At 67.3% G+C, this 43,264-nt stretch carries 53 protein-coding genes and 4 pseudogenes; 30 read left to right on the top strand and 27 right to left on the bottom strand.

The window, feature by feature from the left end; genetic code table 11:
• The first annotated feature begins 48 nt into the window (after nt 1-48).
• From ACWDRB_RS62500 to ACWDRB_RS62480, 5 genes and pseudogenes are all read left to right on the top strand, one after another.
• The gene (locus ACWDRB_RS62500) at nt 49-1,194 is read left to right on the top strand and encodes a trans-sulfuration enzyme family protein (protein ID WP_449911434.1); all 1,146 of its coding nucleotides are present in this window, start codon (nt 49-51) and stop codon (nt 1,192-1,194) included.
• Nucleotides 1,194-1,679, top strand: coding sequence for a RidA family protein (locus ACWDRB_RS62495; RefSeq protein WP_449911432.1), 486 nt, complete (start codon nt 1,194-1,196; stop codon nt 1,677-1,679). Before ACWDRB_RS62500 ends, ACWDRB_RS62495 begins: the two co-directional genes overlap by 1 nt.
• Nucleotides 1,680-1,790: 111 nt before the next feature.
• The gene (locus ACWDRB_RS62490; RefSeq protein ID WP_449911430.1) at nt 1,791-1,988 is read left to right on the top strand and encodes a hypothetical protein; all 198 of its coding nucleotides are present in this window, start codon (nt 1,791-1,793) and stop codon (nt 1,986-1,988) included.
• Entirely contained in the window at nt 1,988-5,521 is a 3,534-nt protein-coding gene (locus tag ACWDRB_RS62485) for an IS110 family transposase (RefSeq protein WP_449911440.1), read from the top strand. The genes ACWDRB_RS62490 and ACWDRB_RS62485 overlap by 1 nt, the downstream gene beginning before the upstream one ends.
• A gap of 16 nt (nt 5,522-5,537) precedes the next feature.
• A pseudogene (locus ACWDRB_RS62480) lies at nt 5,538-5,687 on the top strand (IS256 family transposase); the annotation flags it as partial.
• Between the two features lie 57 nt (nt 5,688-5,744).
• On the opposite strand, the gene ACWDRB_RS62475 reads toward ACWDRB_RS62480, so the two are convergent.
• Nucleotides 5,745-6,104: a transposase gene (locus tag ACWDRB_RS62475; protein WP_449911428.1), complete on the bottom strand. Its 360-nt coding sequence runs from the start codon at nt 6,102-6,104 to the stop codon at nt 5,745-5,747.
• Between the two features lie 263 nt (nt 6,105-6,367).
• On the opposite strand from ACWDRB_RS62475, the gene ACWDRB_RS62470 reads away from it, so the two are divergent.
• Nucleotides 6,368-6,979: a hypothetical protein gene (locus ACWDRB_RS62470; RefSeq protein WP_449911426.1), complete on the top strand. Its 612-nt coding sequence runs from the start codon at nt 6,368-6,370 to the stop codon at nt 6,977-6,979.
• 175 nt (nt 6,980-7,154) lie between these two features.
• Here ACWDRB_RS62470 and ACWDRB_RS62465 read toward each other — a convergent pair whose 3' ends face one another.
• From ACWDRB_RS62465 to ACWDRB_RS62435, 7 genes and pseudogenes are all read right to left on the bottom strand, one after another.
• A complete protein-coding gene (locus ACWDRB_RS62465; RefSeq protein ID WP_449911424.1) occupies nt 7,155-7,562 on the bottom strand; it encodes a helix-turn-helix domain-containing protein in 408 nt (135 codons plus the stop codon).
• Between the two features lie 409 nt (nt 7,563-7,971).
• Entirely contained in the window at nt 7,972-8,343 is a 372-nt protein-coding gene (locus tag ACWDRB_RS62460) for a hypothetical protein (protein ID WP_449911422.1), read from the bottom strand.
• A 272-nt stretch (nt 8,344-8,615) separates the two neighbouring features.
• The gene (locus tag ACWDRB_RS62455) at nt 8,616-10,310 is read right to left on the bottom strand and encodes a CDGSH iron-sulfur domain-containing protein (protein ID WP_449911420.1); all 1,695 of its coding nucleotides are present in this window, start codon (nt 10,308-10,310) and stop codon (nt 8,616-8,618) included.
• Nucleotides 10,307-10,702: a RidA family protein gene (locus ACWDRB_RS62450; protein WP_449911418.1), complete on the bottom strand. Its 396-nt coding sequence runs from the start codon at nt 10,700-10,702 to the stop codon at nt 10,307-10,309. The genes ACWDRB_RS62455 and ACWDRB_RS62450 overlap by 4 nt, the downstream gene beginning before the upstream one ends.
• 234 nt (nt 10,703-10,936) lie before the next feature.
• The gene (locus tag ACWDRB_RS62445; RefSeq protein WP_449911416.1) at nt 10,937-11,479 is read right to left on the bottom strand and encodes a PhzF family phenazine biosynthesis protein; all 543 of its coding nucleotides are present in this window, start codon (nt 11,477-11,479) and stop codon (nt 10,937-10,939) included.
• 259 nt (nt 11,480-11,738) lie between these two features.
• Nucleotides 11,739-11,840, bottom strand: a pseudogene (locus tag ACWDRB_RS62440) (PhzF family phenazine biosynthesis protein); the annotation flags it as partial.
• Between the two features lie 436 nt (nt 11,841-12,276).
• Nucleotides 12,277-12,882, bottom strand: a complete 606-nt coding sequence (locus tag ACWDRB_RS62435) for an AraC family transcriptional regulator (RefSeq protein WP_449911414.1) — start codon at nt 12,880-12,882, stop codon at nt 12,277-12,279.
• Nucleotides 12,883-13,065: 183 nt separating this feature from the next.
• On the opposite strand from ACWDRB_RS62435, the gene ACWDRB_RS62430 reads away from it, so the two are divergent.
• Nucleotides 13,066-13,263: a hypothetical protein gene (locus tag ACWDRB_RS62430; protein ID WP_449911412.1), complete on the top strand. Its 198-nt coding sequence runs from the start codon at nt 13,066-13,068 to the stop codon at nt 13,261-13,263.
• Nucleotides 13,264-13,441: 178 nt separating this feature from the next.
• Here the strand turns inward: ACWDRB_RS62430 and ACWDRB_RS62425 are convergent, their stop codons facing one another.
• Genes ACWDRB_RS62425 through ACWDRB_RS62415 form a run of 3 tightly spaced genes read right to left on the bottom strand, consistent with a single transcriptional unit; the run spans nt 13,442 to nt 16,480 of the window.
• Nucleotides 13,442-14,950, bottom strand: a complete 1,509-nt coding sequence (locus tag ACWDRB_RS62425; protein WP_449911410.1) for an aldehyde dehydrogenase — start codon at nt 14,948-14,950, stop codon at nt 13,442-13,444.
• 37 nt (nt 14,951-14,987) lie between these two features.
• Nucleotides 14,988-16,181 carry an N-methyl-L-tryptophan oxidase gene (gene solA, locus ACWDRB_RS62420; protein ID WP_449911408.1) on the bottom strand — a complete coding sequence of 398 codons (1,194 nt, stop codon included), beginning with the start codon at nt 16,179-16,181 and terminating at the stop codon, nt 14,988-14,990.
• Nucleotides 16,178-16,480 carry an antibiotic biosynthesis monooxygenase family protein gene (locus ACWDRB_RS62415; RefSeq protein ID WP_449911406.1) on the bottom strand — a complete coding sequence of 101 codons (303 nt, stop codon included), beginning with the start codon at nt 16,478-16,480 and terminating at the stop codon, nt 16,178-16,180. Before ACWDRB_RS62415 ends, solA begins: the two co-directional genes overlap by 4 nt.
• 131 nt (nt 16,481-16,611) lie before the next feature.
• Between ACWDRB_RS62415 and ACWDRB_RS62410 the strand changes: the two genes are divergently transcribed.
• The 8 genes from ACWDRB_RS62410 (at nt 16,612) to ACWDRB_RS62375 (ending at nt 22,167) form a co-directional block, all read left to right on the top strand.
• On the top strand, nt 16,612-17,955 hold the full coding sequence (locus ACWDRB_RS62410; RefSeq protein WP_449911404.1) for an aminotransferase class I/II-fold pyridoxal phosphate-dependent enzyme: 1,344 nt from the start codon (nt 16,612-16,614) through the stop codon (nt 17,953-17,955).
• A 346-nt stretch (nt 17,956-18,301) separates the two neighbouring features.
• Nucleotides 18,302-18,598, top strand: coding sequence for a transposase (locus tag ACWDRB_RS62405; protein ID WP_449911402.1), 297 nt, complete (start codon nt 18,302-18,304; stop codon nt 18,596-18,598).
• Between the two features lie 522 nt (nt 18,599-19,120).
• Entirely contained in the window at nt 19,121-19,468 is a 348-nt protein-coding gene (locus ACWDRB_RS62400; RefSeq protein ID WP_449911400.1) for a hypothetical protein, read from the top strand.
• A 17-nt stretch (nt 19,469-19,485) separates the two neighbouring features.
• Nucleotides 19,486-19,839: a rhodanese-like domain-containing protein gene (locus ACWDRB_RS62395; RefSeq protein WP_449911398.1), complete on the top strand. Its 354-nt coding sequence runs from the start codon at nt 19,486-19,488 to the stop codon at nt 19,837-19,839.
• Nucleotides 19,836-20,297 carry a MerR family transcriptional regulator gene (locus ACWDRB_RS62390; RefSeq protein WP_449911396.1) on the top strand — a complete coding sequence of 154 codons (462 nt, stop codon included), beginning with the start codon at nt 19,836-19,838 and terminating at the stop codon, nt 20,295-20,297. The genes ACWDRB_RS62395 and ACWDRB_RS62390 overlap by 4 nt, the downstream gene beginning before the upstream one ends.
• A 5-nt stretch (nt 20,298-20,302) precedes the next feature.
• Nucleotides 20,303-20,677: a hypothetical protein gene (locus tag ACWDRB_RS62385; protein WP_449911394.1), complete on the top strand. Its 375-nt coding sequence runs from the start codon at nt 20,303-20,305 to the stop codon at nt 20,675-20,677.
• Between the two features lie 85 nt (nt 20,678-20,762).
• Nucleotides 20,763-21,095 carry a YnfA family protein gene (locus ACWDRB_RS62380; protein WP_364200881.1) on the top strand — a complete coding sequence of 111 codons (333 nt, stop codon included), beginning with the start codon at nt 20,763-20,765 and terminating at the stop codon, nt 21,093-21,095.
• Nucleotides 21,096-21,270: 175 nt separating this feature from the next.
• Nucleotides 21,271-22,167 (top strand): recombinase family protein, encoded by an 897-nt coding sequence (locus ACWDRB_RS62375; RefSeq protein ID WP_449911391.1) that lies wholly within the window; start codon nt 21,271-21,273, stop codon nt 22,165-22,167.
• Here ACWDRB_RS62375 and ACWDRB_RS62370 read toward each other — a convergent pair.
• Nucleotides 22,140-22,262, bottom strand: coding sequence for a hypothetical protein (locus ACWDRB_RS62370; protein ID WP_449911389.1), 123 nt, complete (start codon nt 22,260-22,262; stop codon nt 22,140-22,142). The genes ACWDRB_RS62375 and ACWDRB_RS62370 overlap by 28 nt on opposite strands.
• Nucleotides 22,263-22,344: 82 nt before the next feature.
• On the opposite strand from ACWDRB_RS62370, the gene ACWDRB_RS62365 reads away from it, so the two are divergent.
• From ACWDRB_RS62365 to ACWDRB_RS62355, 3 genes are read left to right on the top strand one after another with little or no spacing between them, the layout of a single operon-like run.
• A complete protein-coding gene (locus ACWDRB_RS62365; protein ID WP_449911387.1) occupies nt 22,345-22,584 on the top strand; it encodes an RNA polymerase subunit sigma-70 in 240 nt (79 codons plus the stop codon).
• Entirely contained in the window at nt 22,584-23,129 is a 546-nt protein-coding gene (locus ACWDRB_RS62360; protein WP_449911385.1) for a Clp protease N-terminal domain-containing protein, read from the top strand. The genes ACWDRB_RS62365 and ACWDRB_RS62360 overlap by 1 nt, the downstream gene beginning before the upstream one ends.
• A complete protein-coding gene (locus ACWDRB_RS62355) occupies nt 23,122-23,268 on the top strand; it encodes a hypothetical protein (protein ID WP_449911383.1) in 147 nt (48 codons plus the stop codon). The genes ACWDRB_RS62360 and ACWDRB_RS62355 overlap by 8 nt, the downstream gene beginning before the upstream one ends.
• A 51-nt stretch (nt 23,269-23,319) precedes the next feature.
• Here the strand turns inward: ACWDRB_RS62355 and merB (ACWDRB_RS62350) are convergent, their stop codons facing one another.
• The 5 genes from merB (ACWDRB_RS62350) to ACWDRB_RS62330 form a co-directional block, all read right to left on the bottom strand.
• On the bottom strand, nt 23,320-23,469 hold the full coding sequence (gene merB, locus ACWDRB_RS62350; RefSeq protein ID WP_449911381.1) for an organomercurial lyase: 150 nt from the start codon (nt 23,467-23,469) through the stop codon (nt 23,320-23,322).
• Nucleotides 23,415-23,948 (bottom strand): organomercurial lyase, encoded by a 534-nt coding sequence (merB, locus tag ACWDRB_RS62345; protein WP_449911379.1) that lies wholly within the window; start codon nt 23,946-23,948, stop codon nt 23,415-23,417. The genes merB (ACWDRB_RS62350) and merB (ACWDRB_RS62345) overlap by 55 nt, the downstream gene beginning before the upstream one ends.
• A 92-nt stretch (nt 23,949-24,040) precedes the next feature.
• On the bottom strand, nt 24,041-24,445 hold the full coding sequence (gene merB / locus ACWDRB_RS62340) for an organomercurial lyase (protein ID WP_449911377.1): 405 nt from the start codon (nt 24,443-24,445) through the stop codon (nt 24,041-24,043).
• Nucleotides 24,394-24,711 carry a hypothetical protein gene (locus ACWDRB_RS62335; protein ID WP_449911375.1) on the bottom strand — a complete coding sequence of 106 codons (318 nt, stop codon included), beginning with the start codon at nt 24,709-24,711 and terminating at the stop codon, nt 24,394-24,396. The genes merB (ACWDRB_RS62340) and ACWDRB_RS62335 overlap by 52 nt, the downstream gene beginning before the upstream one ends.
• Before the next feature lie 3 nt (nt 24,712-24,714).
• Nucleotides 24,715-25,260: a hypothetical protein gene (locus ACWDRB_RS62330; protein ID WP_449911373.1), complete on the bottom strand. Its 546-nt coding sequence runs from the start codon at nt 25,258-25,260 to the stop codon at nt 24,715-24,717.
• A gap of 101 nt (nt 25,261-25,361) precedes the next feature.
• Between ACWDRB_RS62330 and ACWDRB_RS62325 the strand changes: the two genes are divergently transcribed.
• Both ACWDRB_RS62325 and ACWDRB_RS62320 read left to right on the top strand, forming a co-directional pair.
• Nucleotides 25,362-25,763: a heavy metal-responsive transcriptional regulator gene (locus tag ACWDRB_RS62325; RefSeq protein ID WP_449911371.1), complete on the top strand. Its 402-nt coding sequence runs from the start codon at nt 25,362-25,364 to the stop codon at nt 25,761-25,763.
• A 40-nt stretch (nt 25,764-25,803) separates the two neighbouring features.
• A complete protein-coding gene (locus ACWDRB_RS62320; protein WP_449911369.1) occupies nt 25,804-26,271 on the top strand; it encodes a YdeI/OmpD-associated family protein in 468 nt (155 codons plus the stop codon).
• A gap of 36 nt (nt 26,272-26,307) precedes the next feature.
• On the opposite strand, the gene ACWDRB_RS62315 is transcribed toward ACWDRB_RS62320, so the two are convergent.
• Together ACWDRB_RS62315 and ACWDRB_RS62310 are read right to left on the bottom strand one after the other, a co-directional pair.
• Nucleotides 26,308-26,895 (bottom strand): Tn3 family transposase, encoded by a 588-nt coding sequence (locus ACWDRB_RS62315; RefSeq protein WP_449911367.1) that lies wholly within the window; start codon nt 26,893-26,895, stop codon nt 26,308-26,310.
• The gene (locus tag ACWDRB_RS62310; protein WP_449911438.1) at nt 26,856-27,179 is read right to left on the bottom strand and encodes a group II intron maturase-specific domain-containing protein; all 324 of its coding nucleotides are present in this window, start codon (nt 27,177-27,179) and stop codon (nt 26,856-26,858) included. The genes ACWDRB_RS62315 and ACWDRB_RS62310 overlap by 40 nt, the downstream gene beginning before the upstream one ends.
• Between ACWDRB_RS62310 and ACWDRB_RS62305 the strand changes: the two genes are divergently transcribed.
• Nucleotides 27,078-27,695, top strand: coding sequence for a hypothetical protein (locus ACWDRB_RS62305; RefSeq protein WP_449911442.1), 618 nt, complete (start codon nt 27,078-27,080; stop codon nt 27,693-27,695). The two genes, ACWDRB_RS62310 and ACWDRB_RS62305, sit on opposite strands and share 102 nt — an antisense overlap.
• A 521-nt stretch (nt 27,696-28,216) precedes the next feature.
• On the opposite strand, the gene ACWDRB_RS62300 is transcribed toward ACWDRB_RS62305, so the two are convergent.
• Nucleotides 28,217-29,206, bottom strand: coding sequence for a quinone oxidoreductase family protein (locus tag ACWDRB_RS62300; protein ID WP_449911365.1), 990 nt, complete (start codon nt 29,204-29,206; stop codon nt 28,217-28,219).
• Nucleotides 29,207-29,282: 76 nt separating this feature from the next.
• Between ACWDRB_RS62300 and ACWDRB_RS62295 the strand changes: the two genes are divergently transcribed.
• Nucleotides 29,283-29,645 (top strand): ArsR/SmtB family transcription factor, encoded by a 363-nt coding sequence (locus ACWDRB_RS62295; protein WP_449911363.1) that lies wholly within the window; start codon nt 29,283-29,285, stop codon nt 29,643-29,645.
• Between the two features lie 54 nt (nt 29,646-29,699).
• Here ACWDRB_RS62295 and ACWDRB_RS62290 read toward each other — a convergent pair.
• Together ACWDRB_RS62290 and ACWDRB_RS62285 are read right to left on the bottom strand one after the other, a co-directional pair.
• Nucleotides 29,700-30,809, bottom strand: a pseudogene (locus ACWDRB_RS62290) (IS701 family transposase); the annotation flags it as partial.
• A gap of 333 nt (nt 30,810-31,142) precedes the next feature.
• Nucleotides 31,143-32,570 (bottom strand): MFS transporter, encoded by a 1,428-nt coding sequence (locus tag ACWDRB_RS62285; RefSeq protein WP_449911361.1) that lies wholly within the window; start codon nt 32,568-32,570, stop codon nt 31,143-31,145.
• Nucleotides 32,571-32,740: 170 nt separating this feature from the next.
• On the opposite strand from ACWDRB_RS62285, the gene ACWDRB_RS62280 reads away from it, so the two are divergent.
• Both ACWDRB_RS62280 and ACWDRB_RS62275 read left to right on the top strand, forming a co-directional pair.
• Nucleotides 32,741-33,457: a TetR/AcrR family transcriptional regulator gene (locus ACWDRB_RS62280; protein ID WP_449911359.1), complete on the top strand. Its 717-nt coding sequence runs from the start codon at nt 32,741-32,743 to the stop codon at nt 33,455-33,457.
• Between the two features lie 302 nt (nt 33,458-33,759).
• Nucleotides 33,760-34,023, top strand: a complete 264-nt coding sequence (locus ACWDRB_RS62275) for a hypothetical protein (protein ID WP_449911358.1) — start codon at nt 33,760-33,762, stop codon at nt 34,021-34,023.
• A gap of 248 nt (nt 34,024-34,271) precedes the next feature.
• Here the strand turns inward: ACWDRB_RS62275 and ACWDRB_RS62270 are convergent, their stop codons facing one another.
• Nucleotides 34,272-34,529, bottom strand: coding sequence for a hypothetical protein (locus ACWDRB_RS62270; protein ID WP_449911357.1), 258 nt, complete (start codon nt 34,527-34,529; stop codon nt 34,272-34,274).
• 175 nt (nt 34,530-34,704) lie between these two features.
• Here ACWDRB_RS62270 and ACWDRB_RS62265 point away from each other — a divergent pair.
• Both ACWDRB_RS62265 and ACWDRB_RS62260 read left to right on the top strand, forming a co-directional pair.
• A protein-coding gene (locus ACWDRB_RS62265) for an IS5 family transposase (RefSeq protein ID WP_449911436.1) occupies nt 34,705-35,600 on the top strand; the annotation gives its coding sequence in 2 pieces (ribosomal slippage) (nt 34,705-35,052 and nt 35,055-35,600; 894 coding nt in all).
• A 610-nt stretch (nt 35,601-36,210) separates the two neighbouring features.
• A complete protein-coding gene (locus ACWDRB_RS62260) occupies nt 36,211-36,579 on the top strand; it encodes a hypothetical protein (protein WP_449911355.1) in 369 nt (122 codons plus the stop codon).
• A 9-nt stretch (nt 36,580-36,588) separates the two neighbouring features.
• Here ACWDRB_RS62260 and ACWDRB_RS62255 read toward each other — a convergent pair whose 3' ends face one another.
• Both ACWDRB_RS62255 and ACWDRB_RS62250 read right to left on the bottom strand, forming a co-directional pair.
• On the bottom strand, nt 36,589-36,975 hold the full coding sequence (locus tag ACWDRB_RS62255) for a hypothetical protein (protein ID WP_449911354.1): 387 nt from the start codon (nt 36,973-36,975) through the stop codon (nt 36,589-36,591).
• The gene (locus ACWDRB_RS62250; RefSeq protein WP_449911351.1) at nt 36,972-37,430 is read right to left on the bottom strand and encodes a hypothetical protein; all 459 of its coding nucleotides are present in this window, start codon (nt 37,428-37,430) and stop codon (nt 36,972-36,974) included. The genes ACWDRB_RS62255 and ACWDRB_RS62250 overlap by 4 nt, the downstream gene beginning before the upstream one ends.
• Before the next feature lie 95 nt (nt 37,431-37,525).
• Between ACWDRB_RS62250 and ACWDRB_RS62245 the strand changes: the two genes are divergently transcribed.
• Nucleotides 37,526-37,840 carry a hypothetical protein gene (locus tag ACWDRB_RS62245; RefSeq protein ID WP_449911349.1) on the top strand — a complete coding sequence of 105 codons (315 nt, stop codon included), beginning with the start codon at nt 37,526-37,528 and terminating at the stop codon, nt 37,838-37,840.
• A gap of 771 nt (nt 37,841-38,611) precedes the next feature.
• Here the strand turns inward: ACWDRB_RS62245 and ACWDRB_RS62240 are convergent.
• Nucleotides 38,612-39,337 carry a C40 family peptidase gene (locus ACWDRB_RS62240; RefSeq protein ID WP_449911347.1) on the bottom strand — a complete coding sequence of 242 codons (726 nt, stop codon included), beginning with the start codon at nt 39,335-39,337 and terminating at the stop codon, nt 38,612-38,614.
• A 245-nt stretch (nt 39,338-39,582) separates the two neighbouring features.
• A pseudogene (locus tag ACWDRB_RS62235) lies at nt 39,583-39,708 on the bottom strand (helicase associated domain-containing protein); the annotation flags it as partial.
• A gap of 562 nt (nt 39,709-40,270) precedes the next feature.
• Here ACWDRB_RS62235 and ACWDRB_RS62230 point away from each other — a divergent pair.
• The 3 genes from ACWDRB_RS62230 (at nt 40,271) to ACWDRB_RS62220 (ending at nt 42,682) form a co-directional block, all read left to right on the top strand.
• On the top strand, nt 40,271-41,509 hold the full coding sequence (locus tag ACWDRB_RS62230; protein ID WP_449911345.1) for an MFS transporter: 1,239 nt from the start codon (nt 40,271-40,273) through the stop codon (nt 41,507-41,509).
• A gap of 268 nt (nt 41,510-41,777) precedes the next feature.
• Nucleotides 41,778-41,984: a bifunctional hydroxymethylpyrimidine kinase/phosphomethylpyrimidine kinase gene (locus ACWDRB_RS62225; protein ID WP_449911343.1), complete on the top strand. Its 207-nt coding sequence runs from the start codon at nt 41,778-41,780 to the stop codon at nt 41,982-41,984.
• 17 nt (nt 41,985-42,001) lie between these two features.
• Nucleotides 42,002-42,682, top strand: a complete 681-nt coding sequence (locus ACWDRB_RS62220; RefSeq protein WP_449911341.1) for a TenA family protein — start codon at nt 42,002-42,004, stop codon at nt 42,680-42,682.
• Nucleotides 42,683-43,264: the final 582 nt, after the last annotated feature.

Here is a 43,264-nt window from a genome sequence, read left to right as displayed (position 1 = left end):
CGCCGCCAAGCGGCGCACTTTTCCGACTAATACGCGAAGGCGACAAGTATGCGTTTCGAGACCCTCGCGGTACACGCCGGAAGCCAGGTCGACCCTTATTCGGGTGCCGTGGTCGAACCGATCACGATGTCGACAACATTCGAACGTGATCCGGATGGTGGACACAGCCGCGGCTACCACTACTCAAAGGCGGGCAACCCTAACCGAAGAAGTTTGGAGCTTGCCGTTGCAGAGCTCGACGGAGGTGCCGACGCAATCGCCTATGCGAGCGGCACGGCTGCCGTAGCCGCCGTGCTGGGCATGCTTGCGCCAGGCGAGCATGTGCTGATCCCTGATGACGTTTTTCAAGGCACCGTACGGGTGTTGCAGCTGAGTCTAGCCCGATGGGGCATCACCTTCAGCACAGTCGATATGACCGATCTAGCCGCCGTCAGGGCTGCTATGCGTCCTGAGACGCGGCTGATCTGGGCAGAGACGCTGTCTAATCCACTCCTCAAGGTTACCGACATTGAGGCCGTCGCAGCGATCGCCCACCAAGGTGGGGCCATATGTGCGGTGGACAATACATTCGTCACTCCGGTGTTCCAACGGCCCTTGGCGCTCGGTGTCGACTGCGTGGTCCATTCCACCACCAAGTTCTTGTCTGGCCACGGCGACGTCGTTGGTGGAGTTGTCGTCGCAGGCGCCTTTCCCACAGAGCAGTTGCGTCAGCGGCAGTGGGTGGAAGGCGCCGTACCGGCACCGTTCGACTGCTGGCTCGTCCGACGAGGACTGAAAACCCTTTCGGTACGGATGCGAGCACACGCGGAAGGGGCCGCGAAGATAGCCGCATACCTGAACGAGCATCCAGCAGTCGCAGCCGTGCACTACCCGGGCCTGCCGGCCCATGCACAGCATGACTTGGCGAAGCGAACGCTCGACGGTTTCGGAGGGATGGTGTCCTTCCAGGTACGCGGAGGGCGCACAACTGCGATCGCGGTGGCGGCGGGAGTTCGGTTGTTCACCCGTGCCACCAGCCTGGGTGCCCCAGAAAGCCTCATCCAACACCAGGCCACAGCGCCCACTCACGGCACCGACACGACACTCGCCGACGATCTGCTCCGTCTGTCCATCGGCCTGGAGCACCCTGATGATCTGATCGCCGACCTCGACCAAGCCTTGGCGCGTGCCACAACCACAGATGAGGCGCTTTGATGACACCCGGCTCCGCCGTACGACGCCGACTCACCGAACTTGGTATCACACTTCCGCCGATACCGCCGACTCACGAATACGTCCCAGTCACGCGATTCGGTCAGCTGGCCTTCATTTCCGGACATGCGCCATATTCGGACGGAGGTCACCAGTACCGCGGCCGGGTCGGCGAGAACCTCAACCTCTCCGATGCTCGCACGGCAGCCCGCCTCGCAATCCTTGGTTGCCTCGTCAGTCTGGAACGAGCTCTGGGGAGCCTTGATGAGGTTGAACGCATCTTGAAGGTCAATGGATACGTCCATTGCGTTCCTGGCTATGAGCCACTCCCCAAGGTCACAGATGCCGCATCCGAACTGCTGATAAAACTATTCGGTACAGCTGGTCGCCACGCTCGCACCACCGTCGGCGTCGCCTCACTGCCAAGCGGCGTAGCCGTGGAAATGGAGATGATCGCAATCACCAAAGATTCCCCCAGGGCCAGCTAGACCGCATGAGCAAGCGCTTCCCTTCCCCTGTTCATTTGCGAACGGCGAGCACCCGTTTCTTCGGCCGAGCCGACGACGGTGTTCGGTACGAGTTCCGGCGGCGTCATCGTCTTGGAGTTGCTTGTCCGGCATGCGTCGGCGGTCTGTACGGTGGCTTCGTATGAGCGGGCTGCCAGGAAGCAGTTGGCAGAGGGGCAGGTATGGCTGGATTTCCTTTCCGAGCTCTATGACCTGTATCGGCAGACGGGGATCGATCTGGTGTTGAAGGAGTTTCGTGAGTCGATGTTCTCGGAGTCGATCATCGGTTGATGGGCCGTGCGAAGAATCGCGAGCTCAATGATTCGGGCATGCGAACGTCACATACTGGTTCGAACGTGAGTTGCGGCAGTACACCTTCGTTGAGCTCGACACCGAAGACGCTTGCCGATTACGCGGGCAACTCTGTTCAAGGGTGGCGCCAGCCGAGATTGGTCGTGCCGATATCTGACGTCGGGATGATGATGATGTTTGATGGTGTGATTCATTTTGGTGTTTTGGGGACGTTGGATGTTGTGCGGGATGGCCGGTCTGTGGCGATCCCGGCGGCGAAACAGCGGATCATTATGGCTACGTTGTTGCTGGATGCGAACGAGTTCGTGGCGCGTGAGCGGCTGGTGGATCGGCTGTGGAACGGGAATGTTCCGAGGGATCCCCGGAGTGCTTTGCATTCTCATGTGTCGCGGCTGAGGCGGGTGCTGGGCGATAAGGGGCGGCTGATCCGTGCTCATGGGGATGGCTATGCGGTGAGTGTTGCTGGGGATGGGTTGGATCTGCTGAGGTTTCGGGACTTGACGGCGCGGGCGGTGGGGGCGTCGGATGCAGCGGCGGAGGTTGAGCTGCTGGGGCGGGCATTGGCGTTGTGGCGGGGGCCGGCTTTGGTGGATGTGCCGTCGGAGTTGTTGCATCACGATGATGTGCCGGGGCTGGCTGAGGAGCGGTTGCTGGCGATGGAGCGGTTGTTGCATCTTCGGCTTCGGCTGGGTCGTCATGAGGAGACGGTGGCTCCGTTGAAGGCGTTGACGGCGGAGTATCCGTTCCGGGAGCGGTTGTGGGCGCATTTGATGGCGGCGTTGTTTCTGTCTGGTCGGCGGGCGGAGGCGCTGGAGGTTTATCGCAGTGTTGCGTCGTTGTTGCGTGAGGAGCTGGGTATCGATCCTGGTCAGGAGCTGACCCGGTTGCATATCGCCATTCTGGGCGACGATGTGGAGTCGGTGCGCCTGTTTGATGAGGCACACCCCGCGCAGGCGCATGCGATCGGTCCCCCCGGCGGAGGTCAGGTCGGGCAGCCCGGGGGGACTCTGGTTGGGCCGCGCGGGAGTCGGGTTGGACCGTTGGTGCCGGGTCCGTTGGTGCCGGCCGCCGGTGAGCGGCTGGCGGGTGAGGTGTTCGCGCCGGTGGTGTTTCCGCGGCAATTGCCGTCCGATGTGGCGCATTTTACTGGGCGGGTTGAGCAGTTGCGGGAGCTGGATGGCCTGCTGGTGGACGGGGCTGGGGTGGGGGGGAGTATGCCGATTGCGATCGCGGCTGTCACGGGGATGGGTGGGGTGGGGAAGTCGGCGGTGGCGGTGCATTGGGCGCATCGGGTGATCGATCGGTTTCCGGATGGGGTTTTGTATCTGAATTTGCGGGGGTTCGGTCCTGGTAGTGCGGTGGAGCCGGATGTGGCGTTGGAGATGTTGTTGCGGTCGCTAGGCGTGCCGGCGGCTCGGGTGCCGAAACAGACCGATGGGCGTTCGGCGATGTTGCGTAGTGTGCTGGGGCGGCGGCGGGTGTTACTGGTGTTGGATAATGCGCGGGATGCGGCGCAGGTGCGTCCGTTGTTGCCGGGTTCGCGGGCGTTTGTATTGGTCACTAGTCGTGATCAGTTGCGTGGGTTGGTGGCGCGGGAGGGGGCGCACCGGATCGGTTTGGGGCCGTTGTCGAGCGGGGAGTCGACAGCTTTGCTGTCGATGGTTGTCGGGCCGGCGCGGGTGGAGGGTCAGCCGGAGGCGGCGGCGGAGTTGGCGCGGTTGTGTGGGTATTTGCCGTTGGCTTTGATGATCGCGGCTGAGCATGCCACCGTTGGCGCCACTTCGTGTCTGGGCTGTCTGGTGAGGAAGATGCTCCAGGCGCGAAACCGGTTGGATCTGTTGGACACGGTTGATGATCGTGAGGCGAGTTTGCGTGCCGTACTGTCGTGCTCCTATCGGGTGTTGCCTTCGGCGGCGGGTCGGCTGTTGCGGCTGCTGAGTCTGCATCCGGGTAGCGCGTTCGATGCGCCCGCGGTGGCTGCTCTGGCCGGGCTCGGCCGTGATCAAGCTCGGCGGCTGTTGGACCAGCTCGCCGATCGGTCTTTGCTGGAGCGTGCCGGGCGAGAGCAGTACCGTTTCCACGATCTGATTCACGCCTACGCCAGCGAGCTGGTTTTGGAGGAGGATAGTCAGGGTGAGCGGGTCAGCGCGCGGCGGCGGGTTCTGGACTACTACCTCGATACCGCCGCACAGGCCGCCGATCAGCTGGAGCCCAGCCGCCGACGCTTTCCCTCTGCCAGCATCGGTCGGCCGGTCGAGCCGCTCACCTTTGATGGGCCAGCCGCAGCCATGCGCTGGCTGCGCGAGCAGCGCGCTAATCTGCGGGCTGCTGTCGGCTGTGCCGCCGAGCACGGCTGGGAAGATCTGACCTGGCAGCTGCCGCAGCTGCTGTGGCGCTTCTTCTTCATCAGTGGCCATCCGCGTGACTGGATCGACACTCACGCAAGTCAGCTCTCCCATGACGTCGGTGAGGCGGTCTTGGGGGTGGACACCCATAAGGACGTCCACGTCGCCGCCGTTGTCTCAGCTGTCGGTGTCTTGCTGGGAAGCCAGGAGTTCCCGGCCAGCGAGGCTGGCTACCAGCAGCTTTCGTCCTGGGCCCGTAGTTTTGGGCAGGTCATTCGGGCTGGAGTGGAGGGAACCGGTTCCTATGGGGCGGCGCTGACCCGTCATCTGCAGGGCCAGGGCCTCACGGTCATTGAGGTGAACCGACCGGACCGGCAGATGCGTCGCAGTCGCGGCAAGAGCGATGCCACCGACGCCCACGCCGCTGCCATGGCTGTGCTGTCCGGGCGGGCCACTGCTATTCCCAAGGCCGGCGACGGCCAGGTTGAACAGATGCGGATCTACAAGGTTGCGAAGGACTCCGCGGTCAAGTCCCGCACCCAGGCCATCAATCAGCTGAAGATGTTGCTGGTCAACGCTGAGCCGTGGCTGCGCGCGCCCCTGACCGGCCTGACCAGTGTCACGCTCGTGGCTCGATGCGCCGAGCTCCGTCCCGAGGACCACTCCGGAACGGTGGCGGCCTCGATGCACACTCTGAGGCTGCTCGCGCACCGGATCCAGCACCTCAATGGGGAGATCAGGGATCTTGAAAGGCGGATCACCGATGCCATCAAGGTCGTCGCCCCAGACCTCCTGGAGGAGATCGGGGTCGGTGCCGACTCGGCCGCGATCCTCCTTATCGCTGCGGGTGACAATCCTGGACGCCTCCGTGACGAAGCATCCTTCGCGGCGTTGTGTGGCGTCAGCCCCGTCGAGGCATCCTCAGGCAAGAGCCGATGTCGAAGGCTCAATCGCGGCGGTGACCGGCAGGCCAACGCAGCCCTGTTTCGGGTGATCCTTACCCGGATGCGTTGCGATGAACGCACTCGCGATTACGTGGTCCGCCGCACTGCGGATGGCCTTTCCAAACGAGAGATCATGCGCTGTCTCAAGCGCTACCTCGCCCGCAGCCTGTTCCGCATCATCCGTCCCGCGATCTCCGCCCACAACGCTCCAGCAGCACCTTGACAAACATAGGGGCATCGAGCAGGCCGCGCTCAAGTGCGTCTACATGGCGATCATGAGCCTGGACCCGACCGGCAAGGGCCGCAAACGCTGGATCACCCGCTGGAAAGCCGCCCTGAACGCCTTCGCCATCACCTTCGAAGGCCGTCTGACCCCGACCACCCGCTAATCAAGCAAGATCGAGATACACCACTGACTGGACACACCCCACCCGCGACACCAATGGTTATACAACAGCAGCTTTGACATCCTGCCGACAAAACCCCCTCCTGGCCCACCGATAATCACGTCCCGAGGGGAGACAGATTCGCGCGCGCCGGCCGTCGGCGTTCACGCCGGTGACCACCAGCACGTGCACGTTTGATGATGCGGCCGCCCTTGCGCACCTTCTGTGTGAGGGCGGCCTTCCAGAGGAAGGTGTACAGGCCAGCGCCCGGGTCCGGAACGCCTCGACCTGCTCATCCAGCGTCTTGGCCATCTGTGAGACCTGGCTCTTGGAGATGTGCTTGATGCCGAGCTGCTCGATGAGCTTGCCCAGGCGCCGGGTGGAGACCCTGAGCAGGTAGCTGGTGGTGTGCGCGGACACTCAAGTTGAGGATGAACGCGTCATCCAGGATGAGGATGTGATGGTGCGAGAAAACCCCGGCAGCGTGAGGCTGACGGGGTCTTGGTGTGCGGCTTGTCGGCTTGATGTGCACCTTGTCGTTGCGCCTGCTCTATACGGAGACATCCGGCCTGCGTAAAACGTCAAGGCCGTGCTCCAAGAGCAGCGCCAAGGCCCTCGCGATCACGACACAAGCAGTACATTCCACGTTGACATCGATGGCGTCGAGGTACCAGGTTTAGTTCATGGAAGAGTTTCGCATGGCGCGCGCCTTTTCGGTCGCGACCGTTGTTCGGTTGTTTCTCCCTTCCGTGCTCCTAATCCCCGTATGGCTGGTATTCATCGCCTTCATCCCTGATCGTCATCGTATCGAGCTGGTGTTCCTTGCAGCAGGGGCGACAGTGGCCTTCGCTGGCGTGCGGTTGCTCAGGTGGCGGCGGATGGCCGCTGCCACGGTTGCGCGCATCTCTCCTGAGGGCGTCGAGATGGAGGACTGGTACGGATCGCGTGTGCGCCTGGCATGGCGACATGTTGAGCGCATCGATGTCGTGGAAAGCGGGATTCCCAGTCCACGGACCATTACCAAGGCGGGCAGGATAGGTGTCCGAACCGGAGCCAGGCAATGCATCGGCCTGGTCGGCTGGGGCGAATACGAGATTCCTCACAACGCCTCCAACTGGTTGTTGGCCCATCGGGCCCGGCTGCCCATCGATCCGGTATCGGGTCTACAGAGAATCAGCATCCCCCTCGGCGTTGTCGATCCCCTGTGGGAACACGGCCCGATGGGAGACCAGGTCCGCCAGCACATGCCTGATCTCTTCCAGCCGACCGTCGCTCCCATCACGCATCCTGCCTAAGGGACAGGCGAGCAGCCGGTCTCACCGTAGATCACTCCGCAGTGATGACTTCGTTGACCGCGGCTCGGGCGGCCGATTCGTCGACGATGGTCTTGTCGGCGATGAAGGTGTCACTGGCCCGTTCTTGAGAACAGCGGAAAGGCGCGTGCCAAGCTTTCCGGCCGGCGAAGGCCTTCTACGTTGGCAGTCTTGCGGCCATCACCTTAATCAAAGTGATGGTGGTCACCTCTCCTCCGAACTTGGGTAGGGTACGGGTTTCGCAGACGATGATGTCACTGGCGGAACACGTGGCAAAGACATCGTCCACAGTGTCGTGAGCGCATCGGTGCGCCTTACTGCGGACCTGCTGCAGGGTATCCTGCGCCTGCTTAACATCGATCCCGTACAATAGGAATAGTAGGTCAACTTGAAAGAGTGTAGCTAATTGGTTCAGCATAGGCATTGACGGCTTACGTTTGCCACGCTCTATCAAGCTGATATGGCTGCCGGACATATTCACCTTTTTGCCGAGATCAACTTGCGTCAAAGCACGCTCGCGGCGCATCTGTTTTAGGCGTCGGCCTAGTGTTTCGCGATCCGCCATCAACCTGCTCCTTTGCATGGCGCATGATTTCTATCTTGAGGCTGTTGAGGTCACCAGGCCGCGGTGCGATGCTGTCTGGGGCTTCTACTCTAACTAGGTCTTGAAGGTTCGCCGTCGCCGGAGAGGCCGTGCCGGGGACGCCTCCTGTCGATGAGAGGAGGCGTGCGGCAGCGGCTCGGCGCGCGATGCGTTTGCTCATCTCGATTTTGGAGAGAGCGGCATTGAGCGATGATTCCAAGGATGAGGCCTCTTGACGCACGCCGGACAGTCCTTGACCTGCGAATGTGCGACTTCTGCTCAATGTTTGGACATCCTGGGCCATTTATCGGAGGGGTCGGCCTTGAAGGATTTGCAAGAATTCTTGACTCTTGGGGTGTGCGGCGATTTCCTGGGCATGCTCTCCAAATTGCTAAAAGAAACGCATTCCAAATTGTTGCCCATTCGTGAAGGCTTGTCGGATGTTCTGCCATGCGGGCATATCGGCGACAGCGGCGTGCTGGTCGAGGTTTTTTATCGCCTTGGCCACTTCAGGCAACCGTTCCCATATGGAGCCGTGCTCTTGGACATGGAGTGCACGTGCGGGGATGGATACGGCGCGCGCGTTCTGATCGCTCCGCTCTAGCGGAAGTCCGAACAGCTCCATGAGTTGAGAGGATTCAAGTTGGCGTTTGATGGATAACCAATCAGCCGTGTTGATCGACAGCAATACCTCCATGACCGCTGCACGTAGACTCTGATACGCCTCATCCAAGCTGGCCTGTTGAGGCTCGCTGATGGTCATGGGCTCTCTCCTATGCGGCAGAGCCGTATATCACGGAGGACATACACCTGATGAGTACTGTGATCCAGGCATCGACGGAGATCGACCTGGAGGACGCGGCGGTGGCGCGCAAGCGATGATCTTCATCCGCCAAACCACCGATCAACTAGCCGAACCATATCGGCCACGCTACAGATCTGCCCCTTGCCCTGCGGGGCCGCGCTCGTCCACCGCGCGGACGAGCGGTGCGGCGCTAGGCCGCGCCGGCGAAGGTGGTGATTCTGATCATCATGTCACTCCGGCTTTCCCGTCTTCACCCAGCGGGCGAAGGCGTCGATCCATTCCTGTGGCCAGGCGCCGTCGCAGGGCATGGTGCCCTCCCGCAGCCGGTCGAGGATGGCCTCGGCGTGGCGGGAGACGTCCTCGTGCGACCACAGATCGAAGGCGAAGGACATGGAGCGCCGGTCCTGAGCGCGGAAGAGGGGCTTGATGTGGGCCTCGAAGCTCAGCGGCTCGTCCGGTGCGGGCAGCGCTACGGCTGGCTGCTCCTCGACGGGCGCCAGGGCGGAGATCCGGGCGCCGGGAGTGGCCTCGCAGACCCACCACCATCGAGGGACAGGCATGTGCTGCGGAGGCCTGGCACCGGGCTGGGAGTTCTCCATCGCGAGCCGGGATCCCCACTCCACATAGGCGACGAACGCGGCGCGGAACTCGGGATCGGCAGGCAGCTCCGCGTCGTCCATCGACCTGACGATGAGCTGCACCCAGCGTGCCCGATGTTCCTCGGTGATCCCCTTGTTAAGATGCTGACTGACCATCCGGCCGTAACCGCCGTAAGTGTCGGTGTACGCCTTGGGACCGCCGAACACCTCGCCCAGCCAGGCCGCGACCCGTTCGGGGTGGTCCGGCTCCATGTTCGCGAACAGCGGCGCGAGCAGCGGATCCGCCGGGATGTGCCGCTCGTAGAACATGCGGGTCATCCGGGTGAGGGCGGGAAGGCCACCTGCCCACTCGAATAGGCTGGGGGTGCGGTCGGGGTCTGGCTCGGGATCGTGGAAGTTCACGTACCAGTGCATGCCGCTGCAGAACGGCTTGTTCCTGGAGTGGCCGCACCGGCAGAGGCTGTAGTGCTCGGCCGAGGCGCCCTGGTTCTGGGGTTCCGGGTCGCCGTGGTGGTCGACGATGGGGATGCCGCCGGTCACGCGGTACGGCCCGTCCTTGGAGACCTCGATCGCGGCGGGCCGGTCGCGCTCCGGTGGCCGCTTGCCGTCGATGGTGTAGCCGAGGGCGCCCGAGGGGCAGTCCCTGGCGGCGAGGACGACCTCGTCCATGCGTCCCCCTCGCGGGGCGACGAAGGGTTCGCGGTCGGCGCGGAAGGCGGTGGGGAGCCGCCCGGTGCAGAACCCGGAGTGCGCGCAGGTGCCGCGGTTGTCCGTGATCGTGATCGGCTGGCCGGGGTAGGCGTCGAGCCGGTCCGGGACCCGGTTGGGGTCCTTGCCGTCGGTGAACCCGATCCGGCGGTGGCTGCCGTCACAGAAGGGCTTGGCCGCCGAGGCGCCGCACCGGCACAGCGCCATCAGAGGACGCACAGGGATGGGCTGCCCGAGGTAGTCGGTGAGGCGTTCGGCGTTGATCACCAGGTAGGGGCCGTCGGTCATGACCTGGATCCGGCACGGCAGCCCCGCCTGCAGCGCCGCCAGTTCCTCGAGCCTGGCGCCGGAGTCCGGACCGGCGCAGGCAAGGTCCTGGAGCGCGGCCGCGGCCTCATACACCTGGACGGGCACGCCGGGTTGCGCGCTGAGCCTGGTTAGGTCCTTGGCCAGCTCCCACAGTTCGTCGCCGTCCGAAGGGCTGGCAGGGGCGCCCTCTTGCGTGACGTCCGACAGCGGCTGGATGACCGAGTCGGACAGCCGCCGCGCCGCTTCCGGCTGGTCGGCGAACCGCTCCCCCAGCGCACGCGCACGAGCCAGCAGCTCTGGAATCGTCATCTCATCTCCTCGCGCAGTGCGGCGATCGCTTCGACCTCGATAAGGAACCGAGAGTTGGCCAGCCCGGACACAACGCTCACACCGATCATGGGGGGGTTGGTTCCCCAGACGTTCCGCGCGGCGGCGAAGGCCTGGGTGATGTCGTGGCCCTCAACGACGCGCACGGCGAGTCTCACGACGTCCCTTAGAGTCGCACCCGCGGCGTCCAGAGCGGCCAGCATGTTGCGGAACGCCTGCTCGGCCTGAGTGCCGAGGTCGTCACTGACGATGTCCCCCGATGCGACAGCGTTCTGATTGCCTACGAAAACTAGCTTGTTCCCTCCTCGCACGGTCACCACCTGGGTGAACGCAGGGTTGGCGGGCAGGCTGGACGGATTGAGATATTCGATCATGAGCATTCCCATCAGTCGGACTCCAAACGACCGCAATCCGGTCTCACGATGTCAACGTCATACCTATTGCGTGAACTCGGCTCACCAGAACCCAAACTGCGAACTGGTCGGTCGCGACACACCTGGAGGGGGCGCAAAGGATCTTCGTGCGCGTCAGCCTGTCGATTGCCATGGATATGCCCTCGTCCTTCACCGTAGAGATCCAGAGGTCAGCCAGCTTAGGGACGGGGTCTGTCATGCGGCTGTCGCGTCAATGTCGCCCATCCAGTAGAACTCCTCGGGAAGATCCGCAGCACACGTAGCCAGGGTGCCGTCATCGATCGCGGGGAACGGGTAGTACTTGTTGCCCGCTGCGGCGAGCCCGTACGCGCCGACCAGACGGTCCATGTCCGGCAAGGGCGGGCAGTGTTCACTCAGGGGTGATGACCGGATGATCGCGATGCCGCCGATGTCGACGAGGACGCCTGCGGGGCTGGTCTCGGTGGTAGCGGTGATGGAGGAGGGGCAGGACAGGGAGTCGCCCATGTCGACGGTGAGGGTGGTGAAGCCCTGGCGGGACAGGTGAGCGGCCAAGCAGGCGGTGCTGTTGGCGTCGGCGATGTCCTCGGGGACGCCGATCGAGGGGGCGAGCATGCGAGCGGCGGCGCGCCCATCCTTGGTGGGGACGGTATAGAGGTAGCAGCCGAGTAGACCGAGACGGTCGGTAGCCTGGCGGAGGCGGTCCAGGTCGGGTGTCAGGGCGGCCAGGTCCGAGGCGGTTGGGACGGGGATGAGCATTCGAGGCCGTCCCACGGACGCGACGACGGCCGGACCTGCGAGCATCGGAAACAGGGGAAGAATCGGTCGCATTCAGGGGCGGTGGGCTCCCGGAGCGTGACCGGCCTCGGGTCGAACGACGTCTGGAACCCACCGGGCCGCCGCACGGCCCGCCCGGCGAAGGAACGGCCCCCTGCGAGCAGGGTGGTCCGGTACTCCGACATGCGGAACGGTCGGCGAGCACCGCCAGCGCGGCGACCGTTCCATGGCCGCAGGCGGGCAACTCGCCCTCAGCGGTGAAGAATCGCAGCGACACCTGCCCGTCACGGGTGGACACGAACACTGGGTGTGAAGTCCCCCACGCCACCTGCACGGCGCTCATCGTCGGTGAACGATCCCTCCGCCACAACAGCCGTTGGGCTGCCACCGCGACAGTCACGCAAACAGGCATGCACCATCATCGCATCTCACTCACTACTGGTCATCACAGGAAGGTCGTGCCCGGCGAGCTCGCCGCAGGGTCGGCCTCCGGCCTTCGCCCAGGGCGGGCGGCGGTGACCTGCTCGTCGACCCGCCAGCGCCCACCTATCGGATCCGCAACGCCAAGAGCGGGCAAGTGTCTGGCGATCGACGGCGCCAGTATCGCCGACGCCGCTCCCGCGGTGCAGCGTACCTGCACCACCGGGTCCGAGCAGCGGTGGTACCTGCGGGCCGACGCGGGCAGCGCGACCCTTGTCAAAAAGTCAACAGCACCCAGGTGCTGTCGATCTCCGGCGGGGGCAGCACCGCCGATGGTGCCAAGGTGATCCAGTGGCCGGTCAACAACGGCCCCGAATAGAGCTGGACTCTGGAGACCGCCACCACCTTCCCACCCGGCGACGACGATACGGGCGGGACGGCGGCCTCAGCCGCGACAGGTCGAGCCCGGCCCCGGCGCCGGCGCTGGTGGCTACGTCACCATCGTCCACGTACAGCACGTCCGGGTCGACCCGGACGGCTGGGAAGAGTGCGGCGAGCTCGTCCGCCAGCGCCCAGTGGGTGGTCGCCCCTCGTCCGTCCAGCAGACCGGCGTGCGCCAGCGCGAAGGCACCGGAGCAGATGCTGACCACCCGTGCTCCGCGGGAGTGCGCCCGGCACAATGCCCGGACGACCGCAGGTGAGGGTGGCTCCTCGGTGGGCAGCCAGCCCGGGACGACCACGGTGTCCGCCCGCTCGATTGCGTCCAGCCCGTCGCTCACGAGCATGTCGTACCCGGCGTGCGTCGCGACCGGGCCAGGGTGCTCCGTACACACGCCGAAGGCGTACCGCGTCGGAAGTCCTGGCCGCTCGATCCCGAACACCTGGGCCGCGCAGGCGAGTTCGAAGGTCGATTGCGGTGGGCGGACAAGCGCCGCTCCCCGATGCATGTCAGGAAAGTACCTCATGACGTCTTTCCTGACACTCGTGGGAGCGGTTGGTCGCCAGGCTGGCCTCATGACGACAGAACAGAACGCGCCTGACTATGTGTGGTCTGCTGTCCAGGACGCCCTGGTCCATGAGCTCTTCCCCGGCATCCGTGCGCGCCGCTGTGGAACGGGGACAATGGCGCGAAGGCCTATGTGCTGGAGATGGACGCGAACACCAGCTGGCAGGGAGTCGACGTCCACGAACCGGATCCCGAGGAGGTCTTCGTGGTCTCTGGCCTCTTCAACGACGGCGACCGGGACTACCCGGCCAGCTCCTTCATCCACGCCGCCGCGGGTTCCTCGCACATCCCGCAGACGACGACAAGCTGCACCCTGTTCCTCTTCTATCCGGAAGGTTAGATCATTGTGCTGGCCACCAGCTCGGTCTGACGGCCGGCCCAGGCGGTGAGCAGGTGATGTCTTCGGGGAATGGACAGCGGTGCCGAGGCCCCGCGCCGCCGCGGGACCCCGCGTGCCGACCCTGCTCGCCGGCCTGTCCCGATGCGTGCCCGACGCGGACCGGTGGCGGCCAGGCCGCTCAGGCCGGCTGCCGGATCTGGATCCACGTGGCTTTGGGCGCGGTGTACTCGTCGAGGGCGTGCAGGGACTTGTCCCGTGAGGTGCCCGACTGCTTGAACCCGCCCCATGGCACCGTCCAGTCGCTGCCGTCGTAGTCGTTCACCCACACCTGGCCCGCACGCAGCCGTCCCGCGACGTGCAGGGCCAGGTCGATATCCCGGGACCACAACCCGGCGCCGAGGCCGTAGTCGCTGTCGTTGGCCAGCCGCACCACCTCGTCGACGTCGTCGAAGGTGAGCACCGACAGGACTGGGCCGAAGATCTCTTCCCTGGCGATCGTCATATCGTTGCGGACCTGGTCGAACACCGTGGGTGCGAGGAAGTGACCGCCGGTCTCGGCGAGCAGCTCGTGGCCGCCGGTGACCAGCCGGGCGCCTTCGGCCCGGCCGCGCTCGACGTAGTCCAGCACTCGTTCCTTCTGCTGGGCGCTGATCAGCGCGCCCATCTGCGTGCGGGGGTCGAGGGGGTCGCCGATCCGCAGCGCGCGGGCGCGTTCGACGACGAGCTCCAGCAGGGGGTCGGCGATGTCACGGTGCGCGAACAGCCTGCTGCCCGCGCTGCACACCTGGCCCTGGTTGTGGAAGATACCCGAGATCACCGCGTCGGCGACGACCTCGAGGTCGCCGGCGTCGGAGAAGACGATGTGCGGCGACTTCCCGCCTGCTTCCACGCACACTTTCTTGCCGTTGGACTCGGCCGCGTAGCCCAGGAAGCGGCGGGCCGTCGCGGCCGACCCGGTGAAGGCGAGGCAGTCGACGCCGGGGTGGCGACCGAGCGCGGCGCCTGTCACTGGGCCGTCGCCGGGCAGCGTGTTCAGCACCCCGGGCGGCAGGCCTGCATCCATGGCAAGCTCGGCGATACGGATGGTCGTCAACGGCGACTGCTCAGCCGGCTTGAGTATCAGGCTGTTGCCGGTGGCCAGCACCGGGCCGAGCTTGTAGGCGGCCTGGTAGAGCGGGAAGTTCCATGGGGTGACGCAGCCGACCACGCCGAGGGGCTCGCGGCGGATCACGGCCAGCACGTCGGGACGCGTCGGCGCGACCTCGTCGTACATCTTGTCGCTCGCCTCGGCGTACCAGCGGGTCATCGCCGCCGACTTCGCGATGTCGCCGGAGAGCGCGTCGCGCAGCGGCTTGCCCGTGTCGAGGCATTCGAGCAGCGCGAGCTCCTCGCGGTGTTCGTCGATGAGCTCGGCCAGGCGCAGCAGGACCCGGCCGCGCTCGCGAGGCGTGCGGCGGGACCAGCGCCCGTCCTCGAACGCCGCCCGCGCCGACCGCACGGCGGCCGTCACGTCCTCCTCGGTACACCACGCGACCTCGGCGAGGAGGTCGCCGGTGGCCGGGTTCTCGGTCGGGAAGGACCGGCCGAGCGCGCCGGGCCGGTACTCGCCGTCGATGAAGGCGCGCGTCTCGGGCTTGACGTCCTTGGCCATGGCGCGGATCTCGGCCACGTCCCAGTCGAGCAACATGCGCTCACTCTCCTGTCGAGTCGATGGGGCCGGCGGCTCACACATGCCGCCAGGCGCTGCCGGCCGCGAGCGCCGGCCGGTCCGCGGCGAACGGGGCGATCGAGCGGGCGGTGGTGCCGTTCGTGACGAGGTCGACCATGATCTCGCCCAGAACAGGGGCGAACTTGAAGCCATGACCCGAGCACGCGGCCGCGACGCCGATCCTGCCCGGCAGCATGTCGAGCACGAAGTCCTCGTCGGGGGTCATGGTGTAGCGGCACGTCTCTGCTCGGATGAGCGGCCCAAGGCCAGGTAGCCGGTCCCGGGCGTACGCGACGAGGTCGTCGAGCGCGGGCCCGTGGACGGCGCCGGACAGGTCGTCGGCGGAGATCTCCGGGCCGTTGCGGTCGAGCATGAGCTTCACGCCGCCGCCGGGCGACAACTGCGGGAACATCGAGATCATCGGGGGACGGGTGGCGCGGTGCTCGATGGCGACGGAGAAGCGGTCCGGACTGAAGGCGTCGGACGCAGTGAAGTACCCGACCTGCTCGCGCGTCACCGTCAGCGGAAGCGGATGCCCGAGCGCGGCCAGCAGCGGGCCGCTCCACGAGCCCGCCGCGACGACGGCCGCCCCGGCCCGCACCTCCACATCACCGGCGTCGCTGCCTGACAGGCCGCCGGCCCCTCTCCAGACCTGGGCAGCGACCCCGCCATGTACGGGCCTGAGCTGGTGGACGCGGGACCGCTCGAGGATCTCGCAGCCGTGCGCCACCGCGCTCTCCGTCAGTGCGCGCACGCAGGCGTCCGCGTCGAGCACGCCCGCGTCCGGCTGGTACAGGCCCTCCGTGCCTGGATCGGGGCACAGCTGCGGGAACCGGCGTGCCAGCTCGGCCAGGGACAACCGCTCGAAGGCGACGCCGCACTCCCGCATCGTGTACGCCACGCGCTCAAGGGACGGCGTCCCGGCGCGGCCGAGGTCGAGCCCGCCCGTCGTGCGCAGCAGCCGCCGGCCGCTCTCCCGCTCCAGCGCGCGCCACAGGTCGTAGGACTCGCGGGCGAGCGTCACGTACCCGGCGCCGCCATAGGCGAGCCGGATGATCCGCGAAGGGCCGTGCGAGCTGCCATGGGCGTGGCAGAGGTGGTACTGCTCGACCAGCAGGGTACGCAGCCCGCGCCTGGAGGCCGCGGCGGCCACGGCCGTACCCGTCGAGCCGCCGCCGATGACCAGCAGGTCGCAGGAGAACGGGCTCACGAGTCGTACAGGTCGTGGTGGGCGGCGCGCGGTTCCTTCGCCAGCAGGTAGTCGTCGTCGAAGTCGTAGTACTTGGCGACGGTGACGTCCTCGCTGGCGAAGGCGGCGATCGACTGCTCGGAGTCCCAGAAGGTCAGCGTCTGGAAGTGGGCGACCTCGCCGTCGAGGTGGTGCAGCACGTAGGCGCCCAGGCAGCCGGGGCTCGAGCGGTAGTCGGGGATCGCGACCTCGCGCATTAGCCTGAGGTATTCATCGGACTTCGCGACGGGCGTGGTGCCGTGCCAGATACGGGCGATCAACAGAGGTCCTCTCCCAACATGCCATCTGTACTGGTACAGTTTCTGACTGTACTGCCATAGAAGCAGCCGCGGCGTGCGGCGGTCAAGGTGTTCGGCATGATGAACGCAGGCTCGGACGAACAGGAGGCTCGGTGAGTGCATGGCAGGACGTCATCACTGGATGTAGCAAGAAGGAGCTCGTGCACAGCGTGGAGCTAGCCGTCAGCTCCGGCGCGTTGACGCCCGGCCAGGCGATCCCCTCGGTTCGCGTGCTGGCCCGCCATCTGGGCGTCAGCGCCTCGACCGTGGTCGGTGCGTTCGCCGAGCTGCGACAGCGCGGGGTGATCGTCACCAGCGAGCGCCGCACCGGCGTCATCGCCCCGGCACCGCCGCTGAAGGCGCAGCCCGCCGCCCGGCCCGAGCCGCGGGCCGAGCCGGCGGGCGTCGATCTCAGTCACGGCGGCCCAGACCGCGCGCTGCTACCCGTGCTCCAGCCGGCCCTGCGCGCCGTCGCCGAGGAGAGCCACACGCCCCGGCTGTACGGGCAGGCGATGATCGATCCCGATCTGCGGGACCTCGTTCTCCCGCAGCTGCATGGGCTCCGGATCGACGTCGCCGCCGACCACGTAGGGGTCACCAGCGGCGCCCTCGACCTCGTCGAACGGGCGTTGCTGGCGAGCTGCCGGACCGGCGACCGGGTGATCGTCGAGGACCCCGGCTATCCCGACGTGTTCGATTTGCTGCGAGCCATGGGACTGCAGGCCGTGCCGGTCGCGGTGGACGACGAAGGCCTGCGGCCGGACGCGGTGCGGGAGGCGATGCGGCAGGGCGCGGCGGCGCTGATCCACACCCCCACCGCGCAGAACCCGTACGGCTCCAGCCTGACCGGCACCCGGGCCGGCGAGCTTGCCGAGATCCTCGCAGGCTGGCCGGAGGTCGTCGTCATCGAGGACCACCACCTCTCGCTCCTCGAACCTACGCACGCCACACTGGCGGGTCGCGTCAGCCGGTGGGCGGTGGCCCGGTCGGTGGCCAAGTCGCTCGGTCCCGACCTGCGGCTGGCCGTCGTCACGGCGGAGCCGCAGCTGTTCGCCCGAGTGCTCGGCCGGCACGCCCTCGGCCCCGGCTGGGTGTCACACCTGCTCCAGCGCACTGTCGTCCACCTGCTGGCCGACGAAGCGGTCCGGGAACGGCTCGGGCACGCGCGGCAGACCTACGACGCGCGCCGCACCGCCCTGCTGTCCGCGCTGCGCGCACGGGACCTGACCGCCCACGGTGCAACCGGCCTGAACGTGTGGATCCCCGTCGTAGAGGAGGGCTCGGCTGCGCTGGAGTTGGCAAACCGCGGCTGGGCAGTCAGCCCGGGCGGCGCCTACCGCAAGCGCTGCCCGCCGGGCCTGCGCGTCACGACCTCGACCCTGGATGTGGCGGATGCGCCCCGGCTCGCCGACGACCTCGCCCACGCCCTGCGCCCCCGCGCCGCCCGGCGCGGCTGACGCTTGGCATGGGACAAACGGCTGGTCGAGCACGGCGTCGAGCCGGATCGGTCAGCGGCCGTCGGGCTCATGCCATCACCCGCCCTCAACAGTCCGAACTATCGATCTGAGGCCCCTGACACCCGTCGGTGTTGGCGCCCCGGATCGGGTCAACTGAGCTCGAACCGGTCTGCGAAGAGGCTGAGCGTCAGCTGGAGCCTGCCCTCAAAGGGGACTCGACTTTCCTCGTTACATCCATGCGAACCATAAAAGCCGAACTCCGAGGAGGCTGACCTGGGCTTGATCCGGTTTGACGGACATCCGAGATCAGGGGCTCGTCCCCGGAAGGATGTCCATGATGGAGAGCATGGGGAAGAAGAAGCCGCGTCCTCGCCGCTCGTTCACGCCGGAGTTCAAAGCCGAGATCGTCGAACTGTGCCAGCGCGGTGACCGCTCGGTCGGGCAGGTGGCCAAGGACTTCGACCTGACCGAGACCGCGGTGCGGCAATGGGTCCGCCAGGCCGAGGTCGGCACCGGACGGCGGGACGGGCTCACCAGCAGCGAGCGGCAGGAGCTGGAGACATTGCGGCGGGAGAACCAGCGTCTTCAGGACGTCGACGTGCTCAAGCGAGCGACGGCTTACTTCGTGAGGGAGACCCGGTGAGCGTGCACCCGTTCATCGAGGCGGAGAAACAGAGCGGCCACAGCGTCAAGCGGGCGTGTGAACTGCTGAGAGTCTCCCGTGCCGCCGAGCAGATCGTCGCGGTATAGCTCAATGGCGGCCGCATCGTCGACGACGACTTCCTGGCCGAAGCCCGCCGGGCCCGCCTGCTACCCGGCGAAGACGAGCTGGACATCGAGCACCTGCTACGGGGCTTGCACGACCTCGGCTTCCGTGGGCCGCACTGCGTGGAGGTCAACTACCCTGCCTTCCGCGACCTGCCCGTCGACGAGATGGCCACCCGCGCCTACACGGGGGTCGAGGTGCAGCGCAACGAAAACGTACGCCAAGCCTGTTCTCGCCGGTCACCTGTGACGGTTGAACGCGGGATCCGGCGAGGCTTGGCGTACGTTCCCGTTCCGTCGCACAGGACGGCCTCCAGAGGAGGATCAGCCGGATCTCGCTGCTACGCGTATGCCTGAGGGGCTTGCATTCGGTACCTAGGTACAGGTTTACCGTCGAGGTATGACACAGAACGTTGCCCTTGACCTTGGATGGGCCCCCTCCGCCTGCACGCTGCCCACCGCCGAGCAGCCGCTGCGCGTGGCCGAGTTCGACGCCTTGTTCGCCGAGGCGGTGCAGGGTGTGGCACGACTCGAGCACACCCGGCTGCGGCTGGAGCTCGTCTTCAGCCCGGACAATGCCGCCCGTGCGGCGAACCTGGCCGCGCGGGAGAACGGCTGCTGCTCCTTCTTCACCTTCACCCTCGCCATCGCCGACGGCAGCCTGGCGCTGGAGGTGATAGTGCCGGCGGAGCACGTCGACGTGCTGGACGCGCTGGAGGGCCGCGCGGTCGCTGCGGTCGCCCGTTGAGTCCGGAGACGAAGGTGATGGACCGCATCGGCCGAGAGGACCTGCTCGTACTCCTTCAGGCCGAAACCGTGCAACTGGTGGAGGCGCTGCCGGCCGACGCCTTCGCCGCCAAGCACCTCCCCGGCGCCCGCAACGTGCCCGACCAGGTGTCCGCCGAGCTGGCAGCGCAGGTCGCCCCCGATCGGGGGGGCACGGTGGTGGTCTACTGCTCGGGCCCATACTGCAACCGCTCCAAGATCGCCGCTGCCGCGTTCGCCCGGCTCGGTTACGCCGACGTGCGCGTCTACGCCGGAGGCAAGCAGGACTGGGCCGAGGCCGGGCTGGCCTTTGACGGCAGCCGCGCGAGCGCCGTGGCGGGGCGGCCGACGTGAGGCAGCACATCGAACTCCAGAACTCAGGCGGGCCGTACCTGCGCAGCGGGCAGGTGGCCGAGCAGGCCGGCGTCAACCTGCAGACGCTGCGCTACTACGAGCGCCGTGGGCTGATCGCCGAACCGGCGCGCAGCCCGGGCGGGCACCGCGCCTACCCGCCCGAGACCGTCATCCTGCTGACGGTGATCAAGGCGGCGCAGCGGCTCGGCTTCACCCTGGAGGAGGTGGCTGAGCTTCTCGACACCGGCCAGCGCGGTCACCCCACTCCCGACCTGCGCGAGCGCGCCCAGGAAAAGATCGCCGAGGTGGACGCGCGGATTGCCGATCTGACCACCATCCGGCGCGCGCTCAGCGCGGTGGTCAGCGCCGGTTGCGACAGCCTGACCCACTGCACTTGCCCCGACTGCCCTCTGCCGTTTGCCGACCTGGCCACGAGCCGTACCCCCGAGGAGAACTGACCACAGTGAGCGCCCACCATGACCATCGCGCCTCCACCGGGGCCGTCCCGGTGAGCCTGCCTACTCCCGGCCGACAGCCTGGAGCGGGGGGCGACCCGGACGCCGACGGCGGCGGGCCACCGCTACGCAGCAAGGTTACCGCCGCCCTGGCCGTACTGGCGTGCGCCGCCTGCTGCGCGCTGCCGGTGCTGATCGGCGCCGGGCTGCTCACCGGCGCCGGCGCCGCGCTGGCCGAACAGACATTGCTGACCGTGGCCGGGCTACTGGTCGCCGCCGCGGCGGGCATGTGGTGGCTGCACCGCCGCCGCGCCTCGCGCGTGGTCGACGGGTTCGCCGCGGTCGGAAGCTGCGGATGCGGTGGGAACGGCTGCGGATGCTGAACACCCGCCACGCTGCACCACTCCCGGCAACGGCCCAGGCGGCCCGGCGAAGGGCCGGATGCCGGGATGCGTTGTACTACCTGCCATGACGATCGTCCGTTCCCTGGTGTTGTTCGCCCTGGCCGCGCTTGCCGAGATCGGCGGAGCCTGGCTGATCTGGCAAGGCGTGCGCGAGCAACGCGGCCTGGCCTGGATCGGTGCCGGTGTCGTCGCCCTGGGGTTGTACGGGTTCGTCGCCACGCTGCAGCCGGATGCGAACTTTGGCCGCATCCTGGCCGCCTACGGCGGCGTGTTCGTCGCCGGATCACTGGCCTGGGGGATGGTTGTCGACGGCTTCCGGCCCGATCGCTGGGACGTCATTGGCGCGCTAGTCTGTCTGGCCGGCGTCCTGGTGATCATGTATGCGCCGCGCGGCTGAACCACCTATCGCTTTCTCCGAAACGAGGAGTTCTGACACGCCGCACCACCCCGCCCGGCGGTGTCCGATTCGACCCCCGCCGTCGTTCTCATAACCTCTCGCAAAACCACGTTCTCACAACAGCGCGCACGATAGGTTTTGCGACATTAGTGATCTTGATGATCTGGCGGTTGCGGTGGAGGCCTTCGAATGTCCGACGTGTGGGGCGCCGGCGGGGAGCGCCTGCCGGACGCGAGGCGGGAAGGTCGCGCCGAAGTACCACACCCCGCGCTTCATGCTGGTGCCGCAACTGCGGGCGGAGCTGGAGGTGCGGACGCCTGTTGATCGCGGTCCCGGCCGGGCCTGGGCGGCGGGCCCGGAGCGCCAGGCCACCGCTGCCGACATCGCTGCCGGGGCCAAGCCGACCCGGGTCGGGTACGCCCGATGCAGTACCGCACAGCAGGAACTGCAGAGTCAGCTGGACGCCCTGCACCAGGCAGGGTGTGAGCCGATCTTCTCGGAGAAGATCAGCACCCGCGTGAAGGTGCGGCCGGAGTTCACCAAGGCGATGGACTTCGCCCGCACCATCAAGACGGCGGTTCCGCATCAGCGGGTGATCGTCACGGTGCACGAGATGAAACGCCTGGGGCGAGGCGCGGCCGAACTGCCGACCATCGCCGAACAGCTGCGGCGGGCCGATATCCAGCTGGAGCTGCTCACCGGCCCGCTGCAGGGCGTGTACGACCCGAGCGGCCACGGGGCCGCGCTGTTCGCGTTCTTCGCCGGGATGGCCGAGTCCGAACGCGAGTACATCGGGGAGAGGTCGCTGGAGGGCCAGCCCTCGGCGCGCGAGCGCCGCCGCCACGGCGGCCGTCCCAAGGTGTTCGACGACGACATGATCGCCTATGCGCGCACGCCGCGGGCTCGCGGCGTGGCGGTGCCCGACATCGCGGCCAAGCTGGTCATCCCCACGAGCAAGAACAAGTGCGCTCACCCCTCCGTCGCCAGCGTCTACCGCATACTGGCCGAGGAGACAGGGCAGGAGGGGAAGCGGCACAGGCCCGCTCAGCCGATGAGCCGCTGGCCGGGCTGAAGCTCGCGATCGGCCTGCCCGTGCTGGGCCGCGACGATCTTGGCCGCGAGGGTGACGCATTCGCCGCAGATCTGCACCCCGGGCCCGTGCACCATGAGGTCCTCGCTTACCCCGCGGCGGCGACTCGGTCGTCAACGATTCTTGACGACTTGCTGTTCGTCAAATTATTTTGACGGCATGGGTGTGGACCTGGACGAGAGCAGGCGTCTGATGGACAAGGCCGCCAGCACAGATCCCGAGGTCGGCCTGGCGGCGGTGCTCGCGCTGCGCCAGCTGGTGGAGGTGCTGGAAGCGCTGCAGGTGGACAACGCGCGCGCTCAGGGCTGGTCCTGGCGCGACATCTCCCGTCGGCTCGGGCTGACCAAGCAGGCCGTGCATTACAAGCACGGGCTGCGCTTCCGCCGTGAGGAGCGGTGATGTGGGACCGGCTGACCGCCGAGGGCCGCCAGGTGATCCGCTACGCCCACGCCGAAGCCGGCGCCTTCGGCCATCAGCTCGGCCGCTACCCGTGGACCTACTCCTACATCGGTGATGAGCACGTGTTGCTCGGCATCCTGCGGCACGGCGACAGCACGGCCGCCCGGCTGTTGCGCGAGCACGGCCTGGAGCTGGCCGAGGCGCGCGAGCAACTGCGCCGGATCGGCCCGGTACTACGCCCGCACGTCGACGGCGACCAGGCGCTGCGCGCTCGGGGTGGACCCCGAGGCGTTGCGCCGGCGGCTGCAGGAGTCCTTCGGCGGCGAGGCGGTGGCGGCCGCGGAACGGCGCGTGCGGCGCCGCCCGTGGTGGCGCGGCGGCCGCACGGGCTGGGCCCGGCCGTGCACCTTCCTGCTGGCCAAACGCGCCTTCGACATGGCCGCCCGGCTCGCCAAGCGCCAGGGCGCGGACGGCGTCGGGCCCGAGCACCTGCTGTACGGGGTGCTGGGCGACGCGCTCGACCCGGTAGGCACCCAGTTGAGTAGGAAGGGCCGCCGGCAGCTCGCCGAGTACGGCTGGCGGCCCGACCGCCCCAACCCGGCGCGGCTGCTGCTCGAATCCCGCGATCTGGACGCGGCCCGCCTGCGGGCCCGCCTGTACGCCGAGCAGGGCTGGTCGGCCTGACCCCGGATCTGACCCCCTGGCCTTACCTGGGCAGGCGGGCGAAGCAGGGGTTCAGTACCGGGCGGCCCAGCCGAGCTGGGTCATCGCCTGCCGCACGACGTCGAACTCCTCGGCGACCGGCACCACCTCCCCGTCCGGGTGGGCGCTCAGCCAGCCGGCGGCGGCCTGACGCGAGGCGAAGAAGCTGCCCAGGTTGCACACAGCTGGCGCACGTCGGGCACGGCCTGGTCCGGGCGCATCCGGGAGACCACGGCCCCGGCCGGGTCCAGGCTGGTGATGGCGTCGGGGGTCATCGCGACGCGGACGGGGCGGCCGGTGGCCGGGCAGGCCGACCGCGCCACGCCTGCGCGGCCGAGCACGGTGGGGAAGTCGAGGGTGTCGCTGGCGCAGAACCCGTAGACGGTGCGGCAGTCGAAGGTGAAGGCGTGCGGCGTAGGCTGCAGGGTGAGGCCGAAGCCGGCGATCCGGCCGTTGGCGGCCCAGACGGTGCCGGGCTGGCGGGCGAACTCCTGCTCGACCTCTTGCCTGCCCCAGCCGCCGGCAGTTGCCAGGTCGTCGATGCTGGGCTCGCCGCTCTCGGCCAACACGCCCCACAGCCGAAAGACGATGTCCGGGCGGGTGAACTGGCGGCGAATCAAGGCGGCCAGGCGCTGCGCGTCGTGTGCGGTTGTCGTGGTCATGAGTCCAACCTCCTGATGCTGAAATACGGTGGTATTGCGGACGCGGACGTGGCCTACCTGTGTGCTCGCCTGCGGGAAGGCAGCGGAAGGAACTACTCGGTGGGGTCGGCCAGCAGCGGGCCGAAGATGGCCACGCCCAGCCGCAGGGCGCTGTCTTGGTCCAGAACCTGGCCGCTCACCTGCGGGTGGGCGGCGGCCCAGGCACGGGCGGCGGCCGTGCTGGTGAAGGAGTTGACATACCCGCAGTACACCTCGGCCGCCGCGGCGGCAGCACCAGCCGGCGGGACGGTCGGTGGGCCAGCTGAGGGCTCGGGCGGGCAGGATTGGCAGGCGGTCTGTTGCCCGGCGAACACTACGGCGGTGTCCGGCGCCCACGCCGCTTGTCCGGCGGCGGTGACACCGACGGTGATCGGCTCGCCGCCATGCGGGTCGCGCGAGATGATGGTCACGTCACGGCCGAGCATGGCGCCCATGCCGAGCGCGTCGATCGCGCACATTGCGAACACCTCCACCCCGCCGCCAACAATGCCGTCAAAGCCGTCGACGCCGCCCCCGGTGCACACCCGGTGCACACCCGGTGCGCCGTGGGCACGGCGGAGAAGGGGTAGGCGGCACGGACCTGCCCGTCGGCGTCCAGGCGCACGAAGCCGGCCTCGTGCAGTTCGGCCAGCACCTGCTCGGCCGACACGCCGTACTGGGCCTCCGCTCGCGCCAGCTCGGCCGCCTCCGGGGCCCGGCCGCGCTCGGCGAAGGCACGCAGCACCTGCTAGTGCACCGCGCGTAGCCCGCCTTCGACCGGGGCCAGGCGTCCGACTTCGGCGCGGGTCAGCGGGTCCGGCCACACCGGCGCGGCCTCCCATCTGGCCAGCCCACCCGGCGCTGCCATGCGCCCTGCCGTAGCCCCGGCGGTCTCCCCCGTGGTGCGTCCGGCGGCGAGCTGCAGTGCCGGACCCAGCACCTGCTGTAGCGCCGCCACCGAGGGCGCCCCTTGCGCGCGGCCGCGCTCATCGCGGTACATGCGGCAGGCCAGCCCGGCCGGGGTCGAGGGGGCGGCGAACGGATCGGTGCCCTCAATCAGCAGGGTGGGCGAGCCGCGCATCTGCCAGCGCGCCGCCTGCTCGGCGTCGGTGACCACCTGACGTGAGATCGACACCCGCACGCCAGCGGCTCGCACCACGGAGCCGGCCCGCAGCACGGCCTGTAGTTCGGCCAGGACGCGGGCGAGGCGTTCCTCCAGCACCGGCGCGTTCGGGCAATCGGGCACCGTCACCACCGTCAGCTCAAGCACCCGGTCCCTGTCTTGGGGTTCCATGTCGTGATCTCCCTCATGCCCGCTCGGCCGTCCTCGGGGCTTCGTCGTATCGACGGTAAAGATTCCAGTGCACTGGAAGGTCAAGGCCGTAGTCTGGGGACATGCGCATCGGGGATCTCGCCGCGGGGGCCGGCGTCACCGCCAAGACCATTCGCTTCTACGAACAGGCCGGGCTACTGCCCGATCCGCCCCGCACCTCCGCCGGCTACCGCGACTACCCGCCCGCCGCCCGCGAGCGGCTCGCCTTCATCCGCGACGCCCAAACGGCCGGGCTCACCCTGGCCGAGATCCGCGGCGTGCTGGCCATCCGCGACGCCGGGCAGCCGCCCTGCCGGCACGTCAGCACGCTGATCGAGACCCACCTGGAGCAGGTCGAGCAACGCATCGCCGAGCTGCTGGCCACCCGCACCGCGCTGCAGGGCCTGCACCAGCGGGCCCGAGACGTCGATCCCGCCGAGTGCGGGCCTGAGGGGATCTGCCGCATCCTGACCACTCCCGCCTGAGCTCTCGGCCCCACAGGTGCACCATGGCAGGATCGAAGGCGTGCAGGAACAGCACTACACCACCGACAGCCGCCCAGGTGGGCGCGGACGCCTGTTCGTCCCCGTGCCGTTCGACCCAGACACCGTCTGGGCGCCCAAGCCGGTCCATCACGTGACCGGCACGCTGAACGGGATGGGCATCCGCGCGACGATCACCGAACACCAGGGGCAACGCGGGTTCCTGCTCGGCCCAGCCTGGCTACGCTGCGGCCTGGAACCGAGTACGCGGGTGAGCGTGGTGCTCGCCCCGGAAGGCCCGCAGCGGGCCGACCTCGCCGAGGACCTCGCCGCGGCGCTGGAGGCCAGCCCGGCGGCGGGTGCCTTCTTCGACGCGCTCGCCCAGTTCTACCGGCGGGCCTATCTGCGCTGGATCGATGCCACCAAGGGCCGGCCCGAGGTGCGGGCGCAGCGGATCGCCAAGGTGGTCGGCCTGCTGGAGGCGGGAATCAAGCAGCGCCCGGGAACCTGAGTCTCCATGACGGGGTGGCCGATGACACCCTCACGTTCATTCACCGGCGCGTCCTGAAACCTCACAGCCGCGTTCAGTCGTCCCATTCGGGCTCGTCCGGGTTGCGCAGCTCCCGCACGCCGGCAGGGCCGAGATCGGGCAGCGCGAAGGTGTAGTGCCGATCACGTTGATGTGCCGGCGGCCGAACGGCGACAAGCGGGCGACATCCTCCTCCGCGAACAGGTAGCCCGCCTCCCGCAGAGCGCTCAGAGCCTTGTCGCTGTAGAAGGTGTTCCACAGCGTGACGCAATTGAGCACCAGGCCCAGCGCGCCGAACTGGTCCTCCATGCCCTTGTAGTAGCGCTGGTAGACCTCGCCCTTGCGGCCGTGAAAGATCTTCCCGGCCAGGGCGCGGCGGGATTCCTGTAGGTTACGGATGCCCTTGATGTCACGCCGATATGGCTCCTCCACCGCGTAGGTGAGGATGGTCGGGTCGGACCGGGGAGCGGTGTCAACCTCGCGGCTGGTCCGTTTCCCCGGCCCGCCCGCCGCACCCGACGTGCCAATCTCTCGGAATCGGGCGCTCCACGTGCCTTTCTCGCTGGTCAGCCACCGCTTCCAATGGCTGTCGGCCTCGGAGTCCATGGAGTCGGGATGATGCTCCCGCGATAGCGGTAGCGGGTCACTTTGACGCTGGATGCGCCGGTGAACTCGACACCGTGATGGGCGATTATCCTGGTTCCCGGTCGACAGAACCGGCGGCGCAGTTCGCTCCAACTGAGCCGAGAGTGCTTGTGGTGGATCCACTTGGCGATGCGATGCCAAGCATGGTCGTCCACCGCGTGGAACACCTGTTTCGCCACCCCGTACCTGAAGTAGTTCGCCCAGCCCTGCATCATCCTGTTCAGGCTGATCAGCAGCTTGTCCAGATCCAGATGCAGGGTGGACCTGTTCAGCTTCGTCTTCACCTTGTCCTTGATCGACTGGATCGCCTTCTTGGACGGTTAGGTGTAGACGAAGTACTTCTGCGTTCCTCTTTTCCGCTGCCTGCGGATGGTGAATCCAAGGAAATCGAAGCCATCGTCCACCTGGCCTACCTCCACATCGCCTTCGCCGACCCCGACCAACCCGTCTACCAGGATATTCGCAAGCACTGGCCCGGCACGCTCATCGCCAACCCGATCCTGCCCGCCGATCAGATCCCCGCCGACGGAGGCAAACAGGAGGCCGAGCGGCTCCTGTCCGCCGGAGCCGACCTCATCGCCCTCGGCCGTCCTTCCCTGGCCAACCCCGACCTGGTTGAACGCCTGCGCACCAGCTCCCCCGTCAACCCGGTCCGCGACCAGTACCTGATGTACGTCAGCACCGAAACCGGCTACACCGACTACCCCACCCTGCCCCCTCTCGGCCAGGAGACCGGCACCCCGACACCGACCACCGCCTGAACCGGAACCCGAGCACCCGGAACCCCGCTTCAGAGGAATGTCGATGTGTCTTTGCGTCGAGCCGAGCTCTGTTCCCGTCGTCACCCCCGCGGCCAGTCGGTCGCAGACACAGCGCTGTTGGTCTGCACCGCGGCTGCGGAAGGGTTCGCTCAGGAGATGCCGAGCACGTCGGACTCGAATCCCGTCTGTGTGCGTCAACAGATGCCGTGGTGTGGCCGGGCGTCTTGGCCGGCGACGCGGCGACAGACTCGGTGCGGGCCGCCTCCACCGGCACGAGCCACGCCACCGTCCGCGGCACCAACTCATCGACCGCGCCGCCAGATCTGGGCTCGCAACATCATCGCCGCCCCGGTCCGTGATGACCAGATCCGTACGGGCGTTCACCACGCCCGGCGGTGGGAGCAGGGACGCCGGCGGCAGGAACATGGGCGCGGCGCTCGTTCGAGACATTCACGACGTGCCCGCCCGGTACACGGCTGTGCGGAGTTTCTGGTTTGACAGCCCCTCTCCTGGTTGTGCGTTCAGTTCTGGAGGTGGACGACGTACTTGCCTTCGCCGCGGCCTTCGGCGAGCAGCTGGTGGACCGCGGGTACGTCCGCGAGTGAGCCGACCTCCGTGATCAGGAGGTCTAGCCGCCCGTTGGCGAGCAAGTCGAGGACGCGGCTCAGGCCGGCGGAGACCCGGTGGGGGGCGGTGGCCCACAGGCGCCTGATGCTGAACCCGCCGATGGAGAGGTTGCCGCCGATCAGCCGCCCGGCCGGGGGGAGCGGCGCCTGCCCGTCGCCGCTGGCGTTGCCGAACAGCACGATCCGCCCGCCGGGTGCGGTGACCGCCAGATCGGGTTCGAGCAGGGCGGTGCCGAGCGGGTCGAGCACGATGTCCACTCCTGCGCCGTCGGTGGCCGCCAGTATGGCCTCGGCCAGGTCCTCCCCGCGTGCGAAGGCTGCCTTGTATCCGCTCGTGAGCGCCGAGTCGACCTTGTTGGGATGGCCCACGGTGCCGATGAGCGACCCTCCGCCGAGCAGCGGTACCAACTGGGCGATGGCGTTGCCCATGCCGCCGCTGGCCGAATGCACCAGCACCGTCTTGCCCGGCCGGAAGCCGGCGGCGTCTTCGAGAAGGAGCAGCGCGGCCGTGAGCATGAGAGGGGCAGCCGCCGCGATGAGTGAGGTGACCTGGTCTGGCACCGGCACGGCGTGCCCGGCCCGCACCAGTGCCACGTCGGCGAGACCACCGCCCCCGGTGAACGCGGCCACTCTCTGTCCGACGGCTAGCTCCGTCACGTCGCGGCCGATCTCCCGGACCGTCCCGGACACTTCCAGGCCCGGCGCATACGGCCAGGCGTCGGCATAGCCTGTATCGCCGCGACGAGCCATTACGTCGAGGAAGTTGATCCCGGCGTACGCCACATCGATGGTCACCTCGCCGGGCCCCGGCCGTGGCTCCTCCATCCTACGGATCTCCGTGCGGTCCACTCCCGGGGACGGCTCGGTCATGATCAGCTTTTCCATGTGCACTCCTTCGATGTTCGTAGTACGTCGAAAATAGTACATCGGTTATGATGGCGATAGAGGGAGGAGGTATTGGATGCCGAGATCGAAGGGTCGTTGGGCGGCGCTCGTCCATCCGGAGTCAAACGAGTTCGATGTGCTGGACATCCTGCACGCGCTGTCCGACCCCACCCGGATGACGATCGTGCGGACGCTACGCGCGTCACCGGAACGTGCCTGCGGCACTTTCCCCGTGGACGTCGCCCCCTCCACGCTTACCCACCACTTCCGGGTTCTGCGCGAGTCCGGAGTCATCCGCCAGCGAGAAGACGGCACCCGCCGGTGGACCGCGCTCCGCGACGAAGATCTTGAAAGGCGCTTCCCCGGCCTCCTGGACAAGATCGTGACCGCCTACGAGGACGGGCTTACCCGCCTCGATGACGGTGCCCGGGAGCGGTGAAACACTCTCTCCTGTCGGGAAGCCGAGGCAGCCGCCCGGGCTGAGTTCGCGTTAGTCGTGCTCGATCCGCCAGCGGATCTTCGCCAGGCGGACCAGTTCCCGCAGCCGGATGTCTGATGGAAGGGTGGACAGCCAGTAGTCGGTGGGCTCCGGCTCGCCGGGTGGCCATTCGGCCAGGAGCCAGCATTCGGGCAGATGCCCGTCGCTGTCTCGGGCGATGTCGCGGTTGGCGGGCCGCACGCGCAGGACGATGAAGCGTGAGCGCATCGTGGCGGTCGGGTTGCCTTTGCTCTTCTTGGTGCCCTGCCGCCAGCTCGCCCGGCGCAGACTGCTTCGTCCGGCGGCCAGGGCCAACTCGCGCAGGCTGGAGGGTGCGCTGCGGTACTTGGCCACCGGACGACGGCCGTTACCGGAGTAGGGCACCGTCTCAGGGACGACATCGGCGGGATACGCGCTGGTGGTGCCCTTGAGGGCGACCACGTACGGCAGGCCGCGCAGGGTCAGGCCGAGTCGTAGTGCGGTCACATCGCCGTAGCCGGCATCGGTGACCACCAGTGGCGGGACATGCCCCCAGGCCGGCAGCTCATCCAGCATGTCCAGCGCCTGCTGCCACTTGGGACGGTGCCGCTGATCGTCAGGGATGCCGCAGCGCCGCCGCCGCTGGGCGATCGCTTCTGCATCGGCTTTGTCTTCGGCCAGCGCGTCGTCCCATCGCTCAGGCAGGAACAGCCGCCAGTCCAGCGCCGCCGAGCAGGTGTCGGTGACCGCGTGCACGCTGACCGCGATCTGACAGTTGGTCACCTTTCCCGCGGTCCCGGTGTACTGCCGGGCCACCCCGGGCGAGGCATCGCCGTCCTTGAGGTGCCCGGTGTCGTCCAACACCCACGCCTGCGGCGCCACCACACTGACCGCACGCTGTGCCAGACGCCGTCGCACCGCCACATGATCCCAGGTGGAGGAGGTGATGAACTGCTGCAGCCGCTGGTGATCCACCCCCAGCCGCTCAGCCATTGGCACCATCGACTTGCGCCGCCCATCCAGCATCAGCCCACGCAGGTAAAGCCCGCCGTTGGATCGCTGCTCCCGACGCGAGAAAGAGGTGAACACCTCACCCGCGAAGTCCTCAAGACGGCCTCGAACGTCAGCCAGCTCAGCCGGAGTCACACAAAGATCATCCCACACCAAATCCCAAACTAACAAAGCACTACTAGCCCATTTCGATCAGCTCGCGGAACGCGTCGGCGGCCTGCGGTGCAGCGGGATCATGCCCCCTGGCGCGCTGCACCCGAGGGTGCTGGCATCGACGATGCCGTAGCCGAACTCGCCGCTCGCCGGAACGGCGTCGCGATCAGCGTCGGTCCGGCCGCAGCTACTTCGTCACCGAACTGCCCCGCGCCTGTCTGCGGCTGACATTCGCCGCTACCAATGACCTGCCGAGCTGTCCGAAGGCGCGCGCCTGCTACGGCAGGGACCGTAGCAGGCCGCGGCGCATCGGGCTCAAGCTCCTTCGACGGCGCCCTCAGGCGTATCGAGTGATTCCTCGGCGCGCGCGGGTGCGGACCTCTTTAGCGTAAGAGCCAGGAGGCCACCGAGCACCGCGGCTGCCGCAGCGACGTAGCCCGCGACTTTCGTACCGTGCAAGAAATTCGATCCTGCATTCGCAATCACCAGGATGATCGCCAGGCCGACAGCTGCGCCGATCTGTAGCGAAGTGGACGCCAAGGCAGATGCGACTCCCTGCTGGCTCGCGTCAACCCCGGACGACGCGGCTACGAAAATGGCCGTGAACGCCAGACCACCACCGAACCCGTAGAGAACCACGCCCGGCAGCGCGGCCCAGTACGATCCGCCTGCGCTCATGCCCGCCACCAAGGCTCCCAGGCCGACCGCGTAGATGCCCATACCGATAGCGAGGCCGCTTCTGACGCCCGCCTTGTTGAGTATGGTCGACGCGACTTTGCCACCGGCGATCATCGCGAACACGCCCAGTGGGAGGAAGGCCAGGCCCGCCTCCAGTGCGTTGTAGTGCAACTCGTTCTGCATATAGATGGTGAAGATGAAATAGCCGGAGCTCAGGGCCGCGTGGTGCAGGAAGGCGACAGCCATAGCGGTCACCAGACTCCGGTTGCGGAGCAGTAGGACTGGTGCCAACGGGTCTTTCGCGGTGCGCTCGATGACGAAGAACGTAAGAACCAGCACCACGCCGAGCGCGATCGCACCCCAGGTACGGATCGAGTCCCAACCCATCTCGGGGCCGCTGACAAGGCCGAACACAATCAATGAGACACCGGCTGTGACCACCAGCGCGCCAGGCAGGTCAAAGCTGCCGCTCGTGGCGACCGCGGCGTCGGGTGCGATGAGTCTCGGCGCGACGATCGCGGCGACGGCCGTGATGGGAACGACGATGAAGAAGACCCACTCCCAGCCCAGGCCATGTGTGATCACACCGCCCAGCAGGGCGCCGGCGGCTAGCCCGCCACTACCCGTGGAACCCCAAACCGATAGGGCACGGTTGCGCTCTTTGCCTTGGGGGAAGCGCGTCACGATCAGCGTCAGCACGGCCGGGAAGAGAAGGGCACCGCCGATACCTTGAACGACGCGGGCCAAAACCAGTACCTCCTGGGTGGTGGCGAGGCCGCCCACCAGCGATGAGATGCCGAAGATCAGCAGCGCGGTGATGAACATGCGTCGTGCACCCAAGCGATCGGCGGCGCGACCACCCAGCAGCAGCAGACCGCCGAACGCGACCGCATACGCGCTGACCACCCACTGCAACGATTGATCAGAGAAGCCAAGCGCACGGCCTATGTCCGGCAGCGCGACATACACGTTGTTGTAGTCGATGGCGATTACGAACTGCGCCGACGACAGGAGTACAAGCCGGAGACCAGACCTGCTTGATGTGGGCTTATCGGAAGTGATCATCACTAAGAGTCTCCTCGTCATTTAAGGCTGTCCGCGCGATGGATGCGTTCGAGGCAGAGGGGGCAATCGCGGCTGCCTCGGGTGCGAGCCCCAGCACATGATAGTACACGCTGTTCACTTTGTGAATGGCGTGCACTATCATGCACTATCGTGCAGGGTAAAGTGCAACTATGGAAGGAGCGACGCCGCGACGGCGGGACCGCGTTCGGGCGGAGACAAGTTCGGAGATCAAGTCGATAGCTCTGAAGCACCTGACCGCCAACGGCGCGGACGCGGTGTCATTGCGCGGCATCGCCCGGGAGATGGGCATGACGGCCGGGGCGATCTACCGATACTTTGACACCCGGGACGACCTGATCACGGCCCTGATCGCAGACTCGTACGCGTCGCTGGCCGACGTCATGGAGGCAGCGAGCGGCAGCGCACCTGTATCCGACCCGGTACGCCGCATCCTGGCTGTGACCGAGGCCTATCGGCAATGGGCCATTACTCATCCCGAGGAGTTCCGGCTCATCTACGGCGACACGGTCGCCGGGTATCAGGCGCCGGAGGACGGCCCGATTCAGGAAGCCGAGGAACGGGCGTGCGCCGTGCTGCTGACGCTGGTGGAGATGGGCTGGCCCGTTGCCGACCATCCAGAGGCCGAGCCGTATGGCTGGCCGGACTTTGGAGTGGCCTACAGCACCAGGGTGCGGGAACTGTTTCCCGACCTGCCGCCCGCGGCAGTGGCGCTGGCGCTGCGCACATGGGGTCGAATGCACGGCCTGGTGGCGCTGGAGATCAACGGCCATCTCCGGCTGCAGATAGAGGATCCGGGGAAGCTTTTCCGCGCGGAAATGCTCGACCTAACCAGGATGCTAGGCGTCTCACCCATCAAGGTCGCGTAGCGCGATCACAGTGATATGAACCACGGTTCCGCAGCGGTTGGGCAGGGCTTTCCGACCACGCGCCACGCGGCGACCTCAGGGCGGACGCAGGAGATCACCCGCTGTCGGGCCTGAACGATTTACTCGAGACATTGACTACCAGACCGGTTTCCGTCGAGTTTCTCCTCGGTGGCCGCGCGGACCGTACTAACGCCGATACCCTGCGCGGCGCCCCTTCAAGCTCGTCTGCCTTGTCCTCTCTAACGTTTACGCCGGGTCGTCTGCCGTGCCGTCGTACAGGCCGCTTGCACGGGTTTGAATCGTTGGAAGAACAGCGGCTGCTGCTGGCGTTGGATTTCGCTGGCTCCGTGACCGAGGTGCTGCCGCAGCCGTTTCGCCTGCGGTTCGGGACCGGCGACGGCTTGCGCGAGCGTGTCCCCGACTTCCTGGCAGTGCTGCGAGATGAGCCGGGATGGCTGTTCGACGTCCGGCCCGCTCCGTTAATCCGAGACCGGGATGAGGTCGCCCGCCACACAGGGATGGCAGTAGACGCGTGTACGGCAGGAGGTTCAGCCCTTGGCATCTGACCGTATCCCTCGGCGTTTAGCGTTGGTGGTTGAACCGCAGTCGGGTGAGTCGTTCGCACCCCCTTTGGCATGCGAACTGAGAATGTGGGAGAGATAGTGCACGGCAGGGCCGCCGACCTGGCCGTACACCTTGGGAGGTAGGTGCGGCCAAGCCTGCGGCCCTGACGTCCTGTGTGAGGGGCAAGGAGGGCCGCGGTGGTGATGCTCCGCCGCGGCTACCGCTGCCTCCCCTTGTCGGCAGGTTGTGGCTACAGAACGAACACGAAGATCGACGAAGCGACTTCGGCGATGTCGGCCACGTCGTCGGCAACGCTGGTCTCGAAGTCGCGCGGGTTGTAGGCGATGCCTACTGGGCGAAGCTTGTTGCGCTTGCTCAGGGCGTCCCAGATCGCGTTGGTCTTGCCACCGGCGTCGGTCAGGCGCCAGATCCGCTTACGTCCGTCCGTGCCTTTGAACTGCTGCCGCCAGGTCCACAAGATGACGTGGTCGACGGCGGCGGGCAGCATCGTGTTGGTGGTGGTCTCTGTTCGTCGCCGCCGCCCAGGGGGATGTCGATGTACTCCTTGAGCAGGCTTGTGGCCTGGTCGGGGGTGAGCGGGTTGCGTGCCTTGGAGTGGGCTAGGGCGTGTCCCGTGGATCTTTAGTGGCGGGTTGGTGTAGATCAGTCCGGTGGAAGATCGCCTGAATCGTCATGATCTGACTGATGCCGAGTGGGAACGGCTGGCCCCTCTGCTGCCGGCCAACCCGAGGCAGGGCGGCCGGTGGGCGGATCACCGGACGGTGATCAACGGGGTCTTCTTCCGGGTCCGGACCAACATCGCCTGGCGTGACCTGCCGCTCTGCTACGGGAACTGGAAGACCGTTGATAACCGGCATCGCCGCTGGTCGATGGACGGCACCTGGGAGAAGATCCTGGACGGGCTGCGGGCCGGATGTGACGAGGCCGAAGGCGAGGACTGGACGGTGAGCGTGGACTCCACCGTGGTGCGTGCCCATCAGCATGCCGCCGGAGCCCGCCACCGGCCGCCGGCCGATTTCCCGTCAAAGGGGACGGCGTAGATCACAAACCGGCTAAGGGGCGGGAAGCACTGGGCCGTTCGCGTGGCGAGTTGAGCACGAAGGTGCACCTGGCCGCCGACCGGCGTTGCCGTCCGATCGCCCGGATCATCAGCCCCGGCCAGCATGGCGACAGCCCGTACTTCCGGCGCGTGCTGGAGGGTGTGCGCATCCCACGCCGCGGGCTGGGCCGCCCGCGTAAGCGGCCCGGGCGTGTGCTGGCCGACAAGGCCTACTCCTCTCGCGCCAACCGTGCCTACCTGCGCCGACGCGGCATCAAGGCGGTCATCCCGATCAAGAAGGATCAGCAGGCCAACCGCCTCAAGCGAGGCAGTAGGGGTGGGCGACCGCCCGGGTTCGACGCCGAGCGGTACAAGGAGCGCAACACCGCCGAGCGGTGCATCAATAAGATGAAGGGCTACCGTGCAGTGGCCCTTCGCACCGACAAGCGTGAGCGTATCTACCAGGGCACCGTCGACGTCGTCTCGATCAGGATCTGGCTCCGCGACCCGGTCCAATGATCCACGGGACACTCCCTCTAGGGCAATCTCCCGGGCGCCGATGTAGAGATCGGGATTCTTGCTCTTCCACCCTCGTCGCCGGATCGTCGTCCACACGTTGTTGATCACGGTAGAGGTCTGGATCTTGTAGCGGTCGGTGTAGTCCTTGGTGGGGATTCCGGTGGAGACGTTGATCGCGTCGATGCGGCCGTTGAGGACGTACTTCTCGACATTGGCGAGCGTGATCAGAGGGTGCTCGCGGCGCATGGCCTTCCGGCATGCCTTATTGCTGCCGCACCCAAGTTCGGGGATGACGACGTCGATGGCGATGCGTTGTCGTGAGGAAAGCAGGGGGCGCAAGATCTGCGACGTCTCGGTGACGAAGCGAACGATCTCGTCGGCGCTCGCGAAATCATCCCGCAGTCCAAGGTCGAACGCGATCTTGACGCCGGCGACTCCAGGCTTACGTGCGTACAGGGCGAGCTGTTGCGCCGCCGCGCGGAGCGTGTCGCATCCGCCTTCCGTGTCGCCCTCTTCGATGGTGCACGCTGCCTGTTCGTCTCGCCGCTCCCGCCAAGCCTTGACGAGATCGCTTTCCAGCCAGATGCGGAGGCCGTGGGTGCGGGCTTCGGTGAGTGCCTGGCCGACCGGGTCGCCGGCCGCGATGGCGGTAGCAGTGGCGGAAGCCGACGACGAGGGCGTGGTCGAGGGTGAGGTTGAGGGTGAGGTCGACGGGGTGGCCGAAGGGGTCACCGGGTTCGTGGCTGAGATGTCAGGAGCCGGGGTGAGCGATGTCGTGGGGGCAGGTGTGCTCGGCAAGGTGGCCAGATTGGTCGGAGCGACGGTCGGCGGCTGGTCGCGGGGTGTCGGGTTCGCGGGAGCGGCGGTCGCGGTGGCCGGGGGGATTGTGGTGGCCTCGTCCTTGCAGGCGAAGTGCGGATTGGCCCGGCAGATCCCGCGGGGAGGGTCGGCGGCTACGCCGTTGCTGTCGATGCAGTGATATTTGCCGTCATTGGCCTTCCAGAGGCACACGAGGGTGTTGGTCGTGGTGCAACCCTTGATCGGAGTGGTGGAGGCGTACGGTGAGGCTCGGATCGAGACAGAAGAAGTATGCGGCAGGTGAGTCGTTGGTTTCGGTGCTGGTGGCGGAGATCGTGGGGGCACCGGGTGGGTTGCTGGAGACTTGGCCGCCACGGTTTCGGTAGGCGGTGCGGGTGTCGAGGCACTGCTGGTAGGCCTGGGTACCGCGGGCGTAGCGCTGGGCGCAGGCGGCTGCATCGGCCGGGTCGACGACGATGGGGGCGGCGCTGGCCAGGCCGGTGGAGCCGATGACGGCCGCGAGGGCCGCCGAGGCGATGTTCCAGCCGAGCTTGCGGAGGCAGCGGAGGCGTTTCATGGTGTGCTGCTTCTCCTCGGGAGGGTCTTCTGATCGGATGGGTTCGGGTGCGATGCGCGCGGTGCCCGGTGCTGGGGTGCCGGGGCACGCCATGGACGCAGTGGCCGGGCCTGCGGGCGCAGGGTGCGCGGATGGTCCGCCCAGGTGGGATAGCAGTCGCCCGATGAGCCGCTGCCGTCCTCCGGCAGAACGAGGTCTTCGTCTGGGGCCGTCTTCCAGGTGACGGAGAGGGTCAGAACGCCGATGGCACGGCTGGTTCCGCTGGTGTGCACGCCGTCGCCGACGTTGCGGCCGCTCCAGGAGATGATCACTGTCTCGCTGGCGCGACGGGGTGCTCCCGAGCAGCCGGGCTCGGCGGGCGGTGCGTCGACGTGGACGGTGCCGTCCCGGGCGATGCGCACCCAGGGCCCGGCATCGGATGCCGACCAGATGCCGGTTCCGGGCGCGATGTTCACAGTGAAGGCCCCGGTGCGCGCTGCGCCAAGGTCGAGCGTCGCGGGGGGCCAGATGCGCCATGGGTGGGGCGGGTCGAGGCAACCGCGCGTCGCGAGTGGCGGGCAGCGTCGCCGGTCTGGAGGGCTCGGTCTGGTCGTCGGGGGAGCGGCTCGGTGACGCGGTGGCGTCGGGCGTCACCGCGCTGGTCATGGCGCGCCTGCTCAGGCGGTGGGTGCCAGGCGTTGGCGTGGAGCGGCGCTCGGCTGGATCGCGGGTGCGGGTGGACGTGGCCGTGGCCTGCGGGAGCGGTGTCGAGCTGCCTTCTGTCGTCTGCCGGGGCGGTGGCGGGGAGCCGGACCTGCGCGGGTCGAGCTTCGCCGGCTTAAGCTCGGCCGGCTCGGGCTGGGCGGCCGCGGTCGATGCCTGCTGAGAGCTGGGGAACGGGGCGAACAGGAGGGTCAGGGCGGTGAGGCCGCCGCTGGCACGCCCGCCCGCCGCCAGCGACCGTCGTGCGGTCGCGGAGCCGGCGGGGCGTCGTCGGGTGGGAGATTCCCGCGTAAGCGGGCGGCCGAGCGACGATGTTTGCCTTTGGTAGCGGGCGTGACCGTGCTGCGCTGCGGAGCCGGGCGGTCGGCAACCTCCGGCGGTGCCCGATGGATGGTCGTGTCCGGAGCCGCGTACGGATAGCGGCCGGGTCTTGGTGGCCGCTGCGGCTCGTCGGTGCCAGGCATGGTGTCACCCCGTCACATCGCAACATTTACTACCATCTTTACGGTGAGTCAGGATGGCAGGTTCAAATGCTCTCCGACAAACATCATGACTGAATGTCAATATTCATCCTGGCGGCATGCCTGGCCGTTGTGCCGTGAATATGGCGTGGTGCGATGACCCGAGGAGCCGTCCAGGCGCCCAGCGCGCCTGGGCCCGGAGGGCGGCAGCGGGACGGCATGCCGTGCGGACCGGCCTGGGGGCCATCGCGCCGCGTCCGTGCCGCGTGAGTCGTCGACCGGCAACGGCGGGAGCGTTGACCTCGGCGGTGTGCTGGAAGGTGCCCGGTCGGCGTGCCGGACCGGAGCGCCGTCCGAGGCCAGCACCGATCCGCGGCGGCAGGCCGCCGCCCCGGGCGGATGCGCCGCCGTCTGGGCCCGCCCCGTGGCGGTATCGCCTGGGAGCATTCTGGAGGCGGCCTGACCGGGCCGGGTCAGACCACCCGCCGCACGGCCGTCACGAGCGGAATGTAGGCCCGCCATGGGACGAGGCGGACGACCTTGCCCCTGCCGGGCGCGGAGACGACCTGGCCGTTGCCGATGATCATGGCGACGTGGCCGGGCCCGGTCGTGGTGGGCTGGGAAAAGATGAGATCGCCGGTGCGGGCTTGGTCGGTGCGGACGGGAGTTCCGACGCGGACCTGCTCTTGGGAGGTACGGGGCAGGATGACACCCGCCTGCCGGAAGGCCTGCATGGTCAAGCTGCTGCAGTCGCAGTTCTGCCGTTGGGGGTCACTGGGCTGCAAGCGCGGGTCTTCGCAGCGGCCGCCCCAGACGTAGGGCGTGCCGAGCTGCTTGAGCGCCCAGGCGATGGCGGTGCGTGCCTGTGGCGGGATGTCGCCCGGGACAGATGCTGCGGAGTCGGGGGAGGTGGGGGAGGGGCAGTTGAGCGGGATGGCGTTGGAGCTGGTGGCCAGGGTGGCGGCCAGGCGAGTGGCGAAGGTGTGCCAGCGCCGGTAGTTGGAGCCGTCGGGGAAGGCGGAGCGCTGGATGGCCTGGGCGGCCGTCCACGCAGGCAGCGCGTTCCAGCGGGGATGTCGAGCAGGCCAGGAGGGGCCGGTGGGGCGGGCCCGCCGAGGAAGGCGGCGGTCGCGGTGCGCGGCGAGCTGCACCAGCGGCAGCGCCGCCACCGTGTCCCGTACCAGGTGCCAGATTGCCACCCAAAACTCAAACGACCCAGGCAACATCCACACTCTAAAAGACAGCCCCCGCCACCCCGATTTCGCGCCGAACCTCCCGCGGCGGATGCGAGCGGCGCACGTTGGGCTGCGGCAGTCCGGCGAGTTCAGGGATGGCCTTGAGCACCCCGGCATCCCACCACCATGTCTGCTGCGTTGGGGTCGTGGCGGCTGATGGGCCACTAGTGTGCCCAGGTCATGCGCTGCCAGGCGTCCTGCCGCGGGTTTCAGCTCATCCCGAGGTCGTCCAGGAGCCGCCGCTGCGCGGCGGTAAGCCGGTCGGCTCGCTTGCGCAGGTTCTTGATCCACTGGCCCAGGCGGACACCGTCCTCCACATGATCAGGCGTCACGTCAAGGTGTCCGTGCTACTGGGGGAACCTCAGTGTGCTTGTGGGCGTCGCTGCCAATGACGACTAACCGTTTCTCCTGCAGGGATCTATCAGGTGTTCGGTCCATGCTGGCGGGCACACCTAAATCGAGCTGTTCGCAAGCACCTAGCAAGCCAAACTGGACGGCTGGGACCCCGGCGTGCCGCACATCGGGACAAGCCACCAGTGCCTGGCTGGGGCAGCAAAAGGACCAGCGAACCCGCCGGGGATGGCACCGATACAGCAGACCTTTTCTTCCGGGAACCTCGATTCCCCGGAGATCAGGTGTCCACCGGTCATCTCCAGTCTTGCCGCAGCCCACAGAGGCGACAACAGCAAGACAGCCGGAAGACAGGGCCATTCGACAGAATGACTGCCGTGTCCTCGGTGTGATCGATGCCGAATAGGGCTGCTGTGGTGGGGATGACGACCGCCCGGGCGGCTGCCGTGTCTGAGGGCTGTCGATGCCGCGGCGACCGGCTCGTACGGCGAGGTCGGAGGTGAGATGAGGGCAGGTCCTTTGGTGCACAGGGTGACATTTCCGGCTGTGCTGGCGGTGGGGGAGTTCCGGGCTTTGTGGCTGGCGGAGCTGTTTTCCCAGCTTGGCGACCAGGTGGCCAGAGTCGCGATCGCCGTCTTGGTCTACCAGCGAACCGACTCGGCAGCGTTGACGGGGCTGACATACGCGCTCACCTATCTTCCCTCTCTGGTGGGCGGGCTCACGCTCAGCTGGATCGCTGATCGCTACCCCCGCCGTGCGGTCATCTTCGTGGTCGACCTGCTGCGTGCAATACTGGTCGGGTTGATGGCGTTGCCGGGTGTGCCGCTGCCGGTGCTGGGCGTGCTGTTGGCGGCCATGACGGCGCTGAGCGGGCCGTTCAAGGCCGCGCAGCTGGCCCTGCTGGCCGATGTGCTCAAGGGCAAGCAGTACGTGCTGGGCCTGTCCATCCGGCAGATCACCATCCAGTCGGCCCAGATCGCTGGCTTTCTCGGCGGCGGCCTGCTGGCCCAGGGGCTCGCCCCCGCAACAGGGTTGATCCTCGACGCCGTGACGTTCGCGATGTCGGCCCTGCTGGTGCGGTTCGGCGTGCGGCACCGACCGGCTGCGGCAGGTGGTCGGGCAGCGCGCCGGATGCTGGCGGGCGGTTTCGGCCTGGCGGCGGTGTGGCGGGATCCGCGCCTGCGGTCGCTGACGGCTCTGAGCTGGCTGGCCGGCTTCTACATCATGCCGGAGGGGCTGGCCGCCCCGTACGCGGATGCGTTGACCGACGGCTCCGCGGTGGCGGTCGGTGTGATCATGGCAGCCGATCCGGTGGGTTGTGTGATCGGCGCCTTCATCTTCGGTCGGTACGTGCCGGAGGCGGTGCGTAGCGTGGCGGTTGGCGTGCTGGCGCTGTTGACCGGTGTGCCGTTGATGCTGTGCGCATTCCGCCCCGATATGGCCGTCTCGGCGGTGCTGTTCGGGCTGTCAGGCGCTTTTTCGATCTGCTGCCAGATGCAGGTGGGCGCGTTGTTCGTGCAGATCCTTCCCGATCATTCTCGCGCTCAGGGGATGGGAGTGCTGTCCTCTGGGCTGATCACGGTGCAGGGATTGGGCATCCTGGCGGCCGGTGTGACAGCGACGTGGTTCGGGCCGGTCCTGACCGTCGCGCTCGCCGGACTGGCCGGGATCGTGTGCGGCACCTACCCGGCGTGGGCGTGGACGACAGCCCGGCGCGGGACGGCGACGCTTCCCGGTCCGACGGAGGGGGCGGTTTCGACAACTGCCCATGGACAGCCGCACTAGCACCTGCGCACATACCAGGCCGACGCGCCGTCAAGGCCGTCGATTCACGCGACGGGTAGGCGAAGGGAGGGGAAGCCGTCATGCGGACTAAGGAGCAGTAGATAACCCCAGTATGCACAGGAGTAGCTAGGGGCCCACATCTGCCGTGTAGGCCCCTAGCGCCATTGCCGGCAAGCTCCGTTGAAAGCACACCGCAAGGACTGGTGCGAGATTCTGGACGGCCCCGGCGTCTCGGCTATCGTGCTGTGGAGGTGACTGCCTGGTTGATATGGCCGTCCCGCGCATCGCAACCCGCCATACCCACAGCACCGGCTGCACCTTGTCCTCGGCGATCGCGGCACTGCGCGTGCGTCACGGGGACTGGCTCGGTGCCGTGCGAGCGGCCAAGGAATACCTGACCGGCGCGCTGCAGGCCGCTGACACTTTGCACATCGGGGGCGGACATGGCCCCGTACATCATTTTCACGCGCTCTAGTAACACGAAAGAGACGTATGTTCTGCGACCAAGTCTGGACGCGCGCAGCCAAGCTGCTCGACGCGATCCGCAACCATCCGTTCAACGCCGCGCTCGGCAACGGCAGCCTCGACAGGAACCGTTTTGTCTTCTATCTCGTTCAGGATGGCCGATATCTGGTGGCGTACGCCAACACGCTGGCGACGGCATCGGTACGCGCTCAGGACACGGCCGAGGCCGCCTTCTTCGCCCAGGCCGCCCATACAGCGCTGACGGTCGAACGAGCCCTGCACAGCCGCTATGTCGAAGAATTCGGGTTGCAAATCGATGAGATGGCGAACATCGCCACCTCACCCACCTGTCTGGCGTACGCGTCCTTCCTTCAGGCCACTGCGCTCACCGCCCCGCTGCCCGTGATCGCCGCCGCCGCACTGCCGTGTTTCTGGGTGTATCAGGACGTCGGGACGGCATTCCTGGAGCGCACGGTGGGACGGCGTGAACATCCGTATCAGGCGTGGATCGCCGCATACTCCGATCCCGCCTTCGCCGCCTCGGTCGATCAGGCGAAGGCTATCGTCGACCGACTGGCTGCCCTCGCCGACGCCGCGACGTACGAATGCATGATGGAGGCATTCTTCCGAGCGACCGAATACGAATGGATGTTCTGGGACAGCGCATGGCGGCTCGAAACTTGGCCCACCCGCCAATGGGTGGCCTAATGTTCCTCGCCTTTAATGCTATGCAGAAATAACTCTAGCCTCGATCTTTTCTGATCTTGGCGTAGTCGGTTGAACGGTCCGGCTGAAGGTTAATTGCGTGCTGTGATCAGCACGGCGGCCCGGCGGTCGCGCTGGCTGGGCGGGGTTCCATAAGCCTGCGGGGTCCTTTCCTGATCGTGGGGTCGATTTGCGGTTGGCCAAGGCGGGGCTGGCAGGGCTTGCAGAGTGACGGCCGATGCCTTCAGCAGGCTACAGGGCCTCAACGAGCAAGGATCCCTGAATGCCTCTTGCAGGTCAGAAAGTATTGCTTAACGGGTGCCGCGAATAGAGTTACTGGTGTTTTGGGGTTGGTTCAGCCACGATCAGAGTCAGGCTGCCGCTCAGCAGATGTCCGACCCACCTTCCAAGCGGACTCGGTCTCGTCGTTTTCGAGCTGAGCGAGTGGAATGCATCATCAACTGTCGAGGAGTAGCCGATGCGCGTAGCTGCCGCACAAACCCGTCCCGTATGGCTCGACCCTGGCTCGACCACTAAGAGGATCATCAAGTGGCTGGAGGACGCCGCGAGTCAGCAGGTAGAACT

It is taken from the genome of Nonomuraea sp. NPDC003707, from assembly GCF_053587055.1.
This window is presented reverse-complemented; position numbering and strand designations above follow the sequence as displayed.

Coding starts and splice junctions, on each gene's coding strand:
- ACWDRB_RS62500 (WP_449911434.1), top strand. CDS start 49: ATGCGTTTCGAGACCCTCGCGGTACACGCCGGAAGCCAGGTCGACCCT.
- ACWDRB_RS62495 (WP_449911432.1), top strand. CDS start 1,194: ATGACACCCGGCTCCGCCGTACGACGCCGACTCACCGAACTTGGTATC.
- ACWDRB_RS62485 (WP_449911440.1), top strand. CDS start 1,988: ATGGGCCGTGCGAAGAATCGCGAGCTCAATGATTCGGGCATGCGAACG.
- ACWDRB_RS62470 (WP_449911426.1), top strand. CDS start 6,368: ATGGAAGAGTTTCGCATGGCGCGCGCCTTTTCGGTCGCGACCGTTGTT.
- ACWDRB_RS62465 (WP_449911424.1), bottom strand. CDS start 7,562: ATGGCGGATCGCGAAACACTAGGCCGACGCCTAAAACAGATGCGCCGC.
- ACWDRB_RS62460 (WP_449911422.1), bottom strand. CDS start 8,343: ATGACCATCAGCGAGCCTCAACAGGCCAGCTTGGATGAGGCGTATCAG.
- ACWDRB_RS62455 (WP_449911420.1), bottom strand. CDS start 10,310: ATGACGATTCCAGAGCTGCTGGCTCGTGCGCGTGCGCTGGGGGAGCGG.
- ACWDRB_RS62450 (WP_449911418.1), bottom strand. CDS start 10,702: ATGATCGAATATCTCAATCCGTCCAGCCTGCCCGCCAACCCTGCGTTC.
- ACWDRB_RS62445 (WP_449911416.1), bottom strand. CDS start 11,479: ATGCTCATCCCCGTCCCAACCGCCTCGGACCTGGCCGCCCTGACACCC.
- ACWDRB_RS62435 (WP_449911414.1), bottom strand. CDS start 12,882: ATGAGGTACTTTCCTGACATGCATCGGGGAGCGGCGCTTGTCCGCCCA.
- ACWDRB_RS62430 (WP_449911412.1), top strand. CDS start 13,066: ATGGACGCGAACACCAGCTGGCAGGGAGTCGACGTCCACGAACCGGAT.
- ACWDRB_RS62425 (WP_449911410.1), bottom strand. CDS start 14,950: ATGTTGCTCGACTGGGACGTGGCCGAGATCCGCGCCATGGCCAAGGAC.
- ACWDRB_RS62405 (WP_449911402.1), top strand. CDS start 18,302: ATGGGGAAGAAGAAGCCGCGTCCTCGCCGCTCGTTCACGCCGGAGTTC.
- ACWDRB_RS62400 (WP_449911400.1), top strand. CDS start 19,121: ATGACACAGAACGTTGCCCTTGACCTTGGATGGGCCCCCTCCGCCTGC.
- ACWDRB_RS62395 (WP_449911398.1), top strand. CDS start 19,486: ATGGACCGCATCGGCCGAGAGGACCTGCTCGTACTCCTTCAGGCCGAA.
- ACWDRB_RS62380 (WP_364200881.1), top strand. CDS start 20,763: ATGACGATCGTCCGTTCCCTGGTGTTGTTCGCCCTGGCCGCGCTTGCC.
- ACWDRB_RS62370 (WP_449911389.1), bottom strand. CDS start 22,262: ATGGTGCACGGGCCCGGGGTGCAGATCTGCGGCGAATGCGTCACCCTC.
- ACWDRB_RS62365 (WP_449911387.1), top strand. CDS start 22,345: ATGGGTGTGGACCTGGACGAGAGCAGGCGTCTGATGGACAAGGCCGCC.
- ACWDRB_RS62360 (WP_449911385.1), top strand. CDS start 22,584: ATGTGGGACCGGCTGACCGCCGAGGGCCGCCAGGTGATCCGCTACGCC.
- merB (WP_449911379.1), bottom strand. CDS start 23,948: ATGACCACGACAACCGCACACGACGCGCAGCGCCTGGCCGCCTTGATT.
- merB (WP_449911377.1), bottom strand. CDS start 24,445: ATGTGCGCGATCGACGCGCTCGGCATGGGCGCCATGCTCGGCCGTGAC.
- ACWDRB_RS62330 (WP_449911373.1), bottom strand. CDS start 25,260: ATGGAACCCCAAGACAGGGACCGGGTGCTTGAGCTGACGGTGGTGACG.
- ACWDRB_RS62325 (WP_449911371.1), top strand. CDS start 25,362: ATGCGCATCGGGGATCTCGCCGCGGGGGCCGGCGTCACCGCCAAGACC.
- ACWDRB_RS62315 (WP_449911367.1), bottom strand. CDS start 26,895: ATGGACTCCGAGGCCGACAGCCATTGGAAGCGGTGGCTGACCAGCGAG.
- ACWDRB_RS62305 (WP_449911442.1), top strand. CDS start 27,078: ATGGTCGTCCACCGCGTGGAACACCTGTTTCGCCACCCCGTACCTGAA.
- ACWDRB_RS62300 (WP_449911365.1), bottom strand. CDS start 29,206: ATGGAAAAGCTGATCATGACCGAGCCGTCCCCGGGAGTGGACCGCACG.
- ACWDRB_RS62295 (WP_449911363.1), top strand. CDS start 29,283: ATGCCGAGATCGAAGGGTCGTTGGGCGGCGCTCGTCCATCCGGAGTCA.
- ACWDRB_RS62285 (WP_449911361.1), bottom strand. CDS start 32,570: ATGATCACTTCCGATAAGCCCACATCAAGCAGGTCTGGTCTCCGGCTT.
- ACWDRB_RS62280 (WP_449911359.1), top strand. CDS start 32,741: ATGGAAGGAGCGACGCCGCGACGGCGGGACCGCGTTCGGGCGGAGACA.
- ACWDRB_RS62270 (WP_449911357.1), bottom strand. CDS start 34,529: ATGCTGCCCGCCGCCGTCGACCACGTCATCTTGTGGACCTGGCGGCAG.
- ACWDRB_RS62255 (WP_449911354.1), bottom strand. CDS start 36,975: ATGAAACGCCTCCGCTGCCTCCGCAAGCTCGGCTGGAACATCGCCTCG.
- ACWDRB_RS62225 (WP_449911343.1), top strand. CDS start 41,778: ATGGCCGTCCCGCGCATCGCAACCCGCCATACCCACAGCACCGGCTGC.
- ACWDRB_RS62220 (WP_449911341.1), top strand. CDS start 42,002: ATGTTCTGCGACCAAGTCTGGACGCGCGCAGCCAAGCTGCTCGACGCG.